We start from the raw sequence: 53,011 nt of genomic DNA, 5'->3' as shown, positions 1-53,011 counted from the left end.
ACAAATTACGCCCCCAGCCCAACCCGGCGTTAAACGAAGTAATACGCTTGATCGCCCGCGCGGGCGGCTTCTTGGGCCGAAAAGGTGATGGCGAACCTGGTGCCAAGACCCTCTGGGAAGGGCTGCGCGACGTGCGCGCCTCAGCTCTCACCCTTCAAGCACTACGCGAACTTGGAGACTGACGAGTTGTGTATAACGAGGTGCTTCTACGCTGGCCGAGCCTGATTTATGCAACAAAGCCGTTTTCCGCAAGAGTTCTGGGAGCGGATTCCGCAGCGGGAATGCGGCTACCATTTCATCGGTAAATTTCATTTACCAACATTTCATAAGAGTTTAGGGATTGAGTAATTTATCGATGTCAACATTGGAAAATGGCAGTGTTGGTGGCGCGAGCTGCCGAAGAATAGTCAAATGGACATCGATCTTGAGTTTGGCAACATTTTCCAGATTCATTCTCCCACCTAGCACGAGCGCAGGTTCGAAGCCATATACCTCATCTGGTTCGAGTGGTCCTAGTTTGACCAAAACGCGTTCGAAAAGTGGTTTGCCACTCTCGTCCTTTAAGTTGAATCGCGATGGGTCACTGGAGCTAAAAAACGCACTGATCGATAAATCTAGATCTTCTTTTGTTTTTGGTTTTAATCCCTTTGGAAGAACGGATATTTTGCTAAGGGGGCAAGCAACCGTAACACTCCGTCCCGTTTTTTCGCCACACGCGTATAGATCACCAAATGCTGACCTGGCAATGACATGGAACGAATCAAGCTCTTCCAGCTTAGTACCTTCTAACCACTCGTCGATCAAGTCTTCATACTCATCTGGATCGACTGTCCAAAAAAGCCCTTTTGCGTACCCACACCAACCTTCTTCTTTCCAGTAGGTCAGGAGCTGATCGGGCAACTTGCCGCGCCACTTTTCAATGGCCATTGCTGGCACCTCAACTCGGTGCGTTGCCTCCCCAAACTCTTCAATAAATACTTCAAAATCTTCGTCTCTCATCTTATCCCCCTGCCACGGCAAGGCTCCAGTTTAACATTCATTTTTTGGTCACCTCGACCGCTCTTAATTGCCTTTTCGGCTTCAATATCCATCCCAGCCACTCGATCGTTTTGATTCCAACTGGCCCCAATCGAGGAGTTCACGTCTGCACGACCCATCCTGGTAGGCTCCGAATGCATCCAGCCACCAGCCACCATGTCAGGGTCATGTAGCGCTGCGAGTGCGCTCATTACATTTTCGGCACGAGTAGCCGCTTGGGACTTTGCCTTTGCAGCGCTCATTCCACCTTTCCGTAAACTCGCTGCAATACTCTCTTTAATATCGGCAGTAACTCGATCTCTGAATTCGGTTTGTGCCGCTGCTGCCGATGGATTACGATTCATTGTGGCAAATAAATCCCTGGCTTCCTTGTATTTGGAAGCAGACAGGCTGTTGATCGCATCCTCCTGGCGTTTGAGCTGCGCGGCCATCTCCTTCAAATATGCCTTCTGGTCGTCCTTGCTCATCTGGATAAATTTCTTCTTGTCGAAAGGATGGAAACAGGGAACTTTATGCTCGCGCGCCTTGACCGTCACCTCTTTTTTCGGCTTCTTGACGCCCGAAGCCGCTTCGCGCGCCTTCTCCGCTGCCTCTTGGGCTTCTCTGGCTTCCCTGGCCGCTTTGGCCTCCTTCGCAACCTTTGCGGTCTCTCCCGCCCGCTTTGCTGCCTTGAGCACTCCCTCCGCTTCGTGCGCCCCCTTGGCGACCCGTGCTGCTGTCCCCGTTCCTTTCGCCATTCCGACCGCACTCTTGGCGACCTTGCCCACGGTGGTGACGACCTTGCCACCGGGGATCATGCTTGCCACCGCAAGGCCCGCCTCGACGGCTTCCCCTTCAGCCGTGTAGATGGCTGCATCCAAAGCGCCTGTCACCACCGATAAGCCTGGAACGAAACTCGCCACCCCCAGCAAACCATGCACCCACGGACTGGACTTTTGCCACATAGTCCGTTCCGCTTCGGTTTCCGGCATGAGCGGTGGATTGGCGCCACCGCCGTGCGGATCGATGTGCGTTGTCGAGGGTTTTGCCTGTTCTAATATTACGCCTCTGGTCGTCATGCCTATCCCGCCAGATTCATATCGCACTCGTCGCCATGACGCACGACGTATTTTTTCTCCACCCGCACGGATTTGGAGCTGGCTGTTGCACGCACTTTGCCTTTGTTGACACCGGACTTCATGCCGCCGCCCGTTCCGGCCTCGTTTCCGGTCACGGTGGCGATGACGCTGTCGCTGAGCAGGAAGACAGGATCGCCATTGAACCGGACCGACTTCGCTACTTCCACGCTGTTGCTCAGGTCCGCAACGATGGGGTAGGGAATCGGCACCATATTTGGTCCCATCGGCGTCTTGCAGACGTCGGGGAGCAGGCTGACGGCCATGAAGATACTGTTCTTGCGGGCACCAGTAGGCATGGATTCCTCTTAAACGGTTGGCGGCGATTCTTGTCGGGGCACGACTGTCGGACGCGGAGGCGATGGAGGCTTGATGTTCTGCGCCCGCTCGCGCAGCGCCGTAACGTCGGCATGGGTCAGCATGCGTGCTTCGAGCACCCGCACGCCAGGAGCGGTGGCGACGGTAGCGCGCCAGACGCACACGACCGCGATTTTCTTTTCCGGGTCGCTGGCATCCGGGGCTGCGTCGATGATGAGTGTGTCGAGCTTCGCCGCCAGTTCGCCTATTCGTCCGTCCTGGAACCGCGCCAGCACAAACGGCAGGTGGCCCGGCAGGGCGAAAGACAGGCAGGTGTTGCCGGAAGCGTCGCGCACTGTGCCCGCGCTCTCTGGACACAGATTGAACAGCGAGATTTGCTCGTCGCCGCTCAAGTAGGGTGTGACTTGCTGGTCGGCGGGCGCGCCGTTCCAGTACCCAAAATCGAAGTCAGCAGGCAAATTCGGGTGGCGCTCTTCCTGCCATTGCTGGTCATAGGTTCCTGCCAGCCCTAAACGCGGTTGCCAGCCGCGCCCGACCACGCCGAAGCCCTGCGGTATGCATTCCTTGCCGAAGCGCCCTATGGGCTGGCTGGCGGCCTCTATGTGCGGCGCCGGCACGCATGCGAGCCTGGCCGCGTTCAGATACCAGCGCTCTGCAAAGCCACGGCCCACCGGATTTTGTTCGTACACGCTGTGCGCGATTGCTTCCTGCAAGTCGCCCGCGCTGGCGTTATCGGGTTGCGGAACGCGACCGGGCAAGCGATATTTTTTGTCCACGCGGCTGGCCGCCTGCTCATTGACGAGGATTTTGTTTTCGCCACCGTAGGCATATTCGTAGCGGAGGGGCAGGGTGGTAAGGGGCAATGGGGCTGTGAGCTTCCATTTCGGCAGCGTGAACAGGGTCAGCGCGCGCGTCAGTGGAGCGCGTTTGCGCCACTCCCGCATGCCTCCGATCAGCAGCACTTTGCGCAACACGAGCGGGCCTTCCAGCGCCTTCGCCGTCAACCGGGCGCACTGCTCCCGCCATTCGGCCATACGCTCAGGCGAGGCGTGATACGTCGGATTGAGGCCGTGCGGCTCGGGCGGCAAATCCGGCGCACCGTTTATCTTGAGAGCGACCCCGAATAGCTTGCTGGGTTTGCCCTGTGGGGCGCAGGCGTCGGCGATGACGATCACGTCGGTGTGCGGTTTGTAGGGTGCCAGGTCGGACTCCTGCCTGACGCTGGATCGGTTTGCTTCGCCGTAGAATTCATCCGTCATCGCCAGCGGCGTTTGTGCGGGTGCCAGCAAGAGCGTGCCGTCGTCCTGTACCTCGAATGTAAGTCGCATGACCACGCTATGGAAGCGCTGGTCATGCTGGTCGATACCGTCGAAGGCGATTGCGGGAAAAGGCGTGAGGTTGCGAAATTCCATGCGGGGGCCGATCAGTTGACGTCCACATCGTTACCGGAAATCTGTACCGGCCCGCTGGCCTCAATGCCGATTTGGGAACCATTGATGAATATCTTGCCGTCCGCTGTCATCTTGAATTGCGCAAGGCCGACAGTGATCGACAGTTCTTCGCCCGCCGTGATCGATACCGACTTGCCGACCTTGGTAATCTGGCTGATGCCGACCACGGTTGCCATGATCGTGCCGACGTTGAGGTTGTAGGCGAGGCCAACGTTTTCCATGCGGCCCAAACCGACGTTCTGCATGTAGGCCATGCCGACCGTTTCCGTCTTCATCCGGGCGACGTAGGTTGACCAGTTCTTGCCGATGTCATCCTTGCGGTTCCTGCCGATTGTCTTGACGCGGTTGCCGCCAATGCCGATGGTCTCGTTTTTATCGACCTGCTCGATGCGGTTGTTGTGGACGGTAATGGTCTCGTCGTTGTCCACCGTTTCGGTGCGGTCGTGCTTGATATGCGAGGTTTCGTCGCGATCGATGGTCTTGCGGCGGTCGTTGCCGACCCATTTGTCCTCGTCGCGCTCGACCTCGGTAAGCTGATCCCGCTCGGCGTGCAGCCACAGTTGTTCCTGGCCCTTCTTGTCCTCGAAGCGTAGCGCGTTGGCATTGCCGTATCTGCCGCCCGGCGTCGAGCGGGACAGGATGCCGCTCTGGGTCTTGTTTGCGGGAAGATCCCACGGCGGCATGTTGTGCGCGTTCGGCACCATGCCGGTGACGAATCCGCGATCGGGATTCCCGTCGAGGAACTGGACGATGACCTCGCTGCCGATGCGCGGGATCGATGTCATGCCGAAGTTGGGACCGGCCCACGCGGTGGCGACGCGCAGCCACGCAGAACTTCGTTCGTTAAGCTCGCCTGCACGGTCCCAATGGAACTGGACTTTGACACGCCCGTACTCGTCGGTGAAAATCTCCTCACCTTGCGGCCCCACCACGATAGCCGTTTGCAGACCATACATTTTTGGTTCGACGCTGTTGAAGCCGCGACCGGGACGCCACGGGATGGACTTGCGGATGCAAGTAATGCGGTTCTCGTAGTGCGGCGGACTGGCGTCGTTCACATGGTAATTGTTGCTGGCAGTGTGGTGCACATCGATGATGAGGAATTCCTGGACCTCATTACTGCCGCCGTAGAAATGGCCGGTGAGGCGGAACCAGCGCCCGGGGACCACGTTGCGGTTGGTGCCTGCGCCCTCGAATAGCTCACCCGCGTGTTCAATCTCCTCGATGCGCAACGTCGCCCGGCGCTCGCCGTCGCGACTGTCCTTAAATCCATAAGCGCCCGCATATTCGTAGACTTCCTTGCGCAGCACCTTGCCCTGCTCGATGATTGTCGGCCTCTCGACATTGACCGGCCTGGGCGACTTGAAATTGAAGGACGACAGCGCCGTGCTGGCGGACACAATGCGTCGTACCGCCGACCACTCGCCAATGCCATTGTCCTCATACGAGCCGCAATCGCGCTGGAACTCGATTTCCGTGCCGTCTATCGGTTCCGCGTAGGTGGAATTGTCGCTCAGGATGAGCTTGTGTCCCTTTGCCGTATGGTCGTAGGTGTAGTACCAGCCTGCTGCTTCCCAGCGCCTGCTCAGGTAGTTGTAATCCGATTCGTTGAACTGGCAGGCATCGGTCATCGCCGGGTCTTCCCCGTAGCGGCGAAAGTCCCAGTCGGGATGCGCGAGATAGTCGCGGAAGATGCTGGTCGTTTGGTCGTACAGGGTCGCGTTATGGAACAGGAAGCAGTCCTTGCGCAGGGACAGATACTTCAGCCACGGCCCGAGCTTGGCCTCGTAGTATGCGATACCACCATCTGTCCTGAGCAAGCGAAAACTGAAGACGTAGCCGGTGAAACGGCGCAGCGTTCCGTCGTGGCGCACCAGTTCCACGGACAGTAGTTTGCCCTGCATGTCTTTCAGGTCGAGCAAGGCGTTATTCGACAGCAGCTCGACAGTAAATTCGAAATCGCGCGATAGCCCCTCGGTCGCATCCAGCTTGTTGACCAGCAATTCGGATGTTGGGCCATCCTTAAAGGGAAACGCCAGACGCAGGATACGGGCGGTCTGGCGTTCTTGGATTAGTTCTATCAGATTACGAGGGGAGTTATATAGTGGACCCCGAATCTGAGACGGTGGTTTAAGCTGTCGTCCGCGAAAGGATGACAGCGAATGAGTGAAGGTAAAAAACGCAGGGTGCACAGCGCCGAGTTCAAGGCCAAGGTTGGGTTGGAAGCGGTGCGTGGGGTGAAGACGGTGACGGAGATTGCGCAGGAATTCGGCGTGCATCCAGTACTGGTGGGCCAGTGGAAGAAGGAGATCCTGGAGAACGCCGGCGCCCTGTTCGACGTCAAGCGCGGGCCGAAGCCGGTGGACGAAAGCAGCCCGGAGGACAAGCTGTACAGCGAGATCGGCAAGCTGAAGATGCAGGTGGATTGGCTCAAAAAAAAGCTTGGGGAATGAGTCCGGCCGAGCGGGCACGGTGGATCGAGCGCGAGGACAAGATACCGCTGACGATGCAGTGCGAGCTGGCCGGCGTGCCGCGTTCGACCGTGTATCGGCGGCTGGAGGCGGCGGCCCGACAGGAATGCATCGAGGAGGAGGACGGCCAGCTGCGCGCCCTGATCGACGAGGAGTACACCAGCCGCCCGTTCTACGGCAGCCGGCGCATGGCGGTCTTCCTGCGAGGCCGAGAGCACCGCGTCAACCGCAAGCGCGTGCAGCGCCTGATGCGGGAAATGGGCTTGGCGGGCATGGCGCCGGGGCCGTCCACGAGCAAGCCGCACCCGCAGCACAAGGTCTATCCCTATCTGCTGCGCGGGGTGGCGGTCACGCGGCCGAACCAGGTGTGGAGTACGGACCTGACGTACATTCGGCTGGCGCGCGGCTTTGCCTACCTGGTGGCGGTCATCGATTGGTACTCGCGTCGTGTGCTGGCCTGGCGCATCAGCAACAGCATGGACGCGTCGTTCTGCGTGGACTGTCTGGAGGAGGCATTGCGCCACCACGGCAAGCCCGAGGTATTCAACAGCGACCAGGGCTCGCAGTTCACCAGTGACGCCTTTACCAGCGTGCTCAAGCGCGAAGGCGTGGCCATCAGCATGGATGGGCGAGGACGGGCGCTGGACAACATCTTCGTCGAGCGCCTGTGGCGCAACGTGAAGTACGAGGACGTGTACCTGAAGGGCTACGCCAACATGGCCGAGCTGACAGTCGGCCTGGCACAGTACTTCGCGTTTTACAACGCCGAGCGTCCACACCAGGCGCTGGGCTACGAGACGCCAGATCATGTCTACCGTGCCGGTGTTGGAGGAGGTGCGTTGATCGTCGACAAGTTCGGCGACGCGGACCAAGAGCCGGAGAAAAACGGCGGAACGGGGCAGCGCCGGGCAGCTGCTGAAGTGGAAATGGACACAGCTTAAACTAGCCGGCTGAGTGTCTTGACTGATGGGTCCACTTTAGTGCAATGTCCTGCTCCTCTGCCTGGGTACTAGCCAATTCGCGCTGAATCGTGGATCGAATGCGCTCGATCTCAAGCTGGCGTTGCCGCTGATCGAGCAACTCGGCTTCCCGTTCCTGCAGTTGCGCTGCTGAAATGTAGTTTGTAGCTTTTAATTGTACGAAGCGTGCGAAATTTTGCTCTGACAAGGTAACGCGCTGCTTTTGCATAAAGGCCTGTCTGTCGAGGCCTTTGATTTCACCGCGTAGATCAAACGCACGTTGTCTCAAGGCCGAGCGTCGATACTTGAACTGCGTTCGGGCTTGCAGGAGCTCGGTATGAAAATTGTCGCGGCGGCGCGCCAGCAATTCGGAAATCAGGTCTTCCGTAGAGCGTAGATTGGAGGTGCTGCGTTCACTGGAAACGACGAATAGGATCTCACCTTCGCGCACGAGCTGTCCGTCCTTAACATGAACCTCCTTGATGACGCCGGCTTGGCTGGAAAAAACGCGCGTTACTCCGGCAGTCGGCATTAGCATCCCCTGAATCGGCACCTTACGGATAGTTTCAAACGTGGCGAAAAATATAATGAGCAGCAGCGTCAGGGTCACGAACACGCTGGTGAGGATTATAGTGGACCCCGAATCTGAGACGGTGGTTTAAGCTGTCGTCCGCGAAAGGATGACAGCGAATGAGTGAAGGTAAAAAACGCAGGGTGCACAGCGCCGAGTTCAAGGCCAAGGTTGGGTTGGAAGCGGTGCGTGGGGTGAAGACGGTGACGGAGATTGCGCAGGAATTCGGCGTGCATCCAGTACTGGTGGGCCAGTGGAAGAAGGAGATCCTGGAGAACGCCGGCGCCCTGTTCGACGTCAAGCGCGGGCCGAAGCCGGTGGACGAAAGCAGCCCGGAGGACAAGCTGTACAGCGAGATCGGCAAGCTGAAGATGCAGGTGGATTGGCTCAAAAAAAAGCTTGGGGAATGAGTCCGGCCGAGCGGGCACGGTGGATCGAGCGCGAGGACAAGATACCGCTGACGATGCAGTGCGAGCTGGCCGGCGTGCCGCGTTCGACCGTGTATCGGCGGCTGGAGGCGGCGGCCCGACAGGAATGCATCGAGGAGGAGGACGGCCAGCTGCGCGCCCTGATCGACGAGGAGTACACCAGCCGCCCGTTCTACGGCAGCCGGCGCATGGCGGTCTTCCTGCGAGGCCGAGAGCACCGCGTCAACCGCAAGCGCGTGCAGCGCCTGATGCGGGAAATGGGCTTGGCGGGCATGGCGCCGGGGCCGTCCACGAGCAAGCCGCACCCGCAGCACAAGGTCTATCCCTATCTGCTGCGCGGGGTGGCGGTCACGCGGCCGAACCAGGTGTGGAGTACGGACCTGACGTACATTCGGCTGGCGCGCGGCTTTGCCTACCTGGTGGCGGTCATCGATTGGTACTCGCGTCGTGTGCTGGCCTGGCGCATCAGCAACAGCATGGACGCGTCGTTCTGCGTGGACTGTCTGGAGGAGGCATTGCGCCACCACGGCAAGCCCGAGGTATTCAACAGCGACCAGGGCTCGCAGTTCACCAGTGACGCCTTTACCAGCGTGCTCAAGCGCGAAGGCGTGGCCATCAGCATGGATGGGCGAGGACGGGCGCTGGACAACATCTTCGTCGAGCGCCTGTGGCGCAACGTGAAGTACGAGGACGTGTACCTGAAGGGCTACGCCAACATGGCCGAGCTGACAGTCGGCCTGGCACAGTACTTCGCGTTTTACAACGCCGAGCGTCCACACCAGGCGCTGGGCTACGAGACGCCAGATCATGTCTACCGTGCCGGTGTTGGAGGAGGTGCGTTGATCGTCGACAAGTTCGGCGACGCGGACCAAGAGCCGGAGAAAAACGGCGGAACGGGGCAGCGCCGGGCAGCTGCTGAAGTGGAAATGGACACAGCTTAAACTAGCCGGCTGAGTGTCTTGACTGATGGGTCCACTTTATTACCCATGCAGGTTCCCTTGCTTACGGCGAATTAGCAGCAATAGAGGATGGTAAATGAACATCGTATCCCCCTTTGCTGAGCTAGCTTGGGGAAAGCGTCATTCCACTGCGCGGCGTCAATCGTTCAGGCTGATGCAATCGTTCGACGCCTCGGGAAAGCGGGCGATTGGACGATTTGGTCGCGCGTTTCGCGGGCTTATTTGAAGGGGGAGCGCGCTCGGCGTACCGGCGTCCAGGCACGTGGTCTACGGGGACCAGAAACGAACCCGCCAACTGATGATGGTTGCGTTGCGTGAGGTATGTTCTAGGTGGCCCAGCGCGGAATCGAACACCGATACAAGGATCTGGAGGCCGAAGGTCTTAGCTCGCACAACTACTGCTGAGGGACCTGTCAGAAATTCTGTGTGCGGGGCCAGAATTCGTAGTTAGATAATCGCGTTCGTGAAGCGCTCGCCGAACATGATGGCGAACTGGTTGGCAGCCTGCTTCCAGGTACGCTGTGGCATCTTCCAATCTTTCTCGATATTGCGCAAGGCCAGGAACAATAACTTGGTCGCGGCTTCGTCGCTGGGGAAGTGACCACGGTTCTTGACGATCTTCCGCAGACGCATATGCAGGCTTTCAATAGCGTTGGTCGTGTAGATGATCGTGCGCACTTCAGGTGGGTAGGCAAAGAACGGAATCACCTGCTGCCACTGGCGCCGCCACATCGCGGCCACGGTCGGAAACTTGGTGCCCCATGGGCCTTCTGCAAAGGCATCCAGCGCCGCTTCGGCCAGCTCGGCGTTGGCAGCGTGGTAGATCGGCTTGAGCGCCGCTGCCAGTTCCTTCCGGTCCTTCCAGGCCGCAAGCGTCGTCGAATTGCGGATCAGGTGCACGATGCACGTCTGGATCTGCGCTTGCGGATAAACGGCCTCGATGGCCTCCGGGAAGCCGCGCAGGCCATCGACGACGGCGATCAGGATATCGTCCAGTCCGCGGTTCTTGAGTTCGTTGAAAACCTTCAGCCAGAATTTGGCGCCTTCGGTCTGTTCGATCCACAGACCCAGCACTTCCTTGCGGCCGTCGGCACGAATGCCCAAGGCCAGATATACGGCCTTGTTCTTGACCGTGCCTTCGTCCCGGATCTTCAGGCGCAACGCGTCGAAATACACGATCGGATACATCGCCTCGAGCGGCCGCTGCTGCCACTGCGCGACCTCCTCGAGCACTTCGTCGGTGATGGTCGAAATCAGGTCTGGCGACACCTCGGTGCCGTACAACTCCAGCAAATGCGCCTGAATCTCGCGCACGCTCATACCACGAGCGTACATGCTGATAACGTGATCGTCGAAGCCCGACATCCGGCGCTGATGTTTGGCCACCAGTTTGGGCTCGAAGCTCGACAGACGATCGCGCGGAATGTCCAGGTGGAGCTCCCCGCCTGGCGTCAAGACCTTCTTCGGGCTGCTACCGTTGCGGTGGTTTCTGCTGCCGTCTTCCTCGTTGGCCAGGTGGTGGTTCAACTCGGCCGACAACATACGCTCGGCCAGCATTTTTTTGAGCTGCCCGGCGAGGCCCGATTCGCCAAGGATCGACTCGGCGTCCTTGTTCTCAACCTGGGCCAGCAACTGGTCGATCAGCTCAACGGGAAACGGGTACGCTGCTTTCTGTTTTTTGGGCTTCTTGGTGGTCATCACTTCGGTCATGGAACAGTCCTTTCGGGATTATTTCATGACCCCGTTCCACACAGAAATTCTGACAGGCTCCTGCTGAGTGCTCAGGCGTTTTCCTTGTCGTGTAGCAGGGCACGCTTAAGCATTGTTCAGCTTCTTTGGCCGCGCTGAGACGGCCTTCTTGCATTCGAGCCGACAGTTGAATAGTTGCCTATCTTCGTCACTGACTCGGACTGTCGAAGCGGTATCCATACAGCGTTGGACACCCTTCTACGACGAATTTCTTCCATCTCAAACCACTTTGGCGCTGGGGCGTTGGTCATCACGGGCTCCGAGTTTTTTCAAGTACATTTTATCAACGTTATCGAACCGGACGAGTGGACGATTCGGTCGCTTCGCAGGCCGGAACGACCAGACCAACTAGCGCGGACGGTTGGACGATTTGGTCGGTTGCCGCCGCGGGGCAATGCTGCTTGGAACCGGAAATGGACCGGATGTGAGGATTCCGGGTGACGGAAACAAAAACGCCAACCTGCATGGGTTGGCGTTTTTGCTAAGACATTCTTGGTGGCCCGGGGCGGAATCGAACCACCGACACAAGGATTTTCAATCCTCTGCTCTACCAACTGAGCTACCAGGCCAAGAGGCCGCATTATAGCAGCGTTTGCGCCGGATAAACAATCCGGTCGCGACGACGGTCACCCCTTGCTCGAAATCCGCTGCGCATGGTCCCGCTCCAGCGCCAGGCGCGATTCGCGCCGGCCCTTGGCTTCCTCGAAGCGGCGCAATTCATCCGGCGTCGACGGTTCCAGCGGCGGAATCGCCGCCGGCTTCTTGTCGTCGCCCACCGCCACCATCGTGAAGAAGCAGCTGTTCACATGGCGCACCACCTTGCTGCGGATATCCTCGGCGATCACCTTGATCCCGATTTCCATCGAGCTGCGCCCGGTGTAGTTCACGGCGGCCAGGAAGGTCACCAGCTCGCCCACGTGGATCGGCTGGCGGAAGGTCACCTGGTCGACGCTCATCGTCACCACGTAGCGGCCGGCGTAGCGGCTGGCGCAGGCGTAGGCGACCTGGTCGAGCAGTTTCAGGATGGTGCCGCCGTGCACGTTGCCGGAGAAATTGGCGGTGTCGGGCGTCATCAGCACCGTCATGCTGAGCTGGTGGGAGGGGAGGTTCATGGTCGTGTCATTACAAAAGAAAATCAGTGCTTGATGTTGCCTTAGAAACTGCCGCGCGGCAAGTTCTGCCGTTGGCAGGGACCGTTTTTGAGCCCGTCAAAGCACGCATATCGACATACCAATAAAATCGTAGTCATTGAAAAACGAATCGTATAGGCTCGGCGAATGAACAGCGAATTTCCCCACCATCAAGGTGGATCGGTGCAGTGGCACCTCGGTCCCGTCATCGACGCATTGCGCACCTCGCGCGAATCCACCCACAATATCCGGCACCAGGGCAGGGTGCGCGAACTGCCGTCGCGCGAAGTCGTGCGCCAGATCGTGGACGGCATCTCCGCCGCCCTGTTCCCCACGCATTATGGCCGCCCCGACCTGAACGACGAGAGCATCGACTACTTCGTCGCCGACACGCTCAACGTGGCGCTCGACCGCCTGGCCGAGCAAGTACGGCGCGCGCTGCGCTTTTCACCTGAGTTCGCCTCCGAGCATGACCAGACCGCGGACGCAGTCCTGACCGAGCGCGCCCGCGCCATCACGCGCGAGTTCGCCGCCAGCCTGCCCGCGGTTCGCGCGCTGCTGGTGTCCGACGTGCAGGCCGCGCTGGCCGGCGACCCGGCCGCCACCTCGGTGGCCGAGATCATGTTGTGCTATCCCGGCACCATCGCCATCCTCTACCACCGCATCGCGCATTGCCTCACCCGCCTCGGCGTGCCGTTCCTGGCGCGGGTCACGGCCGACATCGGTCACTCGCTGACCGGCATCGACATCCACCCCGGCGCGCAGATCGGCGGCAGCTTCTTCATCGACCACGGCACCGGCGTCGTCATCGGCGAAACCGCGATCCTGGGCGAGCGCGTGCGCCTGTACCAGGCCGTCACGCTCGGCGCCAAGCGCTTCCCGGTCGACGAGAGCGGCGCCCTGGTCAAGGGCACGCCGCGCCATCCGATCGTCGAGGACGACGTCGTCATCTATGCCGGCGCCACCATCCTGGGCCGCATCACGATCGGCGCCGGTTCGACCATCGGCGGCAACGTCTGGCTGACCCAGAGCGTCCCGCCAGGCAGCAATGTGTCGCAGGCGCAGATGCGCAACACCTGAGTCGAGCGTCTAAATGGCGTGCACCGCGTGCAGGCTGTCGAGGATCGCCGGTTTCAACGGCGACAGCGCCAGCTTGCCGCGCTCGCGCGGCCACGGCGCGTCGTTCATGAACTCGGCGGGCACCGGGCCGGGCACGCCATCCATCAGCACCACGCGGTCGCTCAGATAGATCGCTTCATCGATATCGTGGGTCACCAGCAGCACGGTCAGGCCGCGCTGGCGCGCCGCATGCGCCAGCAGGTCTTGCAGGCGCATGCGGGTGAAGGCGTCGACCGCCGAAAACGGTTCGTCCAGTAGCAGCACGTGCGGCTCCAGATACAGGCCGCGCGCGATGGCTGCGCGCTGGGCCTGGCCGCCCGACAGCTGCTTGGGCAGCGCATCGCCATATCCCTTCAGGCCGACTTCCTCCAGCAGGGCATGGGCGCGCTCCAGGTTCGGCCGCGCGTGTCCGCCGAAGACGACGTTCTGCGCCACGGTCAGCCACGGGAACAGGCGCGGCGCCTGGAACACCAGGCCGACGTCGGCATCCGGCCCCGTCAACTGGCGGCCGTCGAGGTGCACCGCGCCGCGGTAGTCGCCGTCCAGTCCCGCCACGATCGACAACAAGGTGCTCTTGCCGCAGCCGCTGGCGCCGACCAGGCTGACGATCTCGCCCTGGTCCAGCCCCAGGCGCAGGCCGCGCAGCACGGTGCGCGCGCCGTGGCGCTTGTCATCGATGGCGATCTCGAGAAAGCTCATCGCGCCGTCCTTTCCACATAGCTGTCGCGCCAGGCCAGCCAGCGCCGTTCCAGCGCCTGCATCGCGCTGTCGCTGGCCTTGCCCAGCAGGGCCAGCAGCACGATCGCCGCCAGCATGATGTCGGCGCGGCTCGATTCGCGGCCGTCGGTCAGCAGATAGCCCAGGCCGCGGCTGGCGGCGATCAGCTCGGCCGCCACCATGAACATCCACGCCAGGCTCAGGCCGTTGCGCAGGCCGGTCAGCACCGAGGGCAGGGCCGCCGGCAGCAGCACCCGGCGCGCCAGCGCCAGCGGCGACAGGCGATACAGCAGCCCGACCTCGGTCAGGCCGCGGTCGACGCCGCGGATGCCGGCCACCACGCCCATGTACACCGGGAAGAAGGCGCCGATCGCGATCAGGATGATCTTGGGCGCCTCGTCGATGCCGAACCAGAGCAGCAGCAGCGGCACCCAGGCCAGCGACGGAATCGCGCGCAGCGCCTGGAAGCTGGGGTCGAGCAGGCTTTCCGCGCGCCGGTTCAGGGCCACCAGCGCGCCGAGCGGCAGCGCCAGCAGGGCGCCGGCGGCGAAGCCGGCCGCCACCCGCAGCGTGCTGGCGCCGACGTGGCCCGCCAGGCCGTTTTCCAGCAGCCAGGACAGGGATTCGAGGATGGCGCTCGGCGGCGGCAGCAGGTTGGCCGGCACCAGGCCGGCGCGCACGCCGGCTTCCGCGCCGATCAGGGCCAGCGCCGGCAGCAGCAAGCCCAGAGGGAAGCCGAAGCGGCGCCATGCGCGCCGTGATGGCGGAGGCGCTTCCAGGGTGATGGCTTGCCGATCCATGTCAGGCCCTGGTGAGCTGGCGCGCGAAGCCGGTGTCGACCAGGCCGGCGATCGCCTTGTCCAGGTCGGTGCCGGGGCGCACCAGCGCCTCGTCGCGCAGGATCGGCGCCGCCAGCTGCAGCGCGCGCAGGTGCTCGGCGGTCGGTTGGGCGTTGCTGAAGTCCGAGCGCAGCTTGACCTGCAGCAGCGCGACCGGCAGCGGCACCTTGGCATCAAGGGACAGGATTTTCGCCGCTTCCGACGGATTGGCGCGGGTCCAGGCGCGGGCGCGCTCATAGGCCTTGATCACGCGCGCGGTCTCGTTCGCGCGGGTGGCCAGGAAGTCTTCGCGCACGTTCAGGAAACCATAGGTATTGAAACCGACGTTACGGTACAGCAGGCGTGCGCCGCCTTCCAGTTCGGCCGCCGCCATATGCGGATCGAGGCCGGCCCAGGCATCCACGCGGCCCTGTTCCAGCGCCGCCCGGCCGTCCGCGTGCTGCAGGCTGACATGTTCGATGTCGCTGCGCTTCAGGCCCACGGTCTGCAGCGCGCGCAGCAGGAACAGATAGGGATCGGTGCCCTTGGTCGCGGCCACCTTCTTGCCCTTCAGGTCGGCCAGGCTGCGGATGGGAGAGTTCTTCGGCACCACCAGCGCCGTCCACTCGGGCCGCGAGAACAGATAGGGCGTGCGGATCGGATTGCCGTTGGCGCGGGCCAGCAGGGCCGCCAGGCCGGCGCTCGAACCGATGTCGATGCTGTTCGCGTTCAGGTATTCGAGCGCGCGGTTGCTGCCGGCGCTGAACACCCACTTGATGCGGGTGCCGTCGGCCTTGAACTCTTCTTCGAGCCAGCCGAAGTGGCGCAGCACCAGGCTGGTGGGCGAATAGTGGGCGTAGTCGAGGCGCAGTTCCGATAAGGGAGCTGCGCGTGCTGGCAAGGCGGCGAGGGCGGCGCCGCTGGCGGCCAGTTGCAACAGGCTTCTTCGTTTCATGATGGTCCTTTGATGTGGTGATTCAAGCTGCCTGGATGCCAGACAGCGGGGATGCGATCTCGACCCGGCTGCCCGGATGGCCGGGCGCCAGGCGCGGACCCTGGCCGAGCAGTTGCCCGCGCAGCGTGCCGCCGCGTGGGGCGGCGTCGTAGCGGCCGCGCCGCGCCAGTTCGGGCACGATGTGCTCGACCACCAGCGTCATGTCTTCCAGCGGCAGCGCGAAGGCGAGGTTGAAGCCGTCGGCGCCGGTGTCGTCGATCCAGGATTCGAGCTGGTCGGCCACCTGGCGCGGGTCGCCCACGATGATGGGGCCGCGTCCGCCCAGGCCGATGAATTCGGCCGCTTCGCGCACGGTCCAGTCGCGGCCCGGGTCGGCAGCGCTGAGAGAGGCCAGGGCCGAGCGTCCGGCGTCGGTGTCGATGTACTCGATGGTGTCGTCCAGGTGGTGGCGCGCGAAATCGACGCCGGTCCATCCGGACAGCAGGGTGAGCGCGGCCTCGACGTCGACGTGGCGCCGGTATTCCGCGAGCCGCGCCTGCGCCTCGGCCTCGGTGGCGCCGGTGACGACGAGGGCCTGGGCGTACACCAGCAGCGCATCCGGATCGCGGCCTTCGGCGCGCGCGGCGGCGCGCACGGCGTCGACGCCGCGTTTCACCACCGCCTTGCTCGGACCGCTGATGAAGGTGGCTTCGGCATGGCGCGCGGCGAAACGGGCGCCGCGCGGCGAGGCGCCGGCCTGGTACAGGAAGGGCGTGCGCTGCGGCGACGGCTCGCACAGGTGAAAGCCCGGCACTTCGTAGTAGCGGCCCTTGTGCCGGATCGGATGCACCCTGGCCGGGTCGGTGTAAACAGTGCGTTCCTTGTCGCGCTTCACCGCGCCGTCTTCCCAGCTGCGCTCCCACAGTTTATAGACGACCTCCATGTATTCGTCGGCCAGGTCGTAGCGCTCGTCGTGGCCGAGCTGCTGGCCCAGGCCCAGGTTGCGCGCGGCGCTGTCGAGGTAGCCGGTGACGATGTTCCAGCCGATCCGGCCCCCGCTCAGGTGGTCGAGCGTCGACATGCGGCGCGCGAAGGTGTACGGGTGTTCGTAGGTCAGGGCGGCGGTGACGCCGATCCCGAGGCGCGTGGTGGCGTGGGCGATCAGCGGCGCCAGGGCTAGTGGGTCGTTCAGCGGCACCTGCACGCCGTGGCGCAGCGCGGCTTCCGGTCCCTTGCGGTAGACGTCGTACACGCCCAGCACGTCGGCGAGGAAGATGGCGTCGAAGCCGCCGTGCTCCAGCAGCTGCGCCAGCTCGACCCAGTAGCCGGGCGTCAGGTAACGCTCGCTGTCGCTCCTCGGATGGGTCCACAGCCCGGGCGACTGGTGGCTCGGGGTATTCATCTGGAAGGCGTTGAAGCGGATGCGGCGCGCCATTACCTGGCTCCTCCGGCAGGCGATTGCAGCGCCAGCTGGTAGTCGGTCGAGGCGTAGTCGGCGAAATGCCTGTTGGTGACGTCCAGGAAGGCGCGCGACTTGTACGCAGCGGCCAGGTCGCGCGCGAAAGGCTTGTCGCGGTCGAGCGTCCTCACCGCTACCAGGTTGGCGTAGGCCGGCGAGATCTTCTCGGTGCGCAGCGCGTCGCGCAAGTTGAGGCCGGAGGCCAGCGCGTAGTTGCCGTTGACGAAGGCGTAGTCGGCGTCCTGCAGGGAGCGTGGCAGCTGTGCCGCCTCCAGCGGCAGCAGCTTGACGCCCTTCGGATTGGCGGCCACGTCGCGCTCCGAGGCGCGGATCGGATCAAAGCCGGGCCTCAGCTTGATCCATCCCAGCTGATCGAGCATGACCAGTGCGCGCGCCTGGTTGGTCGGGTCGTTGGGCAGCGCCACGGTGCTGCCGTTTTTCACGGCGTCGAGGCTCTTGTGGCGGCGGCTGTAGATCGCGATCGGCGCGGTCGGCACTTTCACCAGTTCGGAAAGCTGCAGCTTGTGCTGGGCCTTGAAGCGGTCCAGATAAGTCACGTGCTGGAACACGTTGGCGTCGAGCGCGCCCTCGGCCAGCGCGAAGTTGGGCTGGATGTAGTCGTTGAATTCGACGATGCGCACCTTGTAGCCCTGTTTCTCGAGGATGGGCTTGATGCCCAGCCTGACCTGGTCGGCATACGGCCCGGCGCTGGTGCCGATGACGATTTCCTTCGGGTCCTTCGCCTGCGCATTGGTGGCGACGGCAAGGACGATCGCCAGGATCAGCGGGCTGGCGAGCAGGATGCGGCGGTTCAGGTTCATGGGATTCCTTCCGTTTCTCTTTTCATGAACGGTTCAGCGCTTGTCCAGGCGGCGCGCGATGCGTCCGCCGCCGAACTGGATCAGCTGCACCATGGCGATCAGGATCGCGACCGTGATCACCATGACGTCGGTCTCGAAGCGGTAGTAGCCGTAGCGGATGGCCAGGTCGCCGATGCCGCCGCCGCCCACCACGCCGGCCACCGCCGAATACGACAGGAAGCTGATGGCCAACACGGTCAGCGCCAGCACCAGGCCGGACCGAGCCTCCAGCAGCAGCACCCGGGTGACGATCTGCAGGCGCGTGGCGCCCATCGCTTCGGCGGCCTCGATCACGCCGCGCGGCACTTCGTGCAGCTGCTGTTCGACCAGGCGCGCGAAATAGGGGATGGCGGCGCAGGACAGCGGCACGCTGGCGGCCAGCGGGCCGATCGAGGTGCCGGCAACGATGCGCGTGAACGGCACCAGGGCCACCATCAGGATGATGAAGGGGAAGGAGCGCACGGTGTTCACCAGCCATCCCAGCACTTTCCCGATGCTGCGGCCACGACCTGGTTCGCCCGAGCCGTTGAGGAACAGGATCACGCCGAGCGGACCGCCCAGCAGCACTGCGGCCGAGAGGCCGATGCCGAGCATGAGCAGGGTTTCGCCGAAGGCGCGCCACAGCTCGGGCGCGACGAGCAGGAATTTTTCAAGCATGCAGCTCTCCTGGCGGAAGGCCGGCATGGACTTCGGCGGCATGGGCTTCGGCGGCGTGGTAGACCAGTTCGCGGCCGAGCGAGGTCTTGCGCGGCGCACTGTGGTCGCGCAGGTCGAACAGTTCGGCGATGCGGCCATCTTCGACCACGGCGGCGCGCTGGCACAGGCTGCCCAGCGCCTGCAGCTCGTGGCTGACGATGACGATCGTCACGCCCAGGCGCGCGTTGATGTCGCGCAGCGTATCGAGCACGCTGCGCGTGGTGTCCGGGTCGAGCGCCGACGTCGGCTCGTCGCACAGCAGCACCGTGGGGTAACTGGCCAGGGCGCGTGCGATCGCCACCCGCTGCTTCTGGCCGCCCGATAGACGCGCCGGATAGCTGCCGGCCTTGCCCTGCAATCCGACCAGCTCCAGGCATTCGGCCACGCGCGCCTTCAGGCGCGGCGCGTTCATCGCGCCGTGGATGCGCAGCGGGAAGGCCACGTTCTCGAACACGGTGGCGTTGGCGAGCAGGTTGAAGTGCTGGTAGATCATGCCGATGCGGCGCCGTGCCTCGCGCAGCTCACGCGCGCCGAGGGCGGTCAGCTCCTGGCCGGCAACCGTGATGCTGCCGCTGTCGGGCTTTTCCAGCAGGTTCATCAGGCGCAGCAGGGTCGACTTGCCGGCGCCGCTGCGGCCGACCAGGCCGAAGATCTCGCCCGGCAGGACGTCGAGCGAGATTTCGCGCACGGCGTCGAAGCGGCCGCCTTCCGGCAGCGGGAAAGCCTTGCTGGCGCGCTCGACGCGGATGACTGGGACGGAAGCTGTCATGTCGGTCAGGAATAGGGCGTTGGATCGGGCACGCGGCCGCTGAGCGCGTAGCGCCCGAGGTCGCGCAGCTTGTAGTCGACCGGGTCGTGCAGGGTGTGCACGCGCGCGTTGCGCCAGAAGCGGTCGAAGCCGAAGCGGCTTGACGTGGCGCGCGCGCCGAGCAGTTCGAACATCTGGTTGCTGATCTCGATCGCGGCGCGGTGCGCCAGCACCTTGGCTTCGGCCACGGCGATCGCGACGACGCCGCGTTCGCGCGCCGTCACGGCGTCGCCCTTGCCGATGGCGGCGTCGAGCTGGCGCGCGGCCTCGTCGGCCAGCAGCGCGGCCGGACGCACGGTCAGCCACAGCTGGCCGTAGCGGTGCTGGGTGAAGGGGTCGTCGATCGCATCGTCCACGCCGGAGGCGAACCAGGGGCGCGCCTGCTCGAGCGTGTAATCGCGCGCGGCATCGAAGGCGCCCTGGGCGATGCCCAGGTACAGATTGGCCATGACCAGCTGGGCGACCTGGGAGCGCAGGGTGGAGCGGGCGGTCGGCGCCTGGCCGGGGGCCTGCAGCACCAGCGCGGTCGGCAGGTAGACCTTCTCGAAGTGGACGTTGCCGCTGTCGGTCTGGCGCTGGCCGAAGGCGTCCCAGTCGGCTTCCACGTGCACGCCGGCCTGCTCGGTCGGCACCACGGCGATCAGGGCGGCGTCGGCTTCACTGTCCCAAGCCGACACCGTCAACCAGTCGGAACCCACCGAGCCCGACGCAAAACTCTTCACGCCGTCCAGGATATAGCCGGCCGGCGAGGCGACGGCGCGGGTGCGTTTGTCGAGCGGGTTCAGGGCGTTCCCCCAGAACAGCTTCTGGCGCACGGTGGCGGTGAGCAGGCTGCGCTGCTGCAGCTCGGTGCCGTAGAGCTGGACGCCGGCCAGCTGCAGGTGATGGAAGCCGAACAGGTGGGCCAGCGCGCTGTCGGCCTTGGCCAGGATGCGCACGGCCGCCATCACGGTGGCCCAGTCGGCGCCCTGGCCGCCGAATTCAACGGGGATCGACAGCGTGAGCAGGCCTGAATCGCGGATCAGTTCGCGCTCGTGCTTCGGGTGGCCGCCGGCGCGGTCGCGTTCGACGGCGGTGGCGGCCAGGCGCTCGGCCAAGTCGGCGGCGATGGCCAGCGGGCCGGATCTGGCCGCGGTAGCGTGGTCGTCTTGTGGACGCAATTGCTGCAGGATGGAAGACATGGGGCTGTGTGCCGGTATTGGGTGAGCTGCCATCTTGCATCGCTAGCCGGCGCCGCGTGAACGAAGAAATCCGGCCATGAATATGCGCGAAAAGTTAAAACGGCAAACGCATATCGATGAGCGAAACGATTCGTTGGGTCGATCGTGCGCGCGGCGTACGCTGTGGCGATCGTTGTCAGAACTGGAACTCACCATGAGCGTCATCTTGCTGGGCGGTAGCCCGTCGTCGCAGTCGTCCTGCAGCCGCCTGTTGCAGCACGTCGGAGAAAAACTCGCCGTCCACGGCTGGCGCACGACGCGCCTCGAGGTGCGCGAACTGCCCGGTCCCGCCCTGCTGCGCATGGATGCGCATGACCCGGAGCTGGCGCGCGCGCTGGCGCTGGTGGCCCAGGCCGACGCGCTGGTGGTGGCCACGCCGATCTACAAGGCGGCCTACACCGGCATGCTCAAGTTGTTCCTCGACCTGTTGCCGCAGGACGGCCTGCGCGGCAAGGTCGTGTTGCCGCTCGCGGCCGGCGGCAGCCAGTCGCACCTGCTGGCGCTCGACTATGCGCTGCGCCCGGTACTGGCCTCGATGTCGGCGCGCGCCATCCTGTCCAGCATCTATGCCACGTCCGAGCAGATCGCCTGGGACAGCGAGCGCGGCACGCGCCTGGCGGGCCCGATCGCCGGTCGTGTCGCCGAGGGTATTGAACAGCTGGACGCCGAACTCCAGGCGCGCGCGCAGACCGCCGCCGCTGCATGAATCACCGAGGACTTACCGTGTCGACTCCCAACATCTTCTGGTTCATCCCCACCCACGGCGACAGCCGCTATCTCGGCACCACCAAGGGCGCGCGCCCGGTCAACGCCGATTACCTGAAGCAGGTCGCGGTCGCCGCTGATACCCTCGGCTACGACGGCGTGCTGCTGCCGACCGGGCGCTCTTGCGAGGACGCCTGGATCGTTGCCTCGTCGCTGATCAACGCCACCACCAGGCTGAAATTCCTGGTCGCGATCCGTCCCGGTCTGTCGACGCCCGGGCTGGCGGTGCGCATGGCCTCCACCTTCGACCGCCTGTCGAACGGGCGCCTGCTGATCAACGTCGTCACCGGCGGCGACCAGGGCGAGCTCGAAGCCGACGGCCTGTATGCCGATCACACCAAGCGCTACGAGATCTCGCGCGAATTCTTCAAGGTCTGGCGCGCCAGCATGGCGGGAGAAGGAGGCGCGGCGGGCTATGACTTCGAGGGCAAGCACATCCAGGTCAAGGGCGCCAAGACCCTGTATCCGGCCGTGCAGAAACCGTACCCGCCGCTGTACTTCGGCGGTTCGTCCGAGCCGGCCCACGAACTGGCCGCCGAGCAGATGGACGTCTACCTGACCTGGGGCGAACCGCCGGCGGCGGTGGCCGAGAAGCTGGCCGACATCCGCGCGCGGGCCGCGAAGCACGGCCGCACGCTCAAATTCGGCATCCGCCTGCACGTGATCGTGCGCGAGACCAATGAAGAAGCCTGGCGCGCGGCCGACGAGTTGATCAGCCACCTGGACGACGACACCATTGCAAAGGCCCAGGCCGCGTTCGCGAAGATGGATTCGGTCGGCCAGCGCCGCATGGCGGCCCTGCATGGCGGGCGGCGCGACCAGCTCGAAGTCTCGCCCAATCTGTGGGCCGGCGTGGGCCTGGTGCGCGGCGGGGCGGGGACGGCGCTGGTGGGCGACCCCGAGACGGTGGCGGCGCGCATGCGCGAGTACGCGGATCTCGGCATCGAGACCTTCATCCTGTCGGGCTATCCGCACCTGGAAGAATCGTACCGCTTCGCCGAACTGGTGTTCCCGCTGCTGGGGAAAGGAACGGAGCAGGGGGAGCAGTCGATCACCGGCCCGTTCGGCGAGATGATGGCGAGCGACATCCTGCCCAGGAAGGCTGCCTGAAAGGTAGCCTGAAGGTTGGCCTGACCCCGCGCCGTCAGCGCGCTTTGCTATGATGGCGCGATGACTATCCTGCTGGTTCCAGGCTACATGCTTGATGAGACGCTGTGGGACGACATGCGCGACCGGCTGGCCCCCTTCGGCCCGCTGGCGCATGCCGACCTGCGTCATGATTCCACCCTCGAGGACCTGGCGCGCCGCGCATTGGCCGAGGCGCCGCCGTCCTTCATCCTGATCGGCTTCTCGATGGGCGGCTATGTCGCGCGCGAGATGGTGCGCCAGGCGCCCGGACGCGTGCGCGCGCTGGTGCAGATCGCCACTTCGACCCGGCCCGATTCCGACGCCGTGCGCCAGGGCAAGCGCACGGTGGCGCGAGCGGCGCCGTCCGTCTCGTTCGCGGGGCTGAGCCGCACCGCCATCGCCAGCTCGCTGCATCCGCGCGAGGTGGACAACGAGGCGCTGATCGAGCGCGTGCGCACGATGGGCGTGCGGCTGGGCGGCGTGGCGTTTCGCAACCAGTCGATGGTCGAGCGGCCGGGCGACCTGCATCTGCTGGGCGAGATCCGCTGTCCGACCCTGGTGGTCGCGGCGGGGCACGACCGCCTGCGCAGCCTGGAAGAAGCGCAGGAGCTGCATGCGGGCATCGCGGGGGCGCAGTTCGCGCTGGTCGAGGACAGCGGACACATGATTCCGCTGGAGGCGCCGCAAGCATTGTGCGACGTGATCGTGCCGTGGTTGGAAGCGCTGCCGCCCCTACGTTGTCGCGAACCTTGAACACCAGCCATCCAGGCCGCGGATCGCCTCTTCCTTGAGCTTGGCCTCGATCTCGATGTACGGCGCGGCGAGGTAGGACGAGGGCATCGTCGCGATCAGGTCGGAATGCTGGCGGTCGTTGAAGCCTTCGCGGCCGTTCGAGATATGCACCAGCTGTTGGGCCGGGTCGGGCCAGGTGGCGCGCGCCTTGCTCACCATCTCGGCCACGCTCGGATGCTCGTAGCTGTCCAGCTTTTCGTGGACGATGTGGTGGTGGGCGTCGAACACCATCGGCACGCCGGCGCGCACGCACACGGCGTGGATCTCGTCGGCGCTGTAGGCGTATTCATCATTCTCCAGGCCGATGCGGCAGCGGATCGCGTCCGGCAGTTCGGCAATGCGCGCGACCAGCTTGTCTTCGCGGTCGGCCTTGCCGCCATGGATTTCCAGCAGCGCCCAGGGCGAACGCGGCTGGTCCAGCAAATCCATGATGTCGGCGTGCATCTGCAAGATCTTGACGCTGTTGGCCACGACGTCTTCCGAGTCCGAACTGAGCACCACGAACTGGTCGGGATGCATCACCAGGCGGATGCCGCGCTCGATCGCGCGCCGGCCCGAGCGGCCGAGGGTTTCCTTGAACTGTTGCAGGACGTCCAGCCCGAACGGCGTATCCGAGAACGGGAAGATCGACGAGGGCATGCGGTAGAGGGCGATGCCTTCGCGCTCGCAGTAACGCAGCGCATTGTCCAGGGTCTGGATATTGTCGCGATAAATGTCTTCCAGCAAGCGGCGTTGGCCATCTTCCGAATGCTCGAGCAGGCGCTTGCGCGTGAGCGCGCGGTAGCGCACGTCCTTGGAAACGGTGATGCAGACGAGGCCGAGTCGTGGTTGCGGGGCGGACTGGAGCATGTGGAAAGGGCGGCGCAGCGAGACGCGCACGGGAGGTTGATGTTGAGGGGAAGTCTATCTGAAGCAGCTTGTGGGGGCGGCACGGCTCGGCGCGCAATCCGGGTCGAAGGCGGGGCAGGCATGGGCCGGCCCGGTGGCTGCGGCGCTTAACGCGATGCGCCGAACACCTGGGTCCAGTAGATGACGCCGGTCTGCCGCTCGGGCGTGACGCCATAGGCGGCGCCCATCTCGGTGAAAGCGCGGTTCATGATGTTGGCGCAATGTCCGGGGCTGTCGAGCCAGCCTTCGACGGCTTCGCGCGGCGAACGCTGGCCAAAGGCAATGTTTTCACCCACCCGGCGCCAGCTGTAGCCGGCGCGCAGGGCGCGCTCGGCGGCCTGGCTGCCATCCCTGCCGCGGTGGCTGAAGTAGCGTCCCGTGGCCATGTCGCGGCTATGGGCCAGTGCGGCGTCGCCCAGCGCGGGGTTCCAGCTCAGGGGCGGCGCCGCCGGGAACGCTTGCTTGCCGCAGGAACGGGCACTGGCGCGCGCAGCATTGACTTCATCCAGGATCGCGTGCCCGGCTTCGCGCCAGTCGGGATAGGTGGCCGAGGGCAGCGGCGGCGCCGGTTGTGCCAGCACGACGGTCCAGGTCACACCCTCGCGATAGCTGCCGACCGCCGAGAAACGATCGCTCAGCAGTACCTTGCAGTATTTTTGCGCCAGCACGGTCATGGCGGCCTGCGCATCCTCGGGGCCGGTGACGTAGACCGCCTGTGCCTGCGCGGCGGCGTAACCGGCGCGTTCGAGTGCGGATTCGATGAAGGTGCCGGCGCCGATGCGTACCTGGGCCAGGGCCGGTTGCGGATCGAGCGCGTTAGCCGGCGCGGCGGGATGGCCGTCGCAGGCGCCGGGATCGGCGCGGTAGGCGTTGACCAGCGCCGCCAGCGGATCGCCACCGTTGGCGGGAGCGGAGGCGGAAACAGAGGCTGAAGCAAATGAGGCGGCGGCCTGTGCGGCAGGCGGCGCCGGCAAGAGCGCGGCCACGGCGATCCAGGTCGGAAGGGCAAGGCGGAATGCGAGGAAGGGCATCGGACCGGACATCGAACTCTTCAAGGACGGCACGGCAGCCGGCGAGGCCGGTGCATGGCTAAGGATATTGCCTGGGCGGCAAGGATTTGGATGGCGCAAACGCCGGCCGGATCTCGGCGTCGTTTGCGACTCCTGCTGCTGTTGAAGATGGGGACGGCTGCCTGGATTTCCAGGCTTGCCGGGCCGTTCGGGGCTGTGGCGGGAATGACCGGATGGCGCTTCCGGACTTATTATTGCCCGGGCTGCTGCAACTGGGTTTGCGGGGTGCGCACCAGCCTGGACACATCCAGTCCCTGGGCCGTGAGGCGTGTGAGCAGGGCGTCGTAGTCGGCCGGTTCGACCTGCGGTGTGCGCGACAGGATCCACAGGTATTCGCGCTTGGGTTCGCTCACCGCGGACAATTGGTATTTCTCGTCGAGGTCGATGACCCAGTAATCTCCCCACACCATCGGGATGAAGGACAGGATCGCCGGCGCGAAACGCACCTTGAGCTTGGGCGAGGTGGCGCCGCCGAGCTGGCGCGCCACGCCGTCGGCCACGTCGAACTTGCCCTCGGCGGTGCGGCAGCGATTGACGACTTGCACCCGTCCATCCTCGCCCAGGGTGTAGGTGGCGGTGGTGTCACCGACGCATTTTTTCTGGAAATCGTTGGGGAGTTTTGCGATCTCGTACCAGACGCCCATATAGCGCGGCACCACGAGCGATTCGATCGGCTGCAACGGCCGGGCGCTGTCCGCTGCCAGCGCCGGAACGGCGCACAGGGCGGACAGGACCAGGGCGGCGCACGACGCGAAGAACGAAGGCTTGGCGTTCATCGGAACCTCTTGTAAATATTCGGGCTCCTAGCATAAGTGACAATGGGATTGCTGTGTCGCATGATTTACATCCGCGCCGCATGACAGCGGCATGCCCAGCGCCATGGTGGATCCAGCATGCGCCATGGGTGAGGACGACCGACAGGAAGCCGTCGTTGCCGCCGACATCCGGCGCGGGCGCGCGACGCTCGGCAAGGCTTGACCAGGCCGCGCAAGCGGGCATGCCAAAGGTCTAGAGTGCGGACAGTGCCGGCCCGTCCGGCTTGCCAAGCCAGGTGGTCGCGAACTGCTTTTGCACGGCCGCGAGCGCGGTTTCGTCGCCACGCTTGCGGTACACCTCCATCAGCCCGCGCAATGCCCAGCCATTGCTTGGGGTGCGTGCCAGCGAGTCGCGGAAGACCTTTTCGGCGGCGTCCGGCTGTCCGCTGCGCAGGAGCGCCACGCCGAGCGACTGGCGCACCGGGTAATACCAGTAGGGCGGCTCCATATAGGGCAACGAATCCTGCACCGCGATCGCACTGCGGTAGGCGTTGACCGCACGCGGCAGGTCGCCGCGCGCATCGGCGATCCTGGCCTGGGCCACCGAGCGGGCGGTCTGGACGATCTCGCGGCCGGGAATGTTCCAGTCGTTCACCGCCTTGAAGTCGCCGTTCTTCTCGATCTTGTCGAGGGCGGCGACTTCGCGTGCGGCCGCCTCGAAGTCGCCCTTGCGCGCATGGCCGACGGCGCGCGCGTAATGCCACATCGCCTGCACGAGCACGAACTGGGGTCCCGGGTCGGGCAGCGCGAGCAGGGTGTCCGCATCGCTGAACTGGACATGGGCGAAGTAAGGCGCCGACTTGACCGGCTGCAGCGCGCCGATGGCTGTCAGGAGCTCGGGCGTGATCACCTTGTCGAGCTTGCCCGCGGCTTCGAGCGCCGTGCGACCGTCGCCACCCATCAGGGCCGATACCATCACGAAGTGGATATTGTGCGGGTAGTAGGCGCCGCGGTAGACGGGGTCGCTGGCCGCGTCGGCGAAGTAGCGTTCGTCGGTGGCGACCGCCAGGACATTCGCGCGCAGCGCGTCGCGGTACATGCCCAGCCGGTAATAGATGTGCGAGGGCATGTGCACGATATGGCCGGCGCCGGGAATCTGGCTTGCCAGCACGCGCGCGGCGGGCAGGGCTTTCTCGGGCCGGGCCGAGGCTTCCATCGCGTGGATGTAGTAGTGGGCGGCCCCGGCATGCGTCGGGTTGCGCGCCAATACTTTCTCGAGCGCGGCGACCAGCTCGGCCGTGCGGTTCTTGGGCCGGGCGCCGCCGGCCGCCCAGTAGTCCCAGGGCGATAGGTCCATCAGCGATTCGGCGAACAGCACCTGGATGGTGTCGTGGGTCGGGAAGTCGCGCGCCGCCTCGGCCATGGCATCGGCATAGGCCTTGTCGAGCGCGGCGCGGTCGGCGCCGGCGTCAAGGCTGTAGCGGCGCGCCACGGCGCGGATCACGGCCTGCTCTTCGGGGCGGGTGCGCGGCGCCAGGCGGCTCGCCTCGGCCGCGGCGGCCACCGCCGGCGCCACGGCCTCGGGGAACATGGGGGCGTTGATGTTCGGGCCCAGCACCAGCGCCTCGCTCCAGTAGCACATGGCGCAGTCCGGGTCGGCGTCTTGCGCGGCGCGGAAGGCGCGCGCCGCTTCGGCATGGTTGAAGGCGAAGGTCAGGCGGATGCCCTGGTCGAAATAGGCCTGGGCGCGCTTGCTGGCGGTGGTGATCGGCACGTGCAGCTTGCCCAGGTTGTCGTACAGGGGCGGCGGCGCGGCCTTGCCCGGCTTGTCCGCGGGCTTGGCGCCCGGCCTGGCCGGCGCCTGCTGGCCCGGCGCGAAGGGGCGGGTTTCTGCCTGGGCCTGGGCCTGGGTCTGGGCCTGCACCAGGTGGGCCAGCAGGGGCGGCGCACCGGCGCGCGCCGGCGCGCAGGTGGCGCCGGCGGCCCCGGCGAACAGCGGGTCGAAACCGGTATTGGCCGTGCCGCGGCCCGACCAGAGCGACGGCATGGCGGCGAGCGCCACTGCGCCGATGACGGCGATGGCAAGGATGACGATTGCGACGGCAATGCCACGCGGAACAAGGCGCGGTTTCATGATGGGAATCCTCCGAGGCGGCGCCGTGTCTGCGGTGCCTGGCTTGTTCTTGGAGTCGCAGCGGCGGGCTGATTTCCCACCTCAGGATTGAGAAGGCGCAAGGTATAGCGTCGAACCATGGGTGGCGCGGCCAGTCATATCGAAAACCTGCCAGCTCAAGGAGATGGATCATGACTCAGCCAGTCCAACCCTCGCCGTCGCCCCAAGCGGGTCCGGGCGCCGCCGGTCCCGACCTGGCCGCGATCAAGCAGCGCCAGCAGGCCACCTGGGCCAGCGGCGACTTCGCCGTCGTCGGCGTCACGCTGCAGATCGTCGGCGAACTGCTGGCCGAGGCCACCGACGTGCGCGCCGGCGAGCGCGTGCTCGACGTCGCCGCCGGCAATGGCAACGCCACGCTGGCCGCGGCGCGCCGCTTCGCCCGCGTCACGTCCACCGACTACGTGCCGGCGCTACTCGAGAAGGGGCGGGCGCGCGCCGCCGCCGAAGGCCTGGCGATCGACTTTCGCGAAGCGGACGCCGAGGCGCTGCCGTTCCCGGACGCCAGTTTTGACGTGGCCTTGTCCACCTTTGGCGTGATGTTCGCGCCCGACCAGGCGCGCGCCGCCGCCGAGATCCGGCGCGTGGTGCGGCCCGGCGGACGCATCGGCATGGCGAACTGGACGCCCGAGGGCTTCATCGGCCAGCTGTTCAAGGCGGTCGGCAAGCACATCGCGCCGCCGCCCGGGCTGGCGTCGCCGCTACTGTGGGGAAATGAAGACCATGTGCGCCAGCTGTTCGGCGCCGACGCGCTCCAGGCGCGCATCACGCGCAGGATGTTCAACTTCCGCTACGCGTCGCCCACGCACTGGGTGCATGTGTTCCGCGATTACTACGGACCGCTGAACCGGGCGTTCGCCGCCCTTGCGCCGTCCGCCGCCGACGCGCTCGAGCAAGACCTGCTGGCCCTGATCGACCGTTTCAACACGGCCGGGCCGGATTCGATGGTGGCGCCGGCCGAATACCTCGAGATCGTGCTGACCCGCGAAGCGGCGGGTTCGCTGCACTAGGCGCCGGGCGTGCTTACACCTTGCGCACGAATTCCGTCTTGAGGCTCATGGCGCCGAAGCCGTCGATCTTGCAGTCGATGTCGTGGTCGGCATCGACCAGGCGGATATTCTTGACCTTGGTGCCTTGCTTGATCACGCCGCCCGAACCCTTCGGCTTGAGGTCCTTGATCACGGTGACGGTGTCGCCATCCTGGAGGATATTGCCTGAAGCATCTTTGTAGACGCGCACGCTCTCGGCCGCCGCGGCGGCCGCCTGGACCGGCCACTCATGGGCGCATTCCGGGCACACATATTGGCCGCCGCCATCTTCATAGGTATAGGCGGATTGGCATTGGGGGCAGGCAGGAAGGGTGTGCATGTGAACCTTGAAAAATCAACGCTGGCCCGGGAGGGCCGCAATAGGGAGGCTGGTCGGACGCCGCCGGACCGGCTGCGCGCCATCGGACAAGGCGCGGCATGGCCGCAGCGTATCGCATGCGGTAGCCGCGCGGGGCGGCTCCGATATCACTCCGGCGCCGACAACCATCAGTCAGCACGCATGATACCAGAAGGAAACACGCAGGTTGCCCCTTGCGCCACCCGCCTGAGCGCTTCCGGGCGCTTTCCCGGCAGGGTGCTTTCCCGGCAGGACACGATCCTCGGCCATGGCGATCGCAGGCGAAAAAAAACGCCAACCGGTGAAGGTTGGCGTTTTTTCGCTATTCTTGGTGGCCCGGGGCGGAATCGAACCACCGACACAAGGATTTTCAATCCTCTGCTCTACCAACTGAGCTACCAGGCCAAGAGAGGCATGATTATAGCCAGCGATTTTCAGTTGCGCAAGTGCTCTCGAACGCTTTATCTGTGTCAGGCGGCAGATTGGTCCCGGCGCCGCCGTCCAGGCATGGCGACGCCGGCGAGGTGCGGGGTTGGCATATCGCTATAATGAGCACCATGACCACGCCCACGACCTCCACCACCCGGACCGATGTTTGCATCGTCGGCAATGGCGCCATCGCCAAGACCACCGCCCTCGGCTTTGCCCAGGCCGGGCATCGCGTGACCCTGCTGTCTCCGCCCGCGCGTCCCGGGGCCGAGGCGTCATCAATGGCCTCGGCCGCGGAACGTCCATGGGACGTGCGTGTCTATGCGCTCAACCATACGGCCCACGACCTGCTGGCTTCGCTCAAGGTCTGGGGCGCCCTCGACCTGGCGCGGGTCGCCGCGGTCGACGCCATGGACGTGCATGGCGATGGCGACAACGGCGGCAACCTCGGTTTCGACGCCTTCGGGGCCCGGGTCGGCACCCTGGCCTGGATCGTCGAAGACCATAACCTGAACGGGGCGCTGGATGCCGCGCTCAAGTTCGCCCACAACGTGCAGCGCATCGAAGGCCGGGCCTGCGAGCTCACCTGCAGCGACGAGGGCGCCGCGCTGCGCCTGGAAGACGGCCGCCGCATCGAATGCGCGCTGCTGGTCGGGGCCGACGGCCGCGAATCCTGGGTCCGCGGGCAGTGCGACATCGGCGTCGACTACCGCATGTACCACCAGCGCGCCATCGTCACCAACTTCGCCTGCGACAAGCCGCACCATGGCGTGGCCCATCAGTGGTTCACCTGCGCCGACGGCATCATCGCCTTGCTGCCGCTGCCGGGCAACCGCGTCTCGCTGGTGTGGTCGGCGCCCGAGACCCTGGCCGACACCCTGATGGACGAGTCGCTGGGCGAACTGGCGATCCGGCTCGGCGAGTACGCCGACGACAAGCTGGGCGCCCTGCGTCCGCTGCAACCCGAGGCCGTGGCGGCGGTGCCGCTGGCGCTGGTCAAGCCGCATGCGATCGTGGCGCCGCGCGTGGCGCTGGTGGGCGACGCCGCCCACGCCGTGCACCCGCTGGCCGGGCATGGCATGAACCTGGGGTTCGGCGACGTGGTCGACCTGCTCGCCGCCGTGCGCGAGCGCGAGGAGCGGCGCGCCATCGGCGACGAACGGGTGCTGGCGCGCTATGCCCGCAAGCGCAAGGAAGACGTGGTCATGATGCAACTGGCGACCGATGGCCTGGAGCGCCTGTTCGGGGCCAATCTGGAGCCGGTACGCGTCATGCGCAATCTTGGACTCAACTTGCTTGATAAAATGCCTGCTTTGAAGCGGCGCCTGATGGCGCATGCGATGGGCAAGTCATCAATCTGAGGAACCAAGCATGGTCAAAATGAAGCTCGCCGTCCTGCTGGCGACGGCGCTGCTCGCATCGTGCGTCGATGCGCAGAACACGGTCGAGGCAAACATCAAGAAGGCGCTCGAACCGCACCTGGGCGGCGCCAAGATCGAGTCGGTCAAGGAGACCCCGTATGGCGGCCTGTACGAGGTACGGGTCGCGGGCGACATCCTGTATACCGACAAGAAGGGCGAGTTCCTCGTGATCGGCCAGGTGTATGACGTCAAGAGTTCGCGCAACCTGACGCGCGAACGCATCGACGACATCAACAAGATCAAGTTCAGCGACCTGCCGCTCGAGATGGCGCTCAAGCAGGTCAAGGGCAACGGCAAGCGCGTGATCGCGGTGTTCGAGGACCCGAACTGCGGCTACTGCAAGCGCCTGCGCCAGACGACGCTCGCCGAGATCGACAACGTCACCATCTACACCTTCATGTACAACATCCTGTCCCAGGATTCGTTCACGAAGTCGAAGAACATCTGGTGCGCGCCGAACCGCAACAAGGCCTGGGATGACTGGATGATCAACGGCAAGGTGCCGCCGGCGGCGCCGGCGGCCTGCGAATCGCCGAACGACAAGGTGCTGGCGCTCGGCCAGAAGCTGCGCATCACCGGCACGCCGGCCATCTTCTTCAGCGACGGCACCCGCATCCCGGGCGCGATCGACCTGAAGTCGCTCGAAGCCAAGTTCGATTCGCTGGAAGCGAAGCCGGCGAAATAAGGCAGCCGCCGGCCATGGTTGTCGTCCAGGAGCGTTCATGCTGACCTTGAACATCAACGGCAGAGACCTGCAAGTCGACGCCGACCCCGCCACGCCCGTGCTGTGGGCGCTGCGCGACAACCTGAACCTGACCGGCACCAAGTTCGGCTGCGGCGCGGCCCTGTGCGGCGCCTGCACCGTGCACCTGGACGGCGCCCCGATCCGCGCCTGCATCACCCCGATCGCGGCGGTCGCGGGCCAGGCGATCACCACCATCGAAGCGATGCAGGACGATCCGGTCGGCAAGGCGGTCCAGGACGCCTGGGTGCGCCACGACGTGCCGCAATGCGGCTACTGCCAGAGCGGCCAGGTGATGAGCGCCGTCGCGCTGCTGCGCGCCAACCGGCGTCCGCTGGACGCCGACATCGACAACGCCATGAGCGGCAATCTGTGCCGCTGCGGCACCTATCAGCGGATCCGCGCGGCGATCAAGGATGCCGCCGCGGCATTGGAGGCGTGAAGCCATGGCGCTGACCGGCATCCTGCTGGCCGCGGGACGGGGCCGCCGCTTCGACCCGGCCGGCCAGCGCAACAAGCTGCTGCAGCGCCTGCCCGGCGGCGAACTGGTGGTCGCCGCCAGCGCGCGCACGCTGCTGGCCGTGTTCCCGCGCGTGGTGGCGGTGGTGCCGCCGGATGACGGCGGCGTGGGGGACGTGTTGCGCCAGCTCGGCTGCGAGGTGACGGTGTGCCCGGATGCCGACGGCGGCATGGGCCTGTCGCTGGCGCATGCGATCCGTCATTCCCTCGATGCTCCCGGCCAGGGCTGGCTGGTGGCGCTGGGCGACATGCCCTTTGTCGCCCCATCCACCCTGCAGGCGCTGGCCGCCGCGATCGAGGAGGGCGCCGCCATCGCCGCGCCCCTGTTCGGGGGGCGGCGCGGCAATCCGGTCGCCTTCGGCGCCCGGCACCGCGACGACCTGCTGGCGCTGGACGGCGACCAGGGCGCGCGGCGCCTGCTTGCCGGCAGCCCGGTCGCCGCGATCGACGTGCTTGATTCCGGCATCCTGCGCGACATCGACTCCCCCTCCGACCTGCCGGCCTAGCCCGCGCGCCGCCCATCCGCCTCGCATGGCGCGCGTTTGGCTGCGCCCGATGGATTACACTATGTCCATTCGGCGCGTCCCGAGAGACCATTCAAGAAGATCATGAAAAAGCCATCGCAGAAAAAGCAGAACGCCATTCACTACACCATCGTTCCCAAGGACCTGGCCGGTCACCTGTTCAACGTCACCGTCACGGTCGCCAATCCCGATCCCGACGGCCAGACGTTCGCGCTGCCGGCCTGGATCCCGGGCAGCTACATGATCCGCGAATTCGCGCGCAATATCGTGCGCATCCGCGCCGACAGCGGCGGCCAGCCGCTCGCGCTCACCAAGCTCGATAAACACTCCTGGCGCGCCGCGCCCACCACCGGCCCCCTGACCCTGCACTACGAGGTGTATGCCTGGGACCTGTCGGTGCGCGCCGCCCATCTCGACCAGACCCACGGCTTCTTCAACGGCACCAGCGTGTTCCTGCGCGTGCTCGGACAGGAGTCGCTGGTCCACCAGGTCGACATCCAGCGCCCCGCCGATCCGGCCGCCAAGGCCTGGCGCGTGGCCACCGCGATGCCCGAAGCAGGCGCCAAGCGCTACGGCTTCGGCGTTTACGCCTGCGCCAACTACGACGAACTGATCGACCATCCGGTCGAGATGGGCGACTTCGAGCTGGCCACCTTCAAGGCCCATGGCATCCCGCACGACATCGTGATCACCGGCCGCGTGCCCAACCTCGACATGGCGCGCCTGCAGGCCGACCTGAAGGCGATCTGCGAGACCCAGATCGCGTTCTTCGAGCCGAAGACGAAGCGCGCGCCGCTCGAGCGCTACGTGTTCATGACCATGGCCGTGGGCGATGGCTACGGCGGCCTCGAACACCGCGCCTCGACCGCCCTGATCTGCGCGCGCGCCGACTTGCCGAGCCTGGCCACGCCGAAGGCGGCCGAGCCGGGCGAAGGCTATCTGCGCTTCCTGGGCCTGTGCAGTCACGAGTATTTCCACACCTGGAATGTCAAGCGCATCAAGCCGGCCGCCTTCGCCCCTTACGACCTGCAGGCCGAGAACTACACGCCGCTCCTGTGGCTGTTCGAAGGCTTCACCAGCTACTACGACGACCTGATGCTGGTGCGCGCCGGGATCATCGGCGAAGCCACGTATTTCAAGCTGCAGGCCAAGACCATCGGCGGCGTGCTGCGCGGCAGCGGGCGCCTCAAGCAGAGCGTGGCCGATTCGAGCTTCGACGCCTGGAGCAAGTACTACCGCCAGGACGAGAATTCGCCGAACGCGATCATCAGCTACTACACCAAGGGTTCGCTGATCGCGCTGGCCTTCGACCTGACCATCCGCGCCAAGACCGGCGGCGCGAAATCGCTGGACGACATCATGCTGGCGCTGTGGGAGCGCTATGGGCGCGACTTCTACAACGGCGCCGGCCGCGGGGTGACGGAACAGGAAGTCGAAGCGCTGTTCGACGAGATAAGCGGCCTCAAACTCAAGAACATGTTCGAGCGCTACGTGCGCGGGACCGAAGACCTGCCGCTGGCCAAGCTGTACGCGCCGCTGGGCGTGAAGCTGGTCGACGAGCGCAAGGGCGGCAAGGCCTCGCTGGACGCCGGCATCGGCCGCGATCCGCTCGGCGCCAAGCTCACCCAGGTGCACGAGGGCGGCGCCGCGCACCAGGCCGGCCTGTCGGCGCTGGACGTCGTGATCGCGATCGACGGCCTGCGCGTGAACGGCGCCGCCCCCAACGTCGACGCGCTGCTGGCGCGCTACCGCGTCGGCGACCGCGTCACCGTGCACGCCTTCCGCCGCGACGAGCTGATGGCCTTCGACGTCACCCTGCAGGGCGACCGCGTGCCGGGCGTCAGCCTGGCCCAGGCCGTGGCCGGGCGCAAGTCGGCGGCGGTCAAGCGGCCGAGCGCAGTGTAATGGACAAGAATCCCCACAACGATAAGCATCCCATGACCTTTACTCGATTTGCCATGTCAGCTGCGGCAGCAGCCGTTTTCACGTCCTTGGCACTGTCCGCGAACCTCGCCCAGGCCCAGCAGGCCGCGCCACTCAAGAACGACGTCGTCGCCAAGGTCGACGCCATGTATCCGTGGCTCGACGGAATTTACAAAGACCTGCACGCGCATCCCGAGATCGCCTTCCAGGAAGTGCGCACCGCCGGCAAGCTGGCGGCCGAGATGCGCAAGCTCGGCTTCACCGTCACCGAGAAGGTCGGCAAGACCGGCATCGTCGCGGTGCTCAAGAATGGCGCCGGCCCGACGGTCCTGGTGCGCACCGACATGGACGGCCTGCCGATGGAAGAGCGCACCGGCCTGCCGTACGCGAGCCGCGCCCGCGCCACCAGCGAAGGCCGCGACACCTTCGTGATGCACAGCTGCGGCCACGACGTCCACATGGCCAGCTGGCTGGGCACGGCGCGCACCCTGGTCGAACTGAAATCGCAGTGGAAGGGCACCCTGGTCTTCATCGGCCAGCCGGCCGAGGAAATCGTCGCCGGCGCCAAGGCCATGCTGGACGACGGCCTGTTCAAGCGCTTCCCGAAGCCGGACTACGCCTTCGCCCTGCATTCGTGGCCGCTGGCCCATGGCACCGTGGGCTTCAACGACGGCCCGGTGTCGTCCAACTCGGACTGGCTCGAGATCACCTTCAAGGGCCGCGGCGGCCACGGCTCGGCGCCCGACAAGACCATCGACCCGGTGGCGATTGCGGCGCGTTTCGTGGTCGACGTCCAGACCGTGGTCAGCCGCGAGAAGGATCCGAAGGAATTCGGCGTGGTGACGGTCGGTTCGATCCAGGGCGGCACGGTCGGCAACATCATCCCGGACAGCGTGCAGGTGCGCGGCACCATCCGCTCGTACAGTCCGGCTGTGCGCGCCAAGCTGCTCGAAGGCGTGCGCCGCGTGGCCGAGGGTTCGGCCGCGATGGCCGGCGCGCCGAAGCCCGACATGCTGATCGGCGGCGGCGGCCAGGCCATCGTCAACAGCACCGAGCTGGTGAACAAGACCGAGGTGGTGTTCAAGGAAGCCTTCGGCGCGGACAAGGCCAAGCGCATGCCGGCCATGACCGCCAGCGAAGACTTTTCGCTGTACGCCAACGAAGGCGTGCCGTCGATGTTCTTCTTCACCGGCGTCTACGACCCGAAGGTGGTGGCCGAGGCGGAGCGCGAGGGCGGCAAGCCGATCGCCTTCAACCACTCGCCGTTCTACGCGCCGGTGCCGGAACCGTCGATCAAGACCGGCGCCCAGGCGATGACCCTGGCCGTGCTGAACGTGCTCGGAAAATAAACAGCCAAGCCATGTGAAAACGGCCGGTCGCTTGCGCGCCGGCCGTTTTTATTTCTGGATCAGGACTTGAGGCAGTCGGCGCAGCGCCCGTATAGCGTCAGCTCGTGGCTTTCGACGCTGAAGCCCTTCGGCGCCATGTGCTCGATGTCGCCGGGGCAGGCGTGCACGTCGAACACACGCTGGCAGACGGTGCACTGGAAATGGTGGTGGTGGTGTTCGGCGGCGCTGGTCGATTCGTAGCGCGCGCCTTCGCCCGGCAGGGTGACGACCTTGAGCGCGCCGTCGTCCACCAGCGACTTCAGGTTGCGGTACACGGTCGCCATGCCCAGCTGGCTGACCTGGCGGCTGGCTTCATCCAGGATCTCTTGCGGCGACAGCGGGCGCTGCGCATGCTCGATCGCATGCAGGATGGCGGTTTTTTGACGTGTATTACGTTGCATGGGGCGAAGGATACCTCAAAGCGCATACCTTGATCAAAAGGCGGGACCAAAAAGCGGTTGAATGCTTAATGATAATGCCTTATCATTTCATTGTTAATGATAACGAATTATCGTTATCGGCCTCATCTTTATCTGCCGCTCCATTTCTTTCGAGGAAACACCATGTCCCATTTCACTTGCAAGCGCACACCGCTGACCCTGGCGCTGATGCTGGCCTTCGGCGCGCCCCTGGCCGTCCATGCCCAGACGACCAGCCGCACGGCGTCGGATCCGGACAGCGTGCCGACCGTGGTCGTGTCCGCCAGCGCCCTCGGCGTGGTGGACGACGACATGATCACCCCGGTGACCTCGCTCGGCGGCGGTGAACTGGTGCGCGCCCGCGAGTCGACCCTGGGCGAGACCCTGGCCCACCAGCCCGGCATCACCTCGAGCCACTTCGGCGCCGGCGCCAGCCGTCCGGTGATCCGCGGCATGGACGGTCCGCGCGTGAAGATCCTGTCCGACGGCGCCGAGATCCAGGACGCCTCGACCATCAGCCCCGACCACGCCGTCGCTTTTGAGCCTGTCCTGGCCGAGCGCATCGAAGTGCTGCGCGGCCCGTCGGCCCTGGCCTACGGCGGCGGCGCGGTGGGCGGCGTGGTGAACATCCTCGACCGCAAGATTCCGACCGCGATGCCCGAGAAGGGCCTGGAAGGCAGTGCCGAAGTGCGCGCCAATTCGGCGGCGCGCGAAAAGACCGGCGCCTTCGAATTCACGACCGCCGCCGGCAGCAACCTGGCCCTGCACCTGGAAGGCGTCAAGCGCGACGCCGACGATTACCGCGTCGGCAAGGACTGGAGCGAAGGCCGCCACGTCCTGGGCAGCTACAAGGAGACCGAGACCGGCACCGTCGGCCTGTCGTGGATCGGCAAGAACGGCTATCTCGGCGCCGCCTTCACCAAGGAACGCACCGAATACGGCATCCCGGGCCACAACCATGAGTTCGAGGGCTGCCACCCGCATGGCTCGCACCTTCACTGCGGCGGCCACGAAGAAGAAGAGGGCCACGACCATGACGAACACGGCGAGGAAGGCCACGACCACGAGCATGAGCACGAGCACGGCGTGCCGGTCGTGAAACTCGACAGCGAGCGCTGGGACGTCCGCGGCGAGTACCGCAACCCGGTGGCCGGCATCGAGCGCGTGCGCATGCGCGCCTCGTTGACCGACTACGTCCACGACGAGCTGGAAGAGAACGTCGTCTCGACCTCGTTCCGCAACAAGGGCCACGACGTCCGCCTGGAGGCGGTGCACGCGCCGCTGGCCGGCTGGCGCGGCGTGTTCGGCCTGCAGACCACGCGCCGCGACTTCTCGGCCGTCGGCGAGGAAGCCTATGTGCCGCCGACCCTCACCAAGAAGCACGCCGCCTTCCTGACCGAGGAATACAAGCTCGATAACTGGCGCTTCGAGGCCGGCCTGCGCCACGAATGGCAGGACATCGAGGTCGATGCGCCCGATCTGCGCGACACCGACGCGCGCGGCACCTCGGCCTCGGTCGGCGCCGTGTGGAAGCTGGCGCCGCAATACTCGCTGCGCGCCTCGCTGTCGCGCAGCCACCGCCTGCCGACCGCCGAAGAACTGTATGCCGACGGCGTGCACCTGGCCACCGCCACCTATGAAATCGGCAACCAGGACCTGGAAAAGGAAACCTCGAACAACGTCGACCTCACCCTGCGCAAGTTCGAAGGCGACACCACCTTCTCGGTGAGCGCCTTCCATAACCGCGTCGACAACTACATCTACGCGCACACGCTGGACAACCACGAAGGCTTCCAGCTGGTGGAATACGCCCAGCGCGACGCCACCTTCACCGGCCTGGAAGGCGAGATCCGCCAGAAGCTGACTCCATCTATCAGCGCGACCGTGTTCGGCGACTACGTGCGCGCCCGTTTCGACGAGGGCGAGGGCAGCCGCAACCTGCCGCGCATCCCGGCCTCGCGCCTGGGCGTCAAGTTCGACGGCGACTGGAATCAGTGGCATGGCATGGTCGAGTTCTACCGCGTCGGCAAGCAGGACAAGCTGGCCGAGTACGAGACCGAGACCGCCGGCTACAATATGCTCAACGTCGGCGCCCACTACGCGACCCGCATTGGCGGCGTGCCGACCCAGTTCTATGCGCGCCTGAACAACCTGACCGACGAACTGGCCTACAGCCACACCTCGTTCATCAAGAACGCGGCGCCGCTCACCGGGCGTAACCTGACTGCGGGCATTCGCGTCATCTTCTGACGCATCGCGTCAAGACATACCGGCCGGCGCAGGGCGAGGTTCGCCCTGCGCCGGTTTTTTTGCCGCGCGCAATTGCTGCGCTGCGTTGAATCCTTAACGATAATGAGTTATCATTAGATTTCGCTTATGGTGCATCACTGCCACCACGGCGCATTTCGACGACCAAGGATTCCCATGACTGACTTCACCGGCAAGCGCACGCCGCTCGCACTGGCTTGCGTACTGGCCCTTGGCGGCCCGCTGGCCGCCACCGCCCACGCGCAATCGACCGCCGCCCCGGCGACCGTCGTCGTGTCCGCCAGCGGGCTGGGCGTGGCCAGCGACGACATGGTCACGCCGGTGACGTCGATCGGCGGCAATGAGCTGGTGCGCACCCGCCAGCCGACCCTGGGCGAAACCTTGTCCGCCATGCCGGGCATTACCTCGAGCCACTTCGGCGCCGGCGCCAGCCGTCCGATCATCCGCGGCATGGACGGCCCGCGCGTGAAGATCCTGTCCGACGGTTCCGAGATCCAGGATGCGTCCACCATCAGCCCCGACCACGCCGTCGCTTTTGAACCTGTCCTGGCCGAGCGCATCGAAGTGCTGCGCGGCCCGTCGGCCCTGGCCTATGGCGGCGGCGCCGTCGGCGGCGTGGTGAACATCATCGACCGCAAGGTGCCGACCGCGATGCCGGCGAACGGCCTGGAAGGCAGCCTTGAGGTGCGCGCCAATTCGGCGGCGCGCGAAAAGACCGGCGCGGTCGAATTGACCACCGCCGCGGGCAGCAACGTCGCCCTGCACGTGGAAGGCGTCAAGCGCGATGCCGACGACTACCGCGTCGGCAAGGACTGGGAAGGCGGACGCCGCGTCCCGGGCAGCTACAAGGAAACCGAGACCGGCACCGTCGGCCTGTCCTGGGTCGGCAAGGACGGCTACCTGGGCGCCGCCTTCACCAAGGAGCGCGGCAAGTATGGCCTGCCGGGCCACGGCTTCGAGAACGAGGCGGGCGAGATCGAGGCGCCGGTGGTGGACCTCGATAGCGAACGCTGGGACGTGCGCGGCGAATACCGCAATCCGGTCGCAGGCGTCGAGCGCGTGCGGCTGCGCGCCTCGTTCACCGACTACATCCACGACGAGGTCGAGGGCAGCGCGGTCGCCACCACCTTCAAGAACAAGGGCCACGACGGCCGCCTGGAATTCGTGCATGCGCCGGTCAAGGGCTGGCACGGCGTGTTCGGCCTGCAGACCACGCGCCGCGATTTCTCGGCCATCGGCGCCGAGGCCTATGTGCCGCCGACCCTGACGAAGAAGCATGCGGCCTTCCTGACCGAGGAATACAAGCTGGGCAATGTGCGTTTCGAGGCCGCCGTGCGCCACGAATGGCAGGACGTCGAAGCCGAGGTGGACAAGCCCGACAGCCACACGCGCGGCACCTCGCTGTCGGTCGGCGCGGTCTGGAAATTCGCGCCGGAATACTCGCTGGGCACCTCGCTGTCGCACACGCACCGCCTGCCGACCGCCGAGGAATTGTTCGCGGACGGGCCGCACCTGGCGACCAACACCTACGAGATCGGCAACCCGAACCTGGTCAAGGAAACGTCGAACAACCTCGACCTCACCCTGCGCAAGTTCGCCGGCCGCACGACCTTTTCGCTCAGTGCTTTCCACAACCGCATCGGCGACTACATCTATTCGCAGACGCGCGGCGAGTTCGAAGGCCTGCAACTGATCAACTACGCCCAGCGTGACGCCACCTTCACCGGCCTGGAAGGCGAAGTCGCGCACAACCTGTCGTCGGTGTGGAAGACCACCCTGTTCGGCGACTATGTGCGCGCCCGCTTCGACGAAGGCCCGGGCAGCCGCGACATCCCGCGCACCCCGGCGCACCGCATCGGCGTCAAGCTCGAAGGCGACTGGGGCGCCTGGAACGGCCTGGCCGAGCTGGTCCGCGTGGGCAAGCAGGACAGGATCGCCGATTTCGAGACCGAGACGCCCGGCTACACCACGCTGAATCTCAGCACGCACTACTCGACCCGCATCGGCAACCTGCCGGCGCAGCTGTACCTGCGCCTGAACAATGTGACCGATCGCCTGGCCTATAGCCACACCTCGTTCATCAAGGACTATGCACCGCTGACCGGTCGTAACCTGACGGCCGGCCTGCGCGTGCTGTTCTGACCGGACCCAATCCACCGGCGCCGCGGACGCTTCTGGCGGCGCCGGTTTTGAAGAAAGGAACAAGGGTTCATGAAATCCCTGATCAAATACGGCGATGTCGCCGGCATGGCGGCATCGATCCTGTGCCTGCTGCACTGCATGGCGATGCCGCTCGTGATCCTGGCGTTTCCGATGCTCGGGCTGGCCCACGTGCATGACACCTTCCACGACACGCTGATCGCGGCGATCACCTTGCCGGTCTTGCTGGCGCTGGTGCCCGGCTACCTGAAGCACCGCGACAAGACCACCTTGCTGGTCGGCTGCGCCGGCCTGGCGATCTTTCTGGGCGCCGTGTTCGTCGCCAGCCCGCTGTTCGGCGAAACCGCCGAAGCGGTGTTCGCCGTCATCAGCGGCTTCATGCTGCTGTATGCGCACCTGCGCAACCGCCGTCATTGCAAGCGTTGCGGCGCCCGCGCACAGGACGCCGCCCATCCAGCGCCGGCATCCTGCCATCCTCACTAACTTTTATAAACCTGCGCGCTGCGGCCCCGCCAGCGTGCGCAGCTGGAAGCGATAACGCTCGCCAAACAGGAAGGTCTCGGAAAACGTCATCAGGTCGGCATGCGCCGGCCCGAGGCCATCGGGTGGCGGCAGCGGACCGCTGCGCCGCAGCGAGGCCAGCGCGACCTCGGAGGCGCCCTGGTCGCGCGAGCGCTGCACCTGGACCTCAAGGAGCTGGCCGGCGCGGTCGACCGTGATGTTCAGCACCACCACCGCCGGCAGCATGGGCGGCAATTCTCCCTCGAACACTCTTTCTGGATTGCGCTGCATGACGTGGCGCGCGACGTCGGCTTTATAGGCGTCGAGCGTGCGCGTTGGGGGTGGGGCGGGGATGGGTGTCAGCGCAATCGTGACCGCTTCAGCCTGGGGCGGTGGGGCTGGCGCCTGTGTCGAGGTGCTGCAGGCCGCCAGGGCCGCGAGCACGATCGATGCAAGAACGAGGAACAGCGTGCTGCGATGAGGAGTCTTCATGGCGGATGCAGGACAGTCGCAGGTTGCGCCGGTATTGGCGTAACCATTCGACCCATCCGTGCATCCGGAGTTCCTCTGCCATTAACGGCTAGGCGAACAGGCGCTGGAGTTCCTGGCCAGGGTTTTCGGCGCGCATGAAGGCTTCGCCGACCAGGAAGGCGTGGACGTCGGCCGCGCGCATGCGCTGCACATCGCCGGCGCCCAGGATGCCCGATTCGGTCACCACCAGGCGGTCCTTCGGGATGCGCGGCAGCAGGCCGAGCGTGGTGTCGAGGGTGACGTCGAAGGTGCGCAGGTTGCGGTTGTTGATGCCCAGCAGCGGCGTCTTGAGCTTGAGCGCGGCATCGAGCTCCTCGCCGTCGTGCACTTCGACCAGCACGTCCATGCCGAGGTCCATGGCGCAGGCTTCGAGTTCGGCCATCAGGCCGTGATCGAGCGCCGCCACGATCAACAGGATCGCATCGGCGCCCATCGCGCGCGCTTCATAGACCTGGTAGTGGTCGACCATGAAGTCCTTGCGCAGCACCGGCAGCGCGCAGGCGGCGCGCGCCTGTTTCAGGTAGTCGGGCGAGCCCTGGAAGAACTGGACGTCGGTCAGCACCGACAGGCAGGCCGCGCCATGTTCGGCATAGCTTTGCGCGATCGCGGCCGGCTGGAAGTCGGGACGCAGCACGCCTTTCGACGGCGAGGCTTTCTTGACTTCGGCGATCACGCCGGCCTGGCCCGCCGCGATCTTCGCGCGCAGGCTGGCTTCGAAACCGCGGATGGCGGCGCGCGCTTCGCGATCGCCTTCGGCCTCGCTGCGCAGGCTGGCCAGGTCGCGCACCTTGCGCGCGGCGGCCACTTCGTCAGCCTTCACGGCCAGGATCTTGTTGAGGATGTCGGACATCGATGTACTCGCAGGTGGATTTAATTGACCGCGCCGAGCTGGCGCGTGACCTGGACGAACTGCTCCAGCTTGGCGATGGCCGCGCCGGAAGCGATCGCTTCGCGCGCCTTCTGCAGGCCGGCTTCGATCGAGCCGGTCACGCCGGCCGCGTACAGCGCGGTGCCGGCATTCAGGGCCACGATGTCGTGCGCCGGACCCGGCTCGCCGCGCAGCGCTTCCAGCACGCGCGCCTTCGATTCTTCGGCATTGCTCACCTTGAGGTTGCGGCTCGAGATCATCGAGAGGCCGAAGTCTTCCGGGTGGATCTCGTATTCGCGGATCTCGCCATTCACCAGCTCACCGACCAGGGTGCCGGCGCCGAGCGAGACTTCGTCCATATTGTCGCGGCCCCAGACCACCACCGCATGCTCGGCGCCGAGGCGCTGCAGCACGCGCACCTGGATGCCGACCAGGTCGGGGTGGAACACACCCATCAGGATGTTCGGCGCGCCGGCCGGATTGGTCAGCGGCCCGAGGATGTTGAAGATGCTGCGCACGCCCAGCTCGCGCCGCACCGGCGCCACGTGCTTCATGGCCGCGTGGTGGTTGGGCGCGAACATGAAGCCGATGCCGGTCTGGGCGATCGACTGCGCGATCTGCTCGGGCTTCAGGTCGATGTGGGCGCCGAAGGCCTCGATCACGTCGGCGCTGCCGGACGAGGACGAGACGCTGCGCCCGCCATGCTTGGCCACGCGCGCGCCGGCGGCGGCGGCCACGAACATCGAGGCGCTCGAGATATTGAAGGTGTTGGCGCCGTCGCCGCCGGTGCCGACGATGTCGAGCAGGTGGGTGGTGTCGGCCATCGGCACCTTGGTCGAGAATTCGCGCATCACCTGGGCGGCGGCGGTGATCTCGCCGATGGTTTCCTTCTTGACCCGCAGGCCCATGGTCAGGGCCGCGACCATGGTCGGCGACATCTCGCCGGCCATGATCTGGCGGAACAGATGCAGCATCTCGTCGTGGAAGATCTCGCGGTGTTCGATACAGCGCAGCAGCGCTTCTTGTGGGGTGATCGGCATGATGGTTCCAGTTTGGTGTTAGCCAGCAGATGAGCCGTCGTTCCCGCGCAGGCGGGAACCTAAGGAGAGGGCTGCAGAGCGAACTTGGGTTCCCGCCTTCGCGGGAATGACGTGCATCAGCGCGTCAGGAAGTTCTTGAACAGGGCGTGACCGTGCTCGGACAGGATCGATTCGGGGTGGAACTGCACGCCCTCGATGTCGTAGTCCTTGTGGCGCACGCCCATGATCTCACCGTCGTCGGTCCATGCCGTCACCTCGAGGCAGGACGGCAGCGAGGAACGTTCGATCGCCAGCGAGTGATAGCGGATGACGGTGAAGGGGCTGGGCAGGTCGGTGAACACGCCTTCGCCGATGTGGGCGATGCTCGAGGTCTTGCCGTGCATGACCTGCTTGGCGCGGATCACCTTGCCGCCGAAGGCTTCGCCGATCGCCTGGTGGCCCAGGCACACGCCCAGGATCGGCAGCTTGCCCTTGAATTCGCGCAGGATGTCGAGCGAGATGCCGGCATCCTTCGGCGCCTTCGGGCCCGGCGAGATGCAGATGCGGTCCGGCTTCATTGCCGCGATCTGCTCGAGCGTGATCTCGTCGTTGCGCACGGTGCGGACAGTCTCGCCCAGCTCGCCGAAGTACTGCACGATGTTGAAGGTGAACGAGTCGTAGTTGTCGATCATTAGCAGCATGTCAGAACTCCCCATCCAGGCCATCTTGCACTTGCTCGGCGGCGCGCAGCACGGCGCGCGCCTTCTTTTCGGTCTCTTGCCATTCCATCTCGGGGATCGAATCGGCCACGATGCCGGCCGCGGCCTGCACGTACAGGTTGCCGTCCTTGATCACGCCGGTGCGGATCGCGATGGCCACGTCCATCTCGCCGCCGAAGCTCAGGTAACCGCAGGCGCCGCCGTAGATGCCGCGCTTGACCGGCTCGAGCTCATCGATCACTTCCATCGCCCGCACCTTCGGCGCGCCGGTGAGCGTGCCGGCCGGGAAGGTGGCGCGCAGCACGTCGAGGTTCGACATGCCGTCTTTCAGCTTGCCTTCGACGTTGGAAACGATGTGCTGCACGTGCGAGTATTTTTCGATGACCATGCGGTCGGTGACCTTGACGCTGCCGGTGTCGGCGATGCGGCCGATGTCGTTGCGCGCCAGGTCGATCAGCATCACGTGCTCGGCGACTTCCTTCGGATCGTTGAGCAGCTCTTCGGCCAGCGCCGCATCCTGCTCGGGCGTCGCGCCGCGGCCCCGGGTGCCGGCGATCGGGCGCAGGGTGACCTTGCGGCCGCCTTCCGGCGACAGCTCGTTGCGCACCAGGATCTCGGGCGAGGCGCCGACGATCTGCATGTCGCCGAAGTTGTAGTAGTACATGTACGGCGACGGATTCAGCGAGCGCAGCGAGCGGTACAGCGACAGCGGCGAATCGACATACGGCTTGCGGATGCGCTGGCCGATCTGCACCTGCATCAGGTCGCCGGCCATCACGTATTCGTGGGCTTTCGCGACGGCCTTGAGGTAATCCTCTTTGCTGAAGTCGCGCACTTCGGTGGTCCGCACCGAGCTCGAGGTGACCGGCGCGTCGACGCTCCGGCGCAGCATCATGCGCAGGTCTTTCAGGCGCTGGCGGCCGCGCGAGTAACTCTCTGGCTGGCTCGGGTCGGCGTACACGATCAGGTACAGCTTGCCCGACAGGTTGTCGATCACGGCCAGCTCTTCGGTGACCATCAGCTGGATGTCCGGCAGGCCCAGTTCGTCGCGCGGGCAGGTATCGGCCAGCTTGCGCTCGATGTGGCGCACGGTGTCGTAGCCGAAGTAGCCGGCCAGGCCGCCGCAGAAGCGCGGCAGGCCGGGACGCAGCGCCACCTTGAAGCGCGCCTGATACTGCTCGATGAAGTCGAGCGGATTGCCCTCGTGCGTTTCGATTACTTCGCCGTTCTTGACGATCTCGGTGAGATTGCCGGTGGTGCGCAGCAGCGTGTGGGCCGGCAGGCCGATGAAGGAATAGCGGCCGAAGCGCTCGCCGCCCACCACCGACTCCAGCAGGAAGGTGTTCTTGCCGGTGTGCTGCGACTGGGCCAGCTTGAGGTAGAGCGTGAGCGGGGTTTCGAGGTCGGCGAAGGCTTCCGCGATCAATGGAATGCGGTTATAGCCCTGGTTGGCCAGCGATTTGAATTCGAGTTCGGTCATGTTTTCTCCGGACCGCCCGGCAAGGTGGGGCGGTGGTGTGCTTCAAAAAACCTGCCGGGTTGGTATCGCGGACACTATCGCGGATACAAGCACCGGCAGCAATCGGTACGGCTTAGTTAGCCCAGGATTGCCAGCGTCGCCACAGCCAGGCCTCGAGGGCGCCGGTCTGGTTGACAGTGTGTTTTTTGGTGAAAAACATGTATAGATGACTTAGTTTGCAGTGCGGTTGTGTGCGGCGATCAGGGCCGCTGCTTCGAGAAGCGAATCAACTATACCATCGGATTGAATTTCTTGTACAGGGCGTCCGTGGTTATAACCATATGGGACGGTCAGCACGAAGCACCCCGCGCCACGGGCGCTTTCGGCATCGTTGGACGAGTCGCCGATCGCCACCACCTGGCCCGGCGGCAGGTCGAGCGCGGCGCAGGCGCCAAGCATCGGCATCGGGTCGGGTTTCTTCTTCGCGAACGAATCGCCGCCGAACACCTGCTCGAAGTAGGGCGCCAGGCCTTTCTGCTCGAGCAGGGGCAGGGTAAAAGCGACGGGCTTGTTGGTCACGCACACCAGGCGCAGGCCGAGGTCGCGCATGGCCTGCAGGCCCTCGAGCACGCCGTCGAACAGCGTGCTGCGGTCGCCATTGATGGCGAGGTAGTGACGCTGGTAGCCGGCGATCGCTTCTTCGTACACCGCTTCCACGCGCGCCGCGTCCCAGTCGAGCAGGAGCGCATCGCGCACCAGCTTTTCGGAACCCTTGCCGACCAGCGGCTTGATGACGGCCTGGGTGATGGGGCCCAGGCCCAGGTCTAGGCGCATGCCGTTCAGGGCCGCCTCGAAGTCGGGCACCGTGTCGAGCATGGTGCCGTCGAGGTCGACGATGGCGGCCCGGATGGCTGCTGCGCCGGCCCGCATTATTTACCTACCGTGGCAAGTTCGGCGCGCATGGCGTCGATCACTGCCTTGTAGTCCGGCTTGCCGAAGATGGCCGAGCCGGCGACGAAGGTGTCGGCGCCGGCGGCGGCGGCGGCGGCGATGTTCTCGGCCTTGATGCCGCCATCGACTTCCAGCATGATGTCGCGGCCCGATTCATCGATCATGCGGCGCGCGATCGCGATCTTCTTCAGCGCTTCGGGAATGAAGGACTGGCCGCCGAAGCCCGGGTTGACCGACATGATCAGGATCATGTCGATCTTGTCCATCACGTGTTCAAGGTAGTGCATCGGCGTGGCCGGGTTGAACACCAGGCCGGCCTTGCAGCCGTGGTCGCGGATCAGCTGAAGGGTGCGGTCGATGTGCTCCGACGCCTCGGGGTGGAAGGTGATGATGTTGGCGCCGGCCTTGGCGAAATCGGGGATGATGCGGTCCACCGGCTTGACCATCAGGTGCACGTCGATCGGCACATCCACGTGGGGGCGGATCGCCTGGCACACCAGCGGGCCGATGGTCAGGTTCGGGACGTAGTGGTTGTCCATCACGTCGAAGTGGATGATGTCGGCGCCGGCGGCGACGACATTGCGCACTTCCTCGCCCAGGCGGGCGAAATCGGCGGACAGGATGCTGGGAGCGATGCGGTAGGTGGTCATGGGACGATGGGGCGGGTTTGAACAAGAAGCCGCTATTCTACGCCGCTCAAGCGCCGGGGTGGCGGCTTGCGGCCCGTTCTTCCCTCCCGCAGCGCCGGGATCGGGCCGCAGGCGGTATCATTGTTGCTGTTTGCGCCACACGGCGCACCGGCCGCCGCGCGACGCGCAGCGGCCTTGTTAATGATCATCCAAGGAAACCCGATGCCCGCCTACGATTTCACTGTCACCGTCAGAACGCAATACCTGCCGGAGCAGTCCGACCCTGACCGGAACCAGTTCGTGTTCAGCTACGCCATCACGATCAAGAACACCGGCAGCATCGCGGCCCAGCTCATCTCACGCCATTGGGTGATCCTTGACGCCAACAACCAGATGCAGGAAGTACGCGGGCTGGGCGTGGTCGGCCACCAGCCGCTGTTGCAGCCGGGCGAACAGTTCGAGTACACCAGCGGCACCCAGCTCGGCACCGCCCAGGGTTCGATGCGCGGCGAGTACTTCTGCGTGGCCGAGGATGGCCACCGCTTCGAGACCCCGATCCCCGAATTCGTGCTGTCGCCGCCGCGTTCGCTGCACTGATCAGGGCCGGGTGTCGCTGTTGTCGTCGTCTTTGCGGTCGACGTCCTTGCGGCCGGCGAACATGGTCCACCAGACGATAAATACGAGCAGGAACAGCGCCACGCCGGCTTCCACCATCAGGATCCACATATTCGTCTCCATGCCTGTTATGTATACGACACGCCGCAGTGTACCTTCCCTGATCGCCTTCGTCTGCCTGCTGAGCGCCTGCTCGACCACGCCGCAGCCGGAGCAGCCGCCCATCACGATGCCGCCGCCGGTGGGACCGGTGGTGGTGCCGCCAACGCCGCCCACCGAACAGCCGGCGCCCGCGCCCGAGCCGCCTCCGGCACCGACGCCGCCTCTCACCCCGGTGAGTTTCGAGGCGCTGCCCGGCTGGCAGCAGGACGACGTGCGCCAGGCCTGGCCGGCCTTCCAGCAGTCGTGCAGCGTGCTGGCCACGCGCGCGGCCGAGTGGAAGACGCCATGCGCCGCGGCGCGCTCGGTCGACGCCGGCGATGCGGCGGCGGTGCGCCGCTTCTTCGAGACGTATTTCGTGCCCAACCGGGTGCGCAATCCGGACGGCAGCGACACCGGCATGATCACCGGCTACTATGAGGCGATGCTGTACGGCTCGCGCAAGCGCGGCGGCGCTTACCAGACTCCGCTGTACCGGGTGCCGGACGACCTGGTCACGGTCGACCTGGGCGGCATTTATCCCGACCTGCAGAACCGGCGCCTGCGCGGGCGGCTGTCCGGCAAGACGCTGGTGCCCTATTACAGTCGCGCCGAGATCGACCGCGCGCCGCTGAAGGGCAGGGAACTGTTGTGGGTGAACGATCCGGTGGAGGCTTTCTTCCTCGAGGTGCAGGGCTCGGGCCGCGTGCAGCTCGATGGCGGCGACACGGTGCGCGTCGGCTATGCCGACCAGAATGGCCATCCATATAAAGCGATCGGGCGCTGGTTCGTGGAGCAGGGCATCATGACGCCGGATCAGGTATCGGCGCAGTCGATCCGCGCCTGGCTGGCGGCCAATCCGGCGCGCCGCCAGGAAGTGCTGAACGTGAACGCCAGTTATATCTTCTTTACCGAGCAGAAGGTGACCGATCCGAACGCCGGCCCGCGCGGCGCGCTGAACGTGCCGCTCACGCCGGGCCGCTCGCTCGCGATCGACCGCAGCATCCTGCCGCTGGGCGCGCCGGTCTGGCTGTCGACCACCATGCCCAGGGATGGCGCGCCGCTGCAGCGTCTGGTGATGGGGCAGGACGTGGGCGGCGCCATCCGCGGCGCGGTGCGGGCCGATTTCTTCTTTGGCTTCGGGCCTGAAGCGACGGAGAATGCGGGGCTGATGAAGCAGCAGGGTTCGTTGTGGGTGCTGCTGCCCAAGGGCGTGGCATCGGACGCTGCCCGCTAAGGCCGCGTCGGCCAGCCAATCCGCAGCGTATCTTTCGCGACTCGACAACCCGCTCGACTTGACGCGTACGTAAAGCGCTAGAATCGCAGAGTCGTGATTAACCAATAAAGGGTGTGATATGGAATATGCTGACCTGTTGATCGAAAACCACGGCAAGGTTGCCGTGGTGCGCCTGAATCGTCCCAAGGCGATGAATGCGCTGAACGACAATATGATGAACGAGCTGGGCGACGCCCTGCGCAAGTTCGACAAGGATCCGGCGATCAATGTGATCGTGCTGACCGGCAGCGAGAAGGCGTTCGCGGCAGGCGCCGATATCGCCGCCATGGCCAATTACGATTACCAGGAAACCTACGGCAATAACTATATTGGCCGCAACTGGGAGCACATCCTCGACATCCGCAAGCCGGTGATCGGCGTGGTATCGGGCTATTGCCTGGGTGGCGGCTGCGAGCTGGCGATGATGTGCGATTTCCTGATTGCCGCCGACAGCGCCAAATTCGGCCAGCCCGAGATCAAGGTCGGCGTCACGCCGGGCGCGGGCGGCACCCAGCGCCTGCCGCGCGCGATTTCCAAGTCGAAGGCGATGGACATGCTGCTCACCACGCGCATGATCGACGCCGTCGAGGCCGAGCGCACCGGCCTGGTGTCGCGGGTGTATCCGGCGGCCGAGGTGATGAGTGAGGCGATCAAGATCGCCCAGGGCATCGCCGAGATGCCGGTGTCGGTGGCGATGCAGATCAAGGATTGCGTCAACCAGGCGTATGAGACGACCCTGCGCCAGGGCGTGGCCTACGAGCGCCGCTATTTCCACGCCGGTTTCGGCACGCCTGCCCAGAAAGAAGGCATGTCGGCCTTCCTCGAGAAACGCAAGCCGGATTTCGAGGGACTGTAATCGATGGGCGCGCGCAGGGTGTGGCTGGTGGTACCGGCGGCGCTGCTGGCGCTGTCCCTGGCGCTGACGAGCTGTTCCTCGCTGCCGCCGCTGGAGGGCAGGGTGGCGAGCACGGCTATCGCCGACACCGACGACACCCGTCTCGGCAAGGCGTTGATGCCCCTGACGATGGCCCATCCCGGCCTGGCCGGCATCCACGCCCTTGCGGACGGGCGCGACGCCTTCGCCGCGCGCGCCGTGCTGGCGCAGGCTGCCGATCGCAGCCTGGATGTCCAGTACTATATTTGGCGTAATGACACTACCGGCAGGCTCATGTTCGACGCGCTCAGGGCTGCGGCCGAGCGCGGGGTGCGTGTGCGACTCCTGCTCGACGATAACAATACGGCCGGGCTGGATGCATCGCTGGCCGCGCTCGACGCCCATCCGATGATCGAGGTGCGGCTGTTCAACCCGAACGGCATCCGCGCCGTGCGGGCGGTCGGCATGGCCGCCGATTTCATGCGCCTGAACCGGCGCATGCACAATAAATCGTTCACCGCCGATAACCAGGTCACGATCATTGGCGGACGCAATGTGGGCGACGAATATTTCGGCGCGGCGGGCGAGATCTCGTTTGCCGATCTGGACGTCATTGCCGCCGGCCCGGTCGTGCGCGCCGTGTCGGACGATTTCGACCTGTATTGGAACAGCCCCTCGGCTTATCCGTTGGTGCTGCTGGCGCCGGACGCCGCCGCCGCACCGGCCTTGAAACCGGACGCCGAGGCGCAGGCCTATATCGAAGCCATCAAGCGCTCCGCCTTCCTCGAGCAGCTGGTAGAGGGGAGCTTGCCGCTGGAATGGGCGCGCGCCAGGTTCGTCAGCGACGATCCGGCCAAGGTCATGGGAACGGCGGCGCCGGAGGCGAATATCGCTTTCAAGCTGAGAGACATCCTGGGAGAGCCGCAACGCAGCCTGGATCTCGTCTCGCCGTATTTCGTTCCCGGCAAGGAGGGAACCGCGGCTTTCGTCGATCTGGCCAAAAAAGGCACCCGTACCAGAATACTGACCAATTCACTGGAGGCGACCGACGTCGCGGCGGTGCACGCGGGCTATGCCAAGTGGCGCAAGCCGCTGCTGGAGTCGGGGGTGACACTGTATGAATTGCGCAGGGAGGCGACCGACGAGCCCACGCGGGACAAGCGCGGCAGCGGCAGTGGGATCGGCAGTTCGGATGCCAGCCTGCATGCCAAGACCTTTGGCGTGGACGGGAAGCGGGTCTTCGTCGGCTCGTTCAACTTCGACCAGCGTTCCATTCACCTGAATACCGAAATGGGGATGGTGATCGACAGCCCGGCCCTGGTCGCGCGCCTGACCGAAACGCTGGACCGGACCCTGCCGACGCGCGCCTATGAAGTGAAGCTCGACGATCGTGGTTCGGTGATCTGGCTGGAACGGCGTGGCGACCAGGTGATCCGGCATGAGAAGGAGCCCGGCACGAGTTGGTTCAAGCGGGCTGCGGTAAGAGCGCTGTCATGGTTGCCGATCGACTGGCTGTTGTAGTCGCCACACTTTCTTTCCCGCCCTCTTGCGGACCCGGCGGTTGGTTTGCTATAGTTCGCCTCCGCTTCGGCACTGACCGAAAAACGCAAGCCAAATCAAACGGTTAGCGCGATGAAGTCAACAGTGAAAACTGCGACGAAGCGAAACGAAGGGGTTGACGAGGTTTTAGGAATACAGCATAATCTCACTCCTCTGCTGCTGACGAACAAAACGATTCGCAAGCGCAGCAAGGCAGTACCGAATTCTGATCTTTAAAAATTAACAGTCGATAAGTGTGGGCGTTTGATGAAGGTGCCAGCTGACTTGTTCAGCTGCATACTTAAAATATCAAATGTTCGCACAA

General features: G+C 65.2%; 51 protein-coding genes and 2 tRNA genes. 21 read left to right on the top strand and 32 right to left on the bottom strand.

Going from position 1 to position 53,011, the window contains the following annotated elements; all coding sequences use genetic code 11:
* Positions 1 to 182: IS4 family transposase (locus tag HMPREF9710_RS27505; protein ID WP_267871925.1), on the top strand; the 182-nt coding region annotated here is incomplete at its 5' end.
* Between the two features lie 151 nt (positions 183 to 333).
* Here HMPREF9710_RS27505 and HMPREF9710_RS27500 read toward each other — a convergent pair.
* Genes HMPREF9710_RS27500 through HMPREF9710_RS26210 form a run of 5 tightly spaced genes read right to left on the bottom strand, consistent with a single transcriptional unit; the run spans position 334 to position 5,925 of the window.
* Positions 334 to 999: a GAD-like domain-containing protein gene (locus HMPREF9710_RS27500; RefSeq protein ID WP_005671545.1), complete on the bottom strand. Its 666-nt coding sequence runs from the start codon at positions 997 to 999 to the stop codon at positions 334 to 336.
* On the bottom strand, positions 996 to 2,096 hold the full coding sequence (locus HMPREF9710_RS27495; RefSeq protein WP_081590027.1) for a polymorphic toxin type 15 domain-containing protein: 1,101 nt from the start codon (positions 2,094 to 2,096) through the stop codon (positions 996 to 998). Before HMPREF9710_RS27495 ends, HMPREF9710_RS27500 begins: the two co-directional genes overlap by 4 nt.
* 2 nt (positions 2,097 to 2,098) lie before the next feature.
* Positions 2,099 to 2,452, bottom strand: a complete 354-nt coding sequence (locus HMPREF9710_RS26220; protein WP_005671540.1) for a DUF4150 domain-containing protein — start codon at positions 2,450 to 2,452, stop codon at positions 2,099 to 2,101.
* Positions 2,453 to 2,461: 9 nt separating this feature from the next.
* A complete protein-coding gene (locus tag HMPREF9710_RS26215) occupies positions 2,462 to 3,883 on the bottom strand; it encodes a DUF2169 family type VI secretion system accessory protein (protein WP_005671537.1) in 1,422 nt (473 codons plus the stop codon).
* Positions 3,884 to 3,894: 11 nt separating this feature from the next.
* Positions 3,895 to 5,925, bottom strand: a complete 2,031-nt coding sequence (locus HMPREF9710_RS26210) for a type VI secretion system Vgr family protein (RefSeq protein ID WP_005671535.1) — start codon at positions 5,923 to 5,925, stop codon at positions 3,895 to 3,897.
* Between the two features lie 159 nt (positions 5,926 to 6,084).
* Here HMPREF9710_RS26210 and HMPREF9710_RS26200 point away from each other — a divergent pair.
* Positions 6,085 to 7,334 (top strand): IS3 family transposase gene (locus HMPREF9710_RS26200; RefSeq protein ID WP_229409725.1). Its coding sequence is split into 2 segments (ribosomal slippage): positions 6,085 to 6,370 and positions 6,370 to 7,334, totalling 1,251 coding nucleotides; the frame shifts between segments, so codons are not numbered across the junction.
* A 1-nt stretch (position 7,335) separates the two neighbouring features.
* On the opposite strand, the gene HMPREF9710_RS26195 is transcribed toward HMPREF9710_RS26200, so the two are convergent.
* Entirely contained in the window at positions 7,336 to 7,962 is a 627-nt protein-coding gene (locus HMPREF9710_RS26195) for an HlyD family secretion protein (protein WP_157225641.1), read from the bottom strand.
* A gap of 80 nt (positions 7,963 to 8,042) precedes the next feature.
* On the opposite strand from HMPREF9710_RS26195, the gene HMPREF9710_RS26185 reads away from it, so the two are divergent.
* A protein-coding gene (locus tag HMPREF9710_RS26185; protein ID WP_229409725.1) for an IS3 family transposase occupies positions 8,043 to 9,292 on the top strand; the annotation gives its coding sequence in 2 pieces (ribosomal slippage) (positions 8,043 to 8,328 and positions 8,328 to 9,292; 1,251 coding nt in all).
* Between the two features lie 465 nt (positions 9,293 to 9,757).
* Here HMPREF9710_RS26185 and HMPREF9710_RS26180 read toward each other — a convergent pair.
* The 3 genes from HMPREF9710_RS26180 to HMPREF9710_RS26170 form a co-directional block, all read right to left on the bottom strand.
* Entirely contained in the window at positions 9,758 to 11,008 is a 1,251-nt protein-coding gene (locus tag HMPREF9710_RS26180) for an IS256 family transposase (protein WP_157225494.1), read from the bottom strand.
* A 544-nt stretch (positions 11,009 to 11,552) separates the two neighbouring features.
* Positions 11,553 to 11,628 (bottom strand) — tRNA-Phe (locus HMPREF9710_RS26175).
* Positions 11,629 to 11,685: 57 nt separating this feature from the next.
* Positions 11,686 to 12,171, bottom strand: a complete 486-nt coding sequence (locus HMPREF9710_RS26170; protein ID WP_005671532.1) for an acyl-CoA thioesterase — start codon at positions 12,169 to 12,171, stop codon at positions 11,686 to 11,688.
* 165 nt (positions 12,172 to 12,336) lie between these two features.
* Between HMPREF9710_RS26170 and epsC the strand changes: the two genes are divergently transcribed.
* Positions 12,337 to 13,269 carry a serine O-acetyltransferase EpsC gene (gene epsC, locus HMPREF9710_RS26165; RefSeq protein WP_005671530.1) on the top strand — a complete coding sequence of 311 codons (933 nt, stop codon included), beginning with the start codon at positions 12,337 to 12,339 and terminating at the stop codon, positions 13,267 to 13,269.
* A gap of 9 nt (positions 13,270 to 13,278) precedes the next feature.
* On the opposite strand, the gene HMPREF9710_RS26160 is transcribed toward epsC, so the two are convergent.
* The 8 genes from HMPREF9710_RS26160 to HMPREF9710_RS26125 are packed head-to-tail and all read right to left on the bottom strand — an operon-like array spanning position 13,279 to position 20,781.
* Complete coding sequence (locus HMPREF9710_RS26160; protein ID WP_005671528.1) at positions 13,279 to 14,007, bottom strand: ABC transporter ATP-binding protein; 729 nt, start codon at positions 14,005 to 14,007, stop codon at positions 13,279 to 13,281.
* On the bottom strand, positions 14,004 to 14,825 hold the full coding sequence (locus HMPREF9710_RS26155) for an ABC transporter permease (protein ID WP_005671526.1): 822 nt from the start codon (positions 14,823 to 14,825) through the stop codon (positions 14,004 to 14,006). The genes HMPREF9710_RS26160 and HMPREF9710_RS26155 overlap by 4 nt, the downstream gene beginning before the upstream one ends.
* Position 14,826: 1 nt before the next feature.
* A complete protein-coding gene (locus HMPREF9710_RS26150; RefSeq protein ID WP_005671524.1) occupies positions 14,827 to 15,798 on the bottom strand; it encodes an aliphatic sulfonate ABC transporter substrate-binding protein in 972 nt (323 codons plus the stop codon).
* Positions 15,799 to 15,820: 22 nt separating this feature from the next.
* Complete coding sequence (locus HMPREF9710_RS26145; RefSeq protein WP_005671522.1) at positions 15,821 to 17,212, bottom strand: LLM class flavin-dependent oxidoreductase; 1,392 nt, start codon at positions 17,210 to 17,212, stop codon at positions 15,821 to 15,823.
* Entirely contained in the window at positions 17,212 to 18,057 is an 846-nt protein-coding gene (locus tag HMPREF9710_RS26140; protein WP_005671519.1) for a MetQ/NlpA family ABC transporter substrate-binding protein, read from the bottom strand. Before HMPREF9710_RS26140 ends, HMPREF9710_RS26145 begins: the two co-directional genes overlap by 1 nt.
* Before the next feature lie 33 nt (positions 18,058 to 18,090).
* A complete protein-coding gene (locus HMPREF9710_RS26135; RefSeq protein ID WP_005671517.1) occupies positions 18,091 to 18,753 on the bottom strand; it encodes a methionine ABC transporter permease in 663 nt (220 codons plus the stop codon).
* Positions 18,746 to 19,561, bottom strand: coding sequence for a methionine ABC transporter ATP-binding protein (locus HMPREF9710_RS26130; RefSeq protein WP_005671515.1), 816 nt, complete (start codon positions 19,559 to 19,561; stop codon positions 18,746 to 18,748). The genes HMPREF9710_RS26135 and HMPREF9710_RS26130 overlap by 8 nt, the downstream gene beginning before the upstream one ends.
* Before the next feature lie 5 nt (positions 19,562 to 19,566).
* Positions 19,567 to 20,781: an acyl-CoA dehydrogenase family protein gene (locus tag HMPREF9710_RS26125; RefSeq protein WP_005671513.1), complete on the bottom strand. Its 1,215-nt coding sequence runs from the start codon at positions 20,779 to 20,781 to the stop codon at positions 19,567 to 19,569.
* 193 nt (positions 20,782 to 20,974) lie between these two features.
* On the opposite strand from HMPREF9710_RS26125, the gene ssuE reads away from it, so the two are divergent.
* Genes ssuE through HMPREF9710_RS26110 form a run of 3 tightly spaced genes read left to right on the top strand, consistent with a single transcriptional unit; the run spans position 20,975 to position 23,466 of the window.
* Positions 20,975 to 21,526, top strand: a complete 552-nt coding sequence (ssuE, locus tag HMPREF9710_RS26120; protein ID WP_005671511.1) for an NADPH-dependent FMN reductase — start codon at positions 20,975 to 20,977, stop codon at positions 21,524 to 21,526.
* Positions 21,527 to 21,543: 17 nt separating this feature from the next.
* Positions 21,544 to 22,695 carry an FMNH2-dependent alkanesulfonate monooxygenase gene (gene ssuD, locus HMPREF9710_RS26115; RefSeq protein ID WP_005671509.1) on the top strand — a complete coding sequence of 384 codons (1,152 nt, stop codon included), beginning with the start codon at positions 21,544 to 21,546 and terminating at the stop codon, positions 22,693 to 22,695.
* Positions 22,696 to 22,755: 60 nt separating this feature from the next.
* Positions 22,756 to 23,466, top strand: coding sequence for an alpha/beta fold hydrolase (locus tag HMPREF9710_RS26110; RefSeq protein WP_040778559.1), 711 nt, complete (start codon positions 22,756 to 22,758; stop codon positions 23,464 to 23,466).
* Here HMPREF9710_RS26110 and uvsE read toward each other — a convergent pair.
* The 4 genes from uvsE to HMPREF9710_RS26090 form a co-directional block, all read right to left on the bottom strand.
* On the bottom strand, positions 23,446 to 24,354 hold the full coding sequence (gene uvsE, locus HMPREF9710_RS26105; protein WP_005671506.1) for a UV DNA damage repair endonuclease UvsE: 909 nt from the start codon (positions 24,352 to 24,354) through the stop codon (positions 23,446 to 23,448). The genes HMPREF9710_RS26110 and uvsE overlap by 21 nt on opposite strands.
* A 146-nt stretch (positions 24,355 to 24,500) precedes the next feature.
* The gene (locus tag HMPREF9710_RS26100; RefSeq protein WP_229409941.1) at positions 24,501 to 25,436 is read right to left on the bottom strand and encodes a CAP domain-containing protein; all 936 of its coding nucleotides are present in this window, start codon (positions 25,434 to 25,436) and stop codon (positions 24,501 to 24,503) included.
* Between the two features lie 218 nt (positions 25,437 to 25,654).
* Positions 25,655 to 26,239, bottom strand: a complete 585-nt coding sequence (locus HMPREF9710_RS26095; protein ID WP_005671502.1) for a lipocalin family protein — start codon at positions 26,237 to 26,239, stop codon at positions 25,655 to 25,657.
* 232 nt (positions 26,240 to 26,471) lie between these two features.
* Positions 26,472 to 28,352 carry a tetratricopeptide repeat protein gene (locus tag HMPREF9710_RS26090; RefSeq protein ID WP_005671500.1) on the bottom strand — a complete coding sequence of 627 codons (1,881 nt, stop codon included), beginning with the start codon at positions 28,350 to 28,352 and terminating at the stop codon, positions 26,472 to 26,474.
* Between the two features lie 170 nt (positions 28,353 to 28,522).
* On the opposite strand from HMPREF9710_RS26090, the gene HMPREF9710_RS26085 reads away from it, so the two are divergent.
* Complete coding sequence (locus HMPREF9710_RS26085) at positions 28,523 to 29,398, top strand: class I SAM-dependent methyltransferase (protein WP_005671498.1); 876 nt, start codon at positions 28,523 to 28,525, stop codon at positions 29,396 to 29,398.
* 13 nt (positions 29,399 to 29,411) lie between these two features.
* Here HMPREF9710_RS26085 and HMPREF9710_RS26080 read toward each other — a convergent pair whose 3' ends face one another.
* Positions 29,412 to 29,756: a zinc ribbon domain-containing protein YjdM gene (locus HMPREF9710_RS26080; RefSeq protein ID WP_005671495.1), complete on the bottom strand. Its 345-nt coding sequence runs from the start codon at positions 29,754 to 29,756 to the stop codon at positions 29,412 to 29,414.
* Positions 29,757 to 30,103: 347 nt separating this feature from the next.
* Positions 30,104 to 30,179 (bottom strand) — tRNA-Phe (locus HMPREF9710_RS26075).
* A 152-nt stretch (positions 30,180 to 30,331) separates the two neighbouring features.
* Here HMPREF9710_RS26075 and HMPREF9710_RS26070 point away from each other — a divergent pair.
* The 6 genes from HMPREF9710_RS26070 to HMPREF9710_RS26045 all read left to right on the top strand — a co-directional run bounded on the left by HMPREF9710_RS26070 (position 30,332) and on the right by HMPREF9710_RS26045 (position 36,681).
* Positions 30,332 to 31,564 (top strand): FAD-dependent monooxygenase, encoded by a 1,233-nt coding sequence (locus tag HMPREF9710_RS26070; RefSeq protein WP_040778557.1) that lies wholly within the window; start codon positions 30,332 to 30,334, stop codon positions 31,562 to 31,564.
* 10 nt (positions 31,565 to 31,574) lie between these two features.
* On the top strand, positions 31,575 to 32,309 hold the full coding sequence (locus HMPREF9710_RS26065; protein WP_005671491.1) for a DsbC family protein: 735 nt from the start codon (positions 31,575 to 31,577) through the stop codon (positions 32,307 to 32,309).
* Between the two features lie 37 nt (positions 32,310 to 32,346).
* Complete coding sequence (locus HMPREF9710_RS26060) at positions 32,347 to 32,808, top strand: (2Fe-2S)-binding protein (protein WP_005671489.1); 462 nt, start codon at positions 32,347 to 32,349, stop codon at positions 32,806 to 32,808.
* A 4-nt stretch (positions 32,809 to 32,812) separates the two neighbouring features.
* The gene (locus HMPREF9710_RS26055; protein ID WP_005671487.1) at positions 32,813 to 33,391 is read left to right on the top strand and encodes a nucleotidyltransferase family protein; all 579 of its coding nucleotides are present in this window, start codon (positions 32,813 to 32,815) and stop codon (positions 33,389 to 33,391) included.
* A 102-nt stretch (positions 33,392 to 33,493) separates the two neighbouring features.
* The gene (locus HMPREF9710_RS26050; protein ID WP_005671486.1) at positions 33,494 to 35,314 is read left to right on the top strand and encodes a M61 family metallopeptidase; all 1,821 of its coding nucleotides are present in this window, start codon (positions 33,494 to 33,496) and stop codon (positions 35,312 to 35,314) included.
* Positions 35,314 to 36,681 (top strand): amidohydrolase, encoded by a 1,368-nt coding sequence (locus tag HMPREF9710_RS26045; protein WP_005671484.1) that lies wholly within the window; start codon positions 35,314 to 35,316, stop codon positions 36,679 to 36,681. Before HMPREF9710_RS26050 ends, HMPREF9710_RS26045 begins: the two co-directional genes overlap by 1 nt.
* A gap of 59 nt (positions 36,682 to 36,740) precedes the next feature.
* Here the strand turns inward: HMPREF9710_RS26045 and HMPREF9710_RS26040 are convergent, their stop codons facing one another.
* Complete coding sequence (locus tag HMPREF9710_RS26040) at positions 36,741 to 37,121, bottom strand: Fur family transcriptional regulator (protein ID WP_005671481.1); 381 nt, start codon at positions 37,119 to 37,121, stop codon at positions 36,741 to 36,743.
* Positions 37,122 to 37,283: 162 nt separating this feature from the next.
* Between HMPREF9710_RS26040 and HMPREF9710_RS26035 the strand changes: the two genes are divergently transcribed.
* The 3 genes from HMPREF9710_RS26035 (at position 37,284) to HMPREF9710_RS26025 (ending at position 42,050) form a co-directional block, all read left to right on the top strand.
* On the top strand, positions 37,284 to 39,389 hold the full coding sequence (locus tag HMPREF9710_RS26035; protein WP_005671479.1) for a TonB-dependent receptor domain-containing protein: 2,106 nt from the start codon (positions 37,284 to 37,286) through the stop codon (positions 39,387 to 39,389).
* Positions 39,390 to 39,563: 174 nt separating this feature from the next.
* The gene (locus HMPREF9710_RS26030) at positions 39,564 to 41,549 is read left to right on the top strand and encodes a TonB-dependent receptor (RefSeq protein WP_005671477.1); all 1,986 of its coding nucleotides are present in this window, start codon (positions 39,564 to 39,566) and stop codon (positions 41,547 to 41,549) included.
* 69 nt (positions 41,550 to 41,618) lie between these two features.
* Complete coding sequence (locus tag HMPREF9710_RS26025) at positions 41,619 to 42,050, top strand: MerC domain-containing protein (protein ID WP_005671475.1); 432 nt, start codon at positions 41,619 to 41,621, stop codon at positions 42,048 to 42,050.
* Between the two features lie 3 nt (positions 42,051 to 42,053).
* On the opposite strand, the gene HMPREF9710_RS28155 is transcribed toward HMPREF9710_RS26025, so the two are convergent.
* The 7 genes from HMPREF9710_RS28155 to rpe form a co-directional block, all read right to left on the bottom strand.
* On the bottom strand, positions 42,054 to 42,560 hold the full coding sequence (locus HMPREF9710_RS28155; RefSeq protein ID WP_005671474.1) for a TonB C-terminal domain-containing protein: 507 nt from the start codon (positions 42,558 to 42,560) through the stop codon (positions 42,054 to 42,056).
* 88 nt (positions 42,561 to 42,648) lie between these two features.
* On the bottom strand, positions 42,649 to 43,449 hold the full coding sequence (gene trpC, locus HMPREF9710_RS26015) for an indole-3-glycerol phosphate synthase TrpC (protein ID WP_005671473.1): 801 nt from the start codon (positions 43,447 to 43,449) through the stop codon (positions 42,649 to 42,651).
* Positions 43,450 to 43,469: 20 nt separating this feature from the next.
* Complete coding sequence (trpD, locus tag HMPREF9710_RS26010; RefSeq protein WP_005671472.1) at positions 43,470 to 44,507, bottom strand: anthranilate phosphoribosyltransferase; 1,038 nt, start codon at positions 44,505 to 44,507, stop codon at positions 43,470 to 43,472.
* A 116-nt stretch (positions 44,508 to 44,623) separates the two neighbouring features.
* Positions 44,624 to 45,187 carry an anthranilate synthase component II gene (locus HMPREF9710_RS26005; protein ID WP_005671471.1) on the bottom strand — a complete coding sequence of 188 codons (564 nt, stop codon included), beginning with the start codon at positions 45,185 to 45,187 and terminating at the stop codon, positions 44,624 to 44,626.
* Between the two features lies 1 nt (position 45,188).
* A complete protein-coding gene (gene trpE, locus HMPREF9710_RS26000; protein WP_005671470.1) occupies positions 45,189 to 46,685 on the bottom strand; it encodes an anthranilate synthase component I in 1,497 nt (498 codons plus the stop codon).
* A 210-nt stretch (positions 46,686 to 46,895) separates the two neighbouring features.
* Positions 46,896 to 47,594, bottom strand: a complete 699-nt coding sequence (gene gph / locus HMPREF9710_RS25995; protein ID WP_005671469.1) for a phosphoglycolate phosphatase — start codon at positions 47,592 to 47,594, stop codon at positions 46,896 to 46,898.
* Positions 47,594 to 48,265 carry a ribulose-phosphate 3-epimerase gene (gene rpe, locus HMPREF9710_RS25990; RefSeq protein ID WP_005671468.1) on the bottom strand — a complete coding sequence of 224 codons (672 nt, stop codon included), beginning with the start codon at positions 48,263 to 48,265 and terminating at the stop codon, positions 47,594 to 47,596. Before rpe ends, gph begins: the two co-directional genes overlap by 1 nt.
* A 201-nt stretch (positions 48,266 to 48,466) precedes the next feature.
* Between rpe and apaG the strand changes: the two genes are divergently transcribed.
* Positions 48,467 to 48,841 carry a Co2+/Mg2+ efflux facilitator ApaG/CorD gene (apaG, locus tag HMPREF9710_RS25985; RefSeq protein WP_005671467.1) on the top strand — a complete coding sequence of 125 codons (375 nt, stop codon included), beginning with the start codon at positions 48,467 to 48,469 and terminating at the stop codon, positions 48,839 to 48,841.
* Here apaG and HMPREF9710_RS28790 read toward each other — a convergent pair whose 3' ends face one another.
* Positions 48,842 to 48,970: a hypothetical protein gene (locus HMPREF9710_RS28790; RefSeq protein ID WP_005671466.1), complete on the bottom strand. Its 129-nt coding sequence runs from the start codon at positions 48,968 to 48,970 to the stop codon at positions 48,842 to 48,844.
* A gap of 19 nt (positions 48,971 to 48,989) precedes the next feature.
* Here HMPREF9710_RS28790 and mltA point away from each other — a divergent pair, with 19 nt between their 5' ends.
* The 3 genes from mltA (at position 48,990) to HMPREF9710_RS25970 (ending at position 52,668) form a co-directional block, all read left to right on the top strand.
* A complete protein-coding gene (gene mltA, locus HMPREF9710_RS25980; protein ID WP_005671465.1) occupies positions 48,990 to 50,234 on the top strand; it encodes a murein transglycosylase A in 1,245 nt (414 codons plus the stop codon).
* Positions 50,235 to 50,352: 118 nt separating this feature from the next.
* On the top strand, positions 50,353 to 51,129 hold the full coding sequence (locus HMPREF9710_RS25975) for an enoyl-CoA hydratase (RefSeq protein WP_005671463.1): 777 nt from the start codon (positions 50,353 to 50,355) through the stop codon (positions 51,127 to 51,129).
* Positions 51,130 to 51,132: 3 nt separating this feature from the next.
* Positions 51,133 to 52,668: a phospholipase D family protein gene (locus HMPREF9710_RS25970; RefSeq protein ID WP_005671461.1), complete on the top strand. Its 1,536-nt coding sequence runs from the start codon at positions 51,133 to 51,135 to the stop codon at positions 52,666 to 52,668.
* Positions 52,669 to 53,011 lie beyond the last annotated feature (343 nt).

Source organism: Massilia timonae CCUG 45783, assembly GCF_000315425.1.
Lineage (GTDB): Bacteria > Pseudomonadota > Gammaproteobacteria > Burkholderiales > Burkholderiaceae_D > Telluria > Telluria timonae.
This window is presented reverse-complemented; position numbering and strand designations above follow the sequence as displayed.

Excerpts from the sequence above, each read along its gene's own strand:
- HMPREF9710_RS26170 (WP_005671532.1), bottom strand. The coding sequence starts at position 12,171 with ATGAACCTCCCCTCCCACCAGCTCAGCATGACGGTGCTGATGACGCCC.
- HMPREF9710_RS26025 (WP_005671475.1), top strand. The coding sequence starts at position 41,619 with ATGAAATCCCTGATCAAATACGGCGATGTCGCCGGCATGGCGGCATCG.
- HMPREF9710_RS26030 (WP_005671477.1), top strand. The coding sequence starts at position 39,564 with ATGACTGACTTCACCGGCAAGCGCACGCCGCTCGCACTGGCTTGCGTA.
- HMPREF9710_RS26215 (WP_005671537.1), bottom strand. The coding sequence starts at position 3,883 with ATGGAATTTCGCAACCTCACGCCTTTTCCCGCAATCGCCTTCGACGGT.
- HMPREF9710_RS26005 (WP_005671471.1), bottom strand. The coding sequence starts at position 45,187 with ATGCTGCTAATGATCGACAACTACGACTCGTTCACCTTCAACATCGTG.
- trpD (WP_005671472.1), bottom strand. The coding sequence starts at position 44,507 with ATGCCGATCACCCCACAAGAAGCGCTGCTGCGCTGTATCGAACACCGC.
- HMPREF9710_RS26070 (WP_040778557.1), top strand. The coding sequence starts at position 30,332 with ATGACCACGCCCACGACCTCCACCACCCGGACCGATGTTTGCATCGTC.
- HMPREF9710_RS28155 (WP_005671474.1), bottom strand. The coding sequence starts at position 42,560 with ATGAAGACTCCTCATCGCAGCACGCTGTTCCTCGTTCTTGCATCGATC.
- HMPREF9710_RS26065 (WP_005671491.1), top strand. The coding sequence starts at position 31,575 with ATGGTCAAAATGAAGCTCGCCGTCCTGCTGGCGACGGCGCTGCTCGCA.
- mltA (WP_005671465.1), top strand. The coding sequence starts at position 48,990 with ATGTATACGACACGCCGCAGTGTACCTTCCCTGATCGCCTTCGTCTGC.
- HMPREF9710_RS26135 (WP_005671517.1), bottom strand. The coding sequence starts at position 18,753 with ATGCTTGAAAAATTCCTGCTCGTCGCGCCCGAGCTGTGGCGCGCCTTC.
- HMPREF9710_RS26180 (WP_157225494.1), bottom strand. The coding sequence starts at position 11,008 with ATGACCACCAAGAAGCCCAAAAAACAGAAAGCAGCGTACCCGTTTCCC.
- HMPREF9710_RS26155 (WP_005671526.1), bottom strand. The coding sequence starts at position 14,825 with ATGGATCGGCAAGCCATCACCCTGGAAGCGCCTCCGCCATCACGGCGC.
- HMPREF9710_RS26050 (WP_005671486.1), top strand. The coding sequence starts at position 33,494 with ATGAAAAAGCCATCGCAGAAAAAGCAGAACGCCATTCACTACACCATC.
- HMPREF9710_RS26140 (WP_005671519.1), bottom strand. The coding sequence starts at position 18,057 with ATGAACCTGAACCGCCGCATCCTGCTCGCCAGCCCGCTGATCCTGGCG.
- HMPREF9710_RS27495 (WP_081590027.1), bottom strand. The coding sequence starts at position 2,096 with ATGACGACCAGAGGCGTAATATTAGAACAGGCAAAACCCTCGACAACG.
- HMPREF9710_RS26080 (WP_005671495.1), bottom strand. The coding sequence starts at position 29,756 with ATGCACACCCTTCCTGCCTGCCCCCAATGCCAATCCGCCTATACCTAT.
- epsC (WP_005671530.1), top strand. The coding sequence starts at position 12,337 with ATGAACAGCGAATTTCCCCACCATCAAGGTGGATCGGTGCAGTGGCAC.
- HMPREF9710_RS26100 (WP_229409941.1), bottom strand. The coding sequence starts at position 25,436 with ATGTCCGGTCCGATGCCCTTCCTCGCATTCCGCCTTGCCCTTCCGACC.
- HMPREF9710_RS26040 (WP_005671481.1), bottom strand. The coding sequence starts at position 37,121 with ATGCAACGTAATACACGTCAAAAAACCGCCATCCTGCATGCGATCGAG.
- HMPREF9710_RS26110 (WP_040778559.1), top strand. The coding sequence starts at position 22,756 with ATGACTATCCTGCTGGTTCCAGGCTACATGCTTGATGAGACGCTGTGG.
- HMPREF9710_RS25975 (WP_005671463.1), top strand. The coding sequence starts at position 50,353 with ATGGAATATGCTGACCTGTTGATCGAAAACCACGGCAAGGTTGCCGTG.
- HMPREF9710_RS26035 (WP_005671479.1), top strand. The coding sequence starts at position 37,284 with ATGTCCCATTTCACTTGCAAGCGCACACCGCTGACCCTGGCGCTGATG.
- HMPREF9710_RS25970 (WP_005671461.1), top strand. The coding sequence starts at position 51,133 with ATGGGCGCGCGCAGGGTGTGGCTGGTGGTACCGGCGGCGCTGCTGGCG.
- HMPREF9710_RS27500 (WP_005671545.1), bottom strand. The coding sequence starts at position 999 with ATGAGAGACGAAGATTTTGAAGTATTTATTGAAGAGTTTGGGGAGGCA.
- HMPREF9710_RS26160 (WP_005671528.1), bottom strand. The coding sequence starts at position 14,007 with ATGAGCTTTCTCGAGATCGCCATCGATGACAAGCGCCACGGCGCGCGC.
- apaG (WP_005671467.1), top strand. The coding sequence starts at position 48,467 with ATGCCCGCCTACGATTTCACTGTCACCGTCAGAACGCAATACCTGCCG.
- HMPREF9710_RS26095 (WP_005671502.1), bottom strand. The coding sequence starts at position 26,239 with ATGAACGCCAAGCCTTCGTTCTTCGCGTCGTGCGCCGCCCTGGTCCTG.
- HMPREF9710_RS26130 (WP_005671515.1), bottom strand. The coding sequence starts at position 19,561 with ATGACAGCTTCCGTCCCAGTCATCCGCGTCGAGCGCGCCAGCAAGGCT.
- rpe (WP_005671468.1), bottom strand. The coding sequence starts at position 48,265 with ATGACCACCTACCGCATCGCTCCCAGCATCCTGTCCGCCGATTTCGCC.
- HMPREF9710_RS26085 (WP_005671498.1), top strand. The coding sequence starts at position 28,523 with ATGACTCAGCCAGTCCAACCCTCGCCGTCGCCCCAAGCGGGTCCGGGC.
- ssuE (WP_005671511.1), top strand. The coding sequence starts at position 20,975 with ATGAGCGTCATCTTGCTGGGCGGTAGCCCGTCGTCGCAGTCGTCCTGC.
- HMPREF9710_RS26090 (WP_005671500.1), bottom strand. The coding sequence starts at position 28,352 with ATGAAACCGCGCCTTGTTCCGCGTGGCATTGCCGTCGCAATCGTCATC.
- trpC (WP_005671473.1), bottom strand. The coding sequence starts at position 43,449 with ATGTCCGACATCCTCAACAAGATCCTGGCCGTGAAGGCTGACGAAGTG.
- HMPREF9710_RS26150 (WP_005671524.1), bottom strand. The coding sequence starts at position 15,798 with ATGAAACGAAGAAGCCTGTTGCAACTGGCCGCCAGCGGCGCCGCCCTC.
- HMPREF9710_RS26045 (WP_005671484.1), top strand. The coding sequence starts at position 35,314 with ATGGACAAGAATCCCCACAACGATAAGCATCCCATGACCTTTACTCGA.
- trpE (WP_005671470.1), bottom strand. The coding sequence starts at position 46,685 with ATGACCGAACTCGAATTCAAATCGCTGGCCAACCAGGGCTATAACCGC.
- gph (WP_005671469.1), bottom strand. The coding sequence starts at position 47,594 with ATGCGGGCCGGCGCAGCAGCCATCCGGGCCGCCATCGTCGACCTCGAC.
- HMPREF9710_RS26125 (WP_005671513.1), bottom strand. The coding sequence starts at position 20,781 with ATGTCTTCCATCCTGCAGCAATTGCGTCCACAAGACGACCACGCTACC.
- HMPREF9710_RS26055 (WP_005671487.1), top strand. The coding sequence starts at position 32,813 with ATGGCGCTGACCGGCATCCTGCTGGCCGCGGGACGGGGCCGCCGCTTC.
- HMPREF9710_RS26220 (WP_005671540.1), bottom strand. The coding sequence starts at position 2,452 with ATGCCTACTGGTGCCCGCAAGAACAGTATCTTCATGGCCGTCAGCCTG.
- uvsE (WP_005671506.1), bottom strand. The coding sequence starts at position 24,354 with ATGCTCCAGTCCGCCCCGCAACCACGACTCGGCCTCGTCTGCATCACC.
- HMPREF9710_RS26060 (WP_005671489.1), top strand. The coding sequence starts at position 32,347 with ATGCTGACCTTGAACATCAACGGCAGAGACCTGCAAGTCGACGCCGAC.
- HMPREF9710_RS26145 (WP_005671522.1), bottom strand. The coding sequence starts at position 17,212 with ATGGCGCGCCGCATCCGCTTCAACGCCTTCCAGATGAATACCCCGAGC.
- HMPREF9710_RS28790 (WP_005671466.1), bottom strand. The coding sequence starts at position 48,970 with ATGTGGATCCTGATGGTGGAAGCCGGCGTGGCGCTGTTCCTGCTCGTA.